52 protein-coding genes (1 of these 52 running past the window's edge) are annotated in these 56,198 nt (G+C 74.3%); 35 read left to right on the top strand and 17 right to left on the bottom strand.

Annotated features, from left to right (window positions below; genetic code table 11):
- Nucleotides 1–908, top strand: partial view of an NCS1 family nucleobase:cation symporter-1 gene (locus tag ACFC1T_RS20885; RefSeq protein ID WP_375890647.1) — the 3' portion only. 676 nt of this gene lie to the left of the window's left edge; only the last 908 of its 1,584 coding nucleotides appear in the window; its start codon lies beyond the left edge, outside the window; the stop codon is at nt 906–908.
- A gap of 107 nt (nt 909–1,015) precedes the next feature.
- On the opposite strand, the gene ACFC1T_RS20880 is transcribed toward ACFC1T_RS20885, so the two are convergent.
- A complete protein-coding gene (locus ACFC1T_RS20880; RefSeq protein WP_375890646.1) occupies nt 1,016–2,257 on the bottom strand; it encodes a glycosyltransferase in 1,242 nt (413 codons plus the stop codon).
- A 205-nt stretch (nt 2,258–2,462) separates the two neighbouring features.
- Here ACFC1T_RS20880 and ACFC1T_RS20875 point away from each other — a divergent pair, with 205 nt between their 5' ends.
- Nucleotides 2,463–2,729 (top strand): GlsB/YeaQ/YmgE family stress response membrane protein, encoded by a 267-nt coding sequence (locus ACFC1T_RS20875; RefSeq protein ID WP_375890644.1) that lies wholly within the window; start codon nt 2,463–2,465, stop codon nt 2,727–2,729.
- A gap of 50 nt (nt 2,730–2,779) precedes the next feature.
- The gene (locus ACFC1T_RS20870) at nt 2,780–3,043 is read left to right on the top strand and encodes a GlsB/YeaQ/YmgE family stress response membrane protein (protein WP_375890643.1); all 264 of its coding nucleotides are present in this window, start codon (nt 2,780–2,782) and stop codon (nt 3,041–3,043) included.
- A gap of 109 nt (nt 3,044–3,152) precedes the next feature.
- On the opposite strand, the gene ACFC1T_RS20865 is transcribed toward ACFC1T_RS20870, so the two are convergent.
- The 4 genes from ACFC1T_RS20865 to ACFC1T_RS20850 form a co-directional block, all read right to left on the bottom strand.
- The gene (locus ACFC1T_RS20865; RefSeq protein WP_375890641.1) at nt 3,153–4,058 is read right to left on the bottom strand and encodes an ADP-ribosylglycohydrolase family protein; all 906 of its coding nucleotides are present in this window, start codon (nt 4,056–4,058) and stop codon (nt 3,153–3,155) included.
- Nucleotides 4,059–4,177: 119 nt separating this feature from the next.
- Entirely contained in the window at nt 4,178–4,798 is a 621-nt protein-coding gene (locus ACFC1T_RS20860; protein ID WP_375890639.1) for a TetR family transcriptional regulator, read from the bottom strand.
- Nucleotides 4,799–4,864: 66 nt separating this feature from the next.
- Complete coding sequence (locus ACFC1T_RS20855; protein WP_375890637.1) at nt 4,865–5,878, bottom strand: aldo/keto reductase; 1,014 nt, start codon at nt 5,876–5,878, stop codon at nt 4,865–4,867.
- 168 nt (nt 5,879–6,046) lie between these two features.
- A complete protein-coding gene (locus tag ACFC1T_RS20850; protein WP_375890635.1) occupies nt 6,047–6,880 on the bottom strand; it encodes a class I SAM-dependent methyltransferase in 834 nt (277 codons plus the stop codon).
- A gap of 163 nt (nt 6,881–7,043) precedes the next feature.
- Here ACFC1T_RS20850 and ACFC1T_RS20845 point away from each other — a divergent pair, with 163 nt between their 5' ends.
- The 8 genes from ACFC1T_RS20845 to paaE all read left to right on the top strand — a co-directional run bounded on the left by ACFC1T_RS20845 (nt 7,044) and on the right by paaE (nt 15,519).
- Nucleotides 7,044–8,465 (top strand): sensor histidine kinase, encoded by a 1,422-nt coding sequence (locus ACFC1T_RS20845; RefSeq protein WP_375890633.1) that lies wholly within the window; start codon nt 7,044–7,046, stop codon nt 8,463–8,465.
- Nucleotides 8,462–9,121, top strand: coding sequence for a response regulator (locus tag ACFC1T_RS20840; protein WP_375890631.1), 660 nt, complete (start codon nt 8,462–8,464; stop codon nt 9,119–9,121). The genes ACFC1T_RS20845 and ACFC1T_RS20840 overlap by 4 nt, the downstream gene beginning before the upstream one ends.
- A gap of 718 nt (nt 9,122–9,839) precedes the next feature.
- Complete coding sequence (locus ACFC1T_RS20835) at nt 9,840–11,306, top strand: M20 family metallopeptidase (protein ID WP_375890629.1); 1,467 nt, start codon at nt 9,840–9,842, stop codon at nt 11,304–11,306.
- 302 nt (nt 11,307–11,608) lie between these two features.
- Nucleotides 11,609–12,637, top strand: a complete 1,029-nt coding sequence (paaA, locus tag ACFC1T_RS20830; protein WP_375890627.1) for a 1,2-phenylacetyl-CoA epoxidase subunit PaaA — start codon at nt 11,609–11,611, stop codon at nt 12,635–12,637.
- A complete protein-coding gene (paaB, locus tag ACFC1T_RS20825) occupies nt 12,634–12,939 on the top strand; it encodes a 1,2-phenylacetyl-CoA epoxidase subunit PaaB (RefSeq protein WP_375890625.1) in 306 nt (101 codons plus the stop codon). Before paaA ends, paaB begins: the two co-directional genes overlap by 4 nt.
- A complete protein-coding gene (gene paaC / locus ACFC1T_RS20820) occupies nt 12,923–13,858 on the top strand; it encodes a 1,2-phenylacetyl-CoA epoxidase subunit PaaC (protein ID WP_375890623.1) in 936 nt (311 codons plus the stop codon). Before paaB ends, paaC begins: the two co-directional genes overlap by 17 nt.
- Complete coding sequence (gene paaD / locus ACFC1T_RS20815) at nt 13,852–14,394, top strand: 1,2-phenylacetyl-CoA epoxidase subunit PaaD (RefSeq protein WP_375890621.1); 543 nt, start codon at nt 13,852–13,854, stop codon at nt 14,392–14,394. Before paaC ends, paaD begins: the two co-directional genes overlap by 7 nt.
- A complete protein-coding gene (gene paaE / locus ACFC1T_RS20810; RefSeq protein ID WP_375890619.1) occupies nt 14,395–15,519 on the top strand; it encodes a 1,2-phenylacetyl-CoA epoxidase subunit PaaE in 1,125 nt (374 codons plus the stop codon).
- Between the two features lie 9 nt (nt 15,520–15,528).
- Here the strand turns inward: paaE and ACFC1T_RS20805 are convergent, their stop codons facing one another.
- Both ACFC1T_RS20805 and ACFC1T_RS20800 read right to left on the bottom strand, forming a co-directional pair.
- Nucleotides 15,529–16,659: an NAD(P)-binding domain-containing protein gene (locus tag ACFC1T_RS20805; RefSeq protein WP_375890617.1), complete on the bottom strand. Its 1,131-nt coding sequence runs from the start codon at nt 16,657–16,659 to the stop codon at nt 15,529–15,531.
- A 188-nt stretch (nt 16,660–16,847) separates the two neighbouring features.
- The gene (locus tag ACFC1T_RS20800) at nt 16,848–17,219 is read right to left on the bottom strand and encodes a YbjQ family protein (RefSeq protein WP_375890615.1); all 372 of its coding nucleotides are present in this window, start codon (nt 17,217–17,219) and stop codon (nt 16,848–16,850) included.
- A gap of 124 nt (nt 17,220–17,343) precedes the next feature.
- On the opposite strand from ACFC1T_RS20800, the gene ACFC1T_RS20795 reads away from it, so the two are divergent.
- The 3 genes from ACFC1T_RS20795 (at nt 17,344) to ACFC1T_RS20785 (ending at nt 19,714) form a co-directional block, all read left to right on the top strand.
- The gene (locus tag ACFC1T_RS20795; protein ID WP_375890613.1) at nt 17,344–18,273 is read left to right on the top strand and encodes a hypothetical protein; all 930 of its coding nucleotides are present in this window, start codon (nt 17,344–17,346) and stop codon (nt 18,271–18,273) included.
- Nucleotides 18,274–18,369: 96 nt separating this feature from the next.
- Entirely contained in the window at nt 18,370–18,879 is a 510-nt protein-coding gene (locus ACFC1T_RS20790) for a hypothetical protein (protein ID WP_375890611.1), read from the top strand.
- An 82-nt stretch (nt 18,880–18,961) separates the two neighbouring features.
- Nucleotides 18,962–19,714, top strand: coding sequence for a peptidyl-tRNA hydrolase (locus ACFC1T_RS20785; protein WP_375890609.1), 753 nt, complete (start codon nt 18,962–18,964; stop codon nt 19,712–19,714).
- Between the two features lie 98 nt (nt 19,715–19,812).
- Here the strand turns inward: ACFC1T_RS20785 and ACFC1T_RS20780 are convergent, their stop codons facing one another.
- Nucleotides 19,813–20,931 (bottom strand): fatty acid desaturase family protein, encoded by a 1,119-nt coding sequence (locus ACFC1T_RS20780; RefSeq protein WP_375890607.1) that lies wholly within the window; start codon nt 20,929–20,931, stop codon nt 19,813–19,815.
- A 7-nt stretch (nt 20,932–20,938) separates the two neighbouring features.
- Entirely contained in the window at nt 20,939–22,021 is a 1,083-nt protein-coding gene (locus tag ACFC1T_RS20775; protein WP_375890605.1) for a ferredoxin reductase, read from the bottom strand.
- An 87-nt stretch (nt 22,022–22,108) separates the two neighbouring features.
- On the opposite strand from ACFC1T_RS20775, the gene ACFC1T_RS20770 reads away from it, so the two are divergent.
- The 6 genes from ACFC1T_RS20770 (at nt 22,109) to ACFC1T_RS20745 (ending at nt 28,710) form a co-directional block, all read left to right on the top strand.
- Nucleotides 22,109–23,248: a PucR family transcriptional regulator gene (locus ACFC1T_RS20770; RefSeq protein WP_375890603.1), complete on the top strand. Its 1,140-nt coding sequence runs from the start codon at nt 22,109–22,111 to the stop codon at nt 23,246–23,248.
- Between the two features lie 231 nt (nt 23,249–23,479).
- Nucleotides 23,480–24,064 carry a bacilysin biosynthesis protein BacA gene (locus ACFC1T_RS20765; protein ID WP_375890601.1) on the top strand — a complete coding sequence of 195 codons (585 nt, stop codon included), beginning with the start codon at nt 23,480–23,482 and terminating at the stop codon, nt 24,062–24,064.
- Nucleotides 24,061–25,389 (top strand): DUF6421 family protein, encoded by a 1,329-nt coding sequence (locus ACFC1T_RS20760; RefSeq protein ID WP_375890599.1) that lies wholly within the window; start codon nt 24,061–24,063, stop codon nt 25,387–25,389. Before ACFC1T_RS20765 ends, ACFC1T_RS20760 begins: the two co-directional genes overlap by 4 nt.
- Nucleotides 25,390–25,430: 41 nt before the next feature.
- Complete coding sequence (locus ACFC1T_RS20755; RefSeq protein WP_375890597.1) at nt 25,431–26,450, top strand: DMT family transporter; 1,020 nt, start codon at nt 25,431–25,433, stop codon at nt 26,448–26,450.
- Nucleotides 26,451–26,539: 89 nt separating this feature from the next.
- Nucleotides 26,540–27,832, top strand: a complete 1,293-nt coding sequence (locus ACFC1T_RS20750) for an ATP-grasp domain-containing protein (protein ID WP_375890595.1) — start codon at nt 26,540–26,542, stop codon at nt 27,830–27,832.
- Nucleotides 27,829–28,710 carry a branched-chain amino acid aminotransferase gene (locus tag ACFC1T_RS20745; protein ID WP_375890593.1) on the top strand — a complete coding sequence of 294 codons (882 nt, stop codon included), beginning with the start codon at nt 27,829–27,831 and terminating at the stop codon, nt 28,708–28,710. The genes ACFC1T_RS20750 and ACFC1T_RS20745 overlap by 4 nt, the downstream gene beginning before the upstream one ends.
- A 199-nt stretch (nt 28,711–28,909) precedes the next feature.
- Here the strand turns inward: ACFC1T_RS20745 and ACFC1T_RS20740 are convergent, their stop codons facing one another.
- The 3 genes from ACFC1T_RS20740 to ACFC1T_RS20730 form a co-directional block, all read right to left on the bottom strand.
- A complete protein-coding gene (locus ACFC1T_RS20740; RefSeq protein ID WP_375890591.1) occupies nt 28,910–29,656 on the bottom strand; it encodes a hypothetical protein in 747 nt (248 codons plus the stop codon).
- Between the two features lie 81 nt (nt 29,657–29,737).
- Entirely contained in the window at nt 29,738–30,472 is a 735-nt protein-coding gene (locus ACFC1T_RS20735; RefSeq protein ID WP_375890589.1) for an ABC transporter permease, read from the bottom strand.
- Entirely contained in the window at nt 30,469–31,386 is a 918-nt protein-coding gene (locus tag ACFC1T_RS20730; RefSeq protein WP_375890588.1) for an ABC transporter ATP-binding protein, read from the bottom strand. The genes ACFC1T_RS20735 and ACFC1T_RS20730 overlap by 4 nt, the downstream gene beginning before the upstream one ends.
- 188 nt (nt 31,387–31,574) lie before the next feature.
- On the opposite strand from ACFC1T_RS20730, the gene ACFC1T_RS20725 reads away from it, so the two are divergent.
- Together ACFC1T_RS20725 and ACFC1T_RS20720 are read left to right on the top strand one after the other, a co-directional pair.
- Nucleotides 31,575–32,852 carry a sensor histidine kinase gene (locus ACFC1T_RS20725; protein ID WP_375890586.1) on the top strand — a complete coding sequence of 426 codons (1,278 nt, stop codon included), beginning with the start codon at nt 31,575–31,577 and terminating at the stop codon, nt 32,850–32,852.
- Nucleotides 32,853–32,944: 92 nt separating this feature from the next.
- On the top strand, nt 32,945–33,604 hold the full coding sequence (locus ACFC1T_RS20720) for a response regulator (protein WP_375890584.1): 660 nt from the start codon (nt 32,945–32,947) through the stop codon (nt 33,602–33,604).
- Nucleotides 33,605–33,679: 75 nt separating this feature from the next.
- On the opposite strand, the gene ACFC1T_RS20715 is transcribed toward ACFC1T_RS20720, so the two are convergent.
- The 3 genes from ACFC1T_RS20715 to modA all read right to left on the bottom strand — a co-directional run bounded on the left by ACFC1T_RS20715 (nt 33,680) and on the right by modA (nt 36,733).
- Complete coding sequence (locus ACFC1T_RS20715) at nt 33,680–34,801, bottom strand: ABC transporter ATP-binding protein (protein WP_375890583.1); 1,122 nt, start codon at nt 34,799–34,801, stop codon at nt 33,680–33,682.
- Between the two features lie 118 nt (nt 34,802–34,919).
- Nucleotides 34,920–35,735, bottom strand: a complete 816-nt coding sequence (locus tag ACFC1T_RS20710; RefSeq protein ID WP_375890764.1) for an ABC transporter permease — start codon at nt 35,733–35,735, stop codon at nt 34,920–34,922.
- A 131-nt stretch (nt 35,736–35,866) separates the two neighbouring features.
- On the bottom strand, nt 35,867–36,733 hold the full coding sequence (gene modA / locus ACFC1T_RS20705; protein WP_375890581.1) for a molybdate ABC transporter substrate-binding protein: 867 nt from the start codon (nt 36,731–36,733) through the stop codon (nt 35,867–35,869).
- 401 nt (nt 36,734–37,134) lie between these two features.
- On the opposite strand from modA, the gene ACFC1T_RS20700 reads away from it, so the two are divergent.
- The 9 genes from ACFC1T_RS20700 (at nt 37,135) to ACFC1T_RS20660 (ending at nt 47,612) form a co-directional block, all read left to right on the top strand.
- Entirely contained in the window at nt 37,135–38,202 is a 1,068-nt protein-coding gene (locus ACFC1T_RS20700; protein ID WP_375890579.1) for an RNA ligase (ATP), read from the top strand.
- Between the two features lie 121 nt (nt 38,203–38,323).
- The gene (locus ACFC1T_RS20695; protein WP_375890578.1) at nt 38,324–39,688 is read left to right on the top strand and encodes a cytochrome P450; all 1,365 of its coding nucleotides are present in this window, start codon (nt 38,324–38,326) and stop codon (nt 39,686–39,688) included.
- A 420-nt stretch (nt 39,689–40,108) separates the two neighbouring features.
- Nucleotides 40,109–41,044, top strand: a complete 936-nt coding sequence (locus ACFC1T_RS20690; protein ID WP_375890576.1) for an MHYT domain-containing protein — start codon at nt 40,109–40,111, stop codon at nt 41,042–41,044.
- A 208-nt stretch (nt 41,045–41,252) separates the two neighbouring features.
- Nucleotides 41,253–43,955, top strand: a complete 2,703-nt coding sequence (locus tag ACFC1T_RS20685) for a nitrate- and nitrite sensing domain-containing protein (RefSeq protein WP_375890574.1) — start codon at nt 41,253–41,255, stop codon at nt 43,953–43,955.
- Entirely contained in the window at nt 43,952–44,362 is a 411-nt protein-coding gene (locus ACFC1T_RS20680; protein ID WP_375890573.1) for a roadblock/LC7 domain-containing protein, read from the top strand. The genes ACFC1T_RS20685 and ACFC1T_RS20680 overlap by 4 nt, the downstream gene beginning before the upstream one ends.
- A 101-nt stretch (nt 44,363–44,463) precedes the next feature.
- Nucleotides 44,464–44,874, top strand: a complete 411-nt coding sequence (locus ACFC1T_RS20675) for a DUF742 domain-containing protein (RefSeq protein WP_375890762.1) — start codon at nt 44,464–44,466, stop codon at nt 44,872–44,874.
- Nucleotides 44,855–45,553: an ATP/GTP-binding protein gene (locus tag ACFC1T_RS20670; RefSeq protein ID WP_375890571.1), complete on the top strand. Its 699-nt coding sequence runs from the start codon at nt 44,855–44,857 to the stop codon at nt 45,551–45,553. The genes ACFC1T_RS20675 and ACFC1T_RS20670 overlap by 20 nt, the downstream gene beginning before the upstream one ends.
- 325 nt (nt 45,554–45,878) lie before the next feature.
- Nucleotides 45,879–46,475, top strand: a complete 597-nt coding sequence (locus ACFC1T_RS20665; RefSeq protein WP_375890569.1) for an RNA polymerase sigma factor — start codon at nt 45,879–45,881, stop codon at nt 46,473–46,475.
- A gap of 171 nt (nt 46,476–46,646) precedes the next feature.
- Nucleotides 46,647–47,612 (top strand): hypothetical protein, encoded by a 966-nt coding sequence (locus ACFC1T_RS20660; RefSeq protein ID WP_375890567.1) that lies wholly within the window; start codon nt 46,647–46,649, stop codon nt 47,610–47,612.
- Between the two features lie 137 nt (nt 47,613–47,749).
- On the opposite strand, the gene ACFC1T_RS20655 is transcribed toward ACFC1T_RS20660, so the two are convergent.
- On the bottom strand, nt 47,750–49,144 hold the full coding sequence (locus ACFC1T_RS20655) for a cation:dicarboxylate symporter family transporter (RefSeq protein ID WP_375890565.1): 1,395 nt from the start codon (nt 49,142–49,144) through the stop codon (nt 47,750–47,752).
- 208 nt (nt 49,145–49,352) lie between these two features.
- Here ACFC1T_RS20655 and ACFC1T_RS20650 point away from each other — a divergent pair, with 208 nt between their 5' ends.
- From ACFC1T_RS20650 to ACFC1T_RS20635, 4 genes are all read left to right on the top strand, one after another.
- A complete protein-coding gene (locus ACFC1T_RS20650; RefSeq protein WP_375890563.1) occupies nt 49,353–51,101 on the top strand; it encodes an ATP-binding protein in 1,749 nt (582 codons plus the stop codon).
- Entirely contained in the window at nt 51,098–51,841 is a 744-nt protein-coding gene (locus tag ACFC1T_RS20645) for a response regulator (protein WP_375890561.1), read from the top strand. The genes ACFC1T_RS20650 and ACFC1T_RS20645 overlap by 4 nt, the downstream gene beginning before the upstream one ends.
- A gap of 240 nt (nt 51,842–52,081) precedes the next feature.
- Nucleotides 52,082–53,593 carry a diaminobutyrate--2-oxoglutarate transaminase gene (locus ACFC1T_RS20640; protein WP_375890559.1) on the top strand — a complete coding sequence of 504 codons (1,512 nt, stop codon included), beginning with the start codon at nt 52,082–52,084 and terminating at the stop codon, nt 53,591–53,593.
- Nucleotides 53,594–53,625: 32 nt separating this feature from the next.
- Complete coding sequence (locus ACFC1T_RS20635) at nt 53,626–55,110, top strand: pyridoxal phosphate-dependent decarboxylase family protein (protein WP_375890760.1); 1,485 nt, start codon at nt 53,626–53,628, stop codon at nt 55,108–55,110.
- Nucleotides 55,111–55,223: 113 nt separating this feature from the next.
- Here ACFC1T_RS20635 and ACFC1T_RS20630 read toward each other — a convergent pair whose 3' ends face one another.
- Entirely contained in the window at nt 55,224–56,021 is a 798-nt protein-coding gene (locus ACFC1T_RS20630; protein ID WP_375890758.1) for an inositol monophosphatase family protein, read from the bottom strand.
- Nucleotides 56,022–56,198 lie beyond the last annotated feature (177 nt).

The following is a 56,198-nucleotide window of genomic DNA, read 5'->3' as shown; positions in this document are numbered from 1 at the left end:
GGCTCGGCCCGTTGCTCGACCAGCCGTCGAAACTGGGCTGGGGCAGCGGGTTCTGGAAGGTCTTCTTCCCCTCGCTGATGGGGATGATCGGCTTCTGGTCCACGCTGGCGCTCAACATCCCCGACTTCACCCGCTTCGGCGGCAGTCAGCGGGCACAGATCCGCGGCCAGGCCCTCGGTCTGCCGACGACGATGACGCTCTTCGCGCTGCTGTCGGTGCTGGTCACCTCGGGCTCCGCGGCGGTGTACGGCGAACCGGTGTGGGACCCGATCAAGCTCGCCGCGAAGATGGAGAGCCCGGTGGCGCTCCTGTTCGCGCTGCTGACGGTCCTGATCGCGACGCTGTCGGTGAACATCGCGGCCAATGTCGTCTCCCCGGCGTACGACCTGGCCAACCTGGTGCCCCGGTTCGTCAACTTCCGTACCGGGGCGCTGATCACCGGGGTGGTCGGGATCGCCATCTTCCCGTGGAGGCTGACCGCCGACCCGCACGTCTACATCTACGTCTGGCTGGGCGTGGTCGGCGGCCTGCTCGGGACGGTCGCCGGGGTGCTGATCGCCGACTACTGGCTGCTGCGCCGCACCCGGCTGCAACTCGCCGAGCTCTACCGGCCGTTCGGCGCCTACTGGTACGCGGGCGGATGGAACTGGCGGGCGGTCACCGCGCTGCTGGTCGGCGGTCTGCTGGCGGTCGGGGGGTCGTACTCGACGGTGGACGCGCACGGGGTGAAGCAGGGGCCGTTCCCGGTGGACGGGTTGGTCCCGTTCCTCCAGCCGCTGGCGGACTACGGGTGGGCGGTGGGGCTCGCGTCGTCGGCGGTGGTCTACCTGGTGCTGAGCGCGGGGCGAGGAGAGGGGCGGGGCGGAACGGGTCGGGGGCAGGAGGAACGGGGAGCGGCGGGCGGGTGACAACTGGCGGGTGACAGATGTCAGCGAACGGATAACGGATAACAGATGACAGCGAACAGATTTCGAAATCTGTTCGCTGTCATCTGTTATCCGTCATCTGTCATTTGTCACCCGTCACCCGTCGCCTCCACCGCGGCCAGGACCTTGGCGGCGCCGTCCTCGGTGGCGAGGGCGGCTGCGACGGAGCGGGCGCGGGTGCGGTAGTGGGGGTCGTCCAGGGCCTGGCGGATGGAGGCGGCCAGGTGGGCGGGGGTCAGGGCGCGCAGGGGTACCGGGCCGGGGGAGACGCCGAGCGCGGTGAGCCGCGCGGACCAGAAGGGGGCGTCCAGCTGGGCGGGCACCGGGACGGTGGGGGTGCCGGAGCGGAGGGTGGCCGCCGTGGTGCCCGCGCCCGCGTGGTGGACGACGGCCGCGGTGCGCGGGAACAGCCAGTCGTGCGGGGTGTCGCCGATGGTCAGTACGGTCTCCGAGTCCTCGGCGGCCAGGCCGCTCCAGCCGGACTGCAGGAGGAGGCGCACCCGGGCGGCGCGGCCGGCGGCGAGGACGGTCGCGGTGAGCCGTTCGGGATCGGGTACGACCAGGCTGCCGAAGCCGACGAAGACCGGGGGCGGTCCGGCGGCCAGGAAGTCGAGCAGCCGCTGCGGGGGCTGCCAGCCCGCGGGTCCGGCGGGCCACCAGTACCCGGCCACGTCCAGTCGGGGGTGCCAGTCCGTCGGCCGGGGGACGACGCGCGGCGAGAAGCCGTGCAGGACGGGGTGGTCGCGTCGGGCCCGGCCGATGCCCAGCGGCGGCAGCCCGAGCCGGCGGCGCAGTCCGCGGACGGCCGGGACGAACAGTTGGTCGGTGGCCGCCTGGACGACGTGGCCGGCGAGCAGGTTGCCGGGCCGTCCGAGCGAGCGTGCGCCGGTCACGGCCGGGGCGAACTCGCGGGTGGGGGAGAGCGGTTGGAGGTACAGCCCGATGGTGGGGATGCCGGCCGCCTCGGCTGCGACCTGGCCGAGCGCACTGGTGGTGCTGGTGGTGAGCAGCAGGTCGGCACCGAGCGCCGTCGCGTCCGCGATGCCGTCGCCGAGGGCGGGCATGAACCTCCGCCCCAGGCGCAGGAGTTGCAGGACGACGCCGGGTCCGCTGCCGGCCCGCAGCAGTCGCCGGCCCTCGGTGGAGGCGAGTTCGGCCCGAGGGTCGACGGGCAGCGGACGGAACTCCAGTCCGGCGGCCCGTACCGAGTCGGCGAAGGTGGCGTGGGTGGCGACGGCCACCTGATGTCCGGCCGCCTGCAGGCGGACGCCGAGCCCGGTGAAGGGTGCGACGTCGCCCCGGGAGCCGGCGGTGGCGATCAGGATGCGCATGGCCGCAGTATTTCGGCGGGTACGACCGGCCGGAAGGACGCCACGCGCGGACCGGTCGGCTCCGGGTGGCTGGATCCCGCCGTCGGCCGGGGTCGGCCGGGGTCGGCCGGGGTCGGCCGGAACCGCCTCGGTGGGTGTCGGCGTCCTCCGTGGCAGAGCGCGCGGGACGGGGCCGTCGCGCCACGGACGGGAGGGACGGGTTCGGATGAGCGTCGTCGCGTGGATCGTGCTGGGCCTGGTGGCCGGGGCCCTGGCCAAGCTGCTGCTGCCCGGGAGGGACCCGGGCGGTCTGATCGTGACCACCCTGATCGGGATCGCCGGCTCCTTCGTCGGCGGCTGGATCGCGTCGCACTTCCTGCACCGGTCGATCACGGCGCGCTTCTTCGACGGGCCGACCTGGGTGTCGGCGATCGGCGGCGCGTTGGTGCTGCTGATCGCCTACCGGCTGCTGTTCGGCAACTCGCGCCGCTGACGGACGAGCGCGGCGGGGTCTCGTCACACCGATGACGCAAGGGGCGGCGGATGAGCTGGATGGAGTGGATCGTGCTCGGCCTGGTGTCGGGGACGCTGGCCAGGATGGCGATGTCGAGGGGGGAGCGCGGTCTGATCGGCAGCACCTTGATCGGGATCACCGGCTCCTACATCGGCACCTGGATCGTCCTGCACTGGATGCACGGGACGGTGAGGGTGGGCCTCCTCGACGTCACGACCTGGGTGTCGGCGATCGGCGGGGCGATGGTCCTGCTCATCGGCTACCGGGTGCTCCGCTTCCTCGCCCGGCGCTGACCGCCCGGCGGTGACTGCCTGGCGTTGACCGCCCGGCGGTGACTGCCTGGCGGTGACTGCCCGGCGTTGACCGCCCGGAGCTGACTGCCCGGCGCCTCCGGCGTTCCGGCTACCGGTCGGCGGCCCACACCGGCAGCTCCTCGCAGGCCGCGAGCCAGTCGGCCGGTACGTCCGAGAGCCCGGTGCGGGCGGCCACCACGCCGGCGGCGATGGCGCAGGTGGTGTCCATGTCGCCCCAGCCCTCCAGGGTGTGCCAGATCGCGTCGGGCAGTGAGTCCAGGTGCCCGGCGGCGGACCAGAGGGCGAAGGGGACGGTGTCCGGGGCGGAGATCATCAGCCCCGAGCCCAGCACGTTGGCGGCGTGCCGGACGCTGGTGTGCTCCGGCAGCCGGGCGGCGATCCGCAGGCCGGAGCGGACGTCGCTCTCCGGCAGCCGGTCGGCGACCTCGGTGAGGAGCTCGGTCCGACCGGGCGCCCGGTGGCCCCGGCTGCGGACGGCGAGCGCCGCGGCGAGTGCCACCGCCACCGCCCCGGCGACCGCCTCGGGGTGGAAGTGGGTGGTGAGCGCCTGGAGTTCGGCCTGCCGGGCGACCTCGTCGAGGTCCTCGGCGAACCCGGCGCCCAGCGGGGCGACCCGCATCGCGGCGCCGTTCCTGTACGAGCCCTGGCCCTCGAACTGGCCCGAGGTGATGGCGCGCCAGTTCCCGCCGGCGCCGATCCCGCGCAGCACCCGGTGCATCGACGGGCCGTACTTGCGCTGGTACTCGCGGGCGTACTCGGCCGCGAACCCGGCGGCCAGCGCGTCCTGCCGGACCTCGCCGTGGGCAGCGAGGTGGCGGACCAGGACGAGGGCCATCGCCGTGTCGTCGGTCCAGTGCCAGGGCGCCGGGCGGACCAGGCGGGCCGCCAGGGCGGCGGGTGCCTCGTCCACCGGGACGGAGAACCACCGGTCACCGAAGGCGTCGCCGAGCGCGAGCCCCCGCAGGCTGTCCAGGACGGGACCGGCCGCACGCATGTCATCCTCCGAGTGAGATCAACTGGGTGCGACAGTCTGCCTGAAAGGGTGAGGCGCCGACGACCGGATTTCGCTCCGGCCGCCGACGCCTCACCGCCCTCGCACGGGACGGGCCCCGCTCAGAACTCCGTCGGCTCGGGGACCAGCTCGGCGGGCCTGCCCTTCAAGCCGCTGAGCACGAGCTTCCAGACCGCCGCGAAGCGCTCGTCCGCGGTCGGCTCGGACCAGGTGTGGGCGAAGACCGGGTCGTGGAAGGGGGCCGTGGCGTCGAAGACCGCGCGAGCGGTGGAGGGGACGTGGGCGAGCTGGAACTCCTTGGCGTCCATGCCGTCGTGGACGATCTGGGCGATCTGCTTGACCAGCGTCTCGACGTGCGCGTCGACGACCGTGCTGTTCTCCTCGGCCAGCACCAGGTAGGTGGCGAACAGCTCCGGGTCGTCCAGTGCCTTCTTCCGCTTGGCCCCGAACAGCGTGGTCAGCCAGCGCTGGAGGCGCTCGACGGCGCCGCCGGCGTCGTTCGCGACCATCTCCAGGTCGTAGTGCGCCTGGTTCAGCCAGCGCTGGGTGACCGCCTCCCGCAGCGCCGCCTTGCTGGGGAAGTGGCGGTAGACGCTGCTGTGGCTGACGCCGAGTTCCCGGGCGACGTCCACGACGGTGGCCTTGGCCGGGCCGAACCGCCGGAGGGCTTCCTCCGCCGCGATCAGGATCTGCTCGGCGGTGAGTGCGGTGTCCGTGGTCACGGGGCCGTCCTTAGGGTCGTGCGGTCGGGTGGTGCGGAGGGTTCTCGCCGGTCAGCGCGGGCTCGGTCAGCGCTCGCTGTCCAGGCGCGCCATCTGCGCGGCAGCGTACCGGTCGCCGGCCGCGGCCCCGGCGGGGACGGCGGCCTCGATGGCGGCCAGGTCGGCGGGGGTGAGGGTGACGTCCAGCGAGCCGAGCGCCTCGGTCAGCCGGTCGCGACGGCGGGCGCCGACCAGCGTGACGATGTCCTCGCCGCGCGAGGCCACCCAGGCGATGGCGATCTGGGCGACGCCGGCGCCCTTGGCGTCGGCGACCGCGCGCAGCGCCTCGACCAGGGCGAGGTTGTGGGTCAGGTTGTCGCCCTGGAAGCGGGGGCTGGCGGTGCGGAAGTCGGTGCCGGCGAGCGAGCGGTCCGGGTTCCAGTGGCCGCTGAGCAGGCCGCGGGAGAGCACGCCGTACGCGGTGATGCCGATGCCGAGCTCGCGGGCGGTGGGCAGGACGGCCGCCTCGATGGAGCGGCTGAGCAGCGAGTACTCGATCTGCAGGTCGCTGATCGGGTGGACGGCGGCGGCGCGGCGCAGGGTGTCGGCGCCGACCTCGGACAGGCCGATGTGGCGGACGTAGCCGTCCTTCACCAGGTCCGCGATGGCGCCGACGGTCTCCTCGATCGGGACCTTGGAGTCGAGCCGGGCGGGGCGGTAGACGTCGATGTGGTCGGTGCGCAGCCGGCGCAGGGTGTACGTCAGCGCGGTCTTGGTGGCGGCCGGGCTGGTGTCGTAGCCGAGCCACTGGCCGTCGGGGCCGCGCTGGGCGCCGAACTTCACGCTGATCTGGACGCTGTCGCGGTCGCGGCCGCGCAGGGCCTCGTGGATCAGCAGCTCGTTGTGGCCCATGCCGTAGAAGTCGCCGGTGTCGAGGAGGGTGATCCCGGCGTCCAGGGCGGCGTGGATGGTGGCGATGCTCTCGGCCTCGTCGGCCGGGCCGTAGAGGTCGGACATGCCCATGCAGCCGAGGCCGAGGGCGGAGGTGACGGGGCCGGAGGTGCCGAGGGGGCGCTGGGCGGGGCGGGTGGTCGAGGCCATGCGAGCTCCAGGGGCGGGTGCGGTGCCGGAGGGCGGGGGCAGTGTGACCCGGATCTCACTATGGCACGACAGCGAACAGATTTCAAAATCTGTTCGCTGTCTTTTGTCATTTGTTCGCGGCGAGATGCCCGCTAGGAGTTGCGCCGCGAGGAGTTGCGCCGCCTGGAGTCAGGAGTACGGCCCCGGCGAGCGCAGCAGGTGGGCCCGGGCGGGCGGCAGGTTGCGCCACACCGTGCGCTCGCCCAGTCCGTACGTCGCCTCGAACCGCCGCAGCAGCCGCACCACCGCCCGGTGGCGGGCACCCCGACGGGGGCCCGAGGTGAGGGTGCGGGCCGTCGTGGTGCCGAGGTACCCGAAGTAGGTCAGCTCGCCGCCCGGGGCCAGCAGACGCAGGTAGAGCTCGAGGATGCGCCGGACCAGGGCCGGCTCGAAGTTGGTGAACGGCAGCCCGGACACGATCACGTCGTACCGCTCGGCCGCGGCCCCCGTCGGCGCGGCCGCCTCCGGCAGCTCCTCCACCCGGCAGGTCGACAGTCGCAGCCCCACCCCCGGCCGGCGCGCGGCCAGGACCGGGTCCTCCCGCAGCCGGTCGGCGAACCGCGGGTTCGCCTCGACCACGTGCAGCCGGTCGCCGGGGCGCAGCACCTGGGCCAGCCGGCGGGTCACCACGCCCGTGCCGGCACCGACCTCCAGCACCGAGATCGGCCGGTTCGGGCGGCTGGTGGCCGGCACCACCAGGGCGTTCACCAGCGCCGGTCCGCTCGGCGCCAGGGCGCCGGTGTCGTGGAAGGTGCGCAGGGCCTCGGCGAGGAACAGCAGGCGGTCCCCGCCGTACGGAGAGCCGTGCGTGCTGGGCGCGGCCTGCCCGGCTTGCGTGCTGTGCGTGTCGTGCGTTTCGTGCGCGCTGTGCTGGTCGTGCACGCCCTGCCGGTCGTGCGTTTCGGCTGAACTGTGCTGCTGCGGAGGGGAGTCGGGGCTCGGGTGGAGCTGTTCGGTCGTCATGTCGACGACGCTAGGGAGCGCGGGAACGCCGCGGATCGGCCGGTGAGCGGCGCCGACCCCCGACGAAAGTCGAGGGTGACGACGTCCGGGAGGATGGGGTGCCGCGCCGCCGTCCGCCCGTAGCATTCGAGCGGGTGGACGGGACCGGGCGGGGAGGAGCTCCATGCGCACAGGCCTGCTCGGCTGGTACGGCTCGGACCACCGGCCCTGGGCCGACAGCCTGTTGCTGCTCGGGATCCTCGGGCTCGCCGTCGAGGAGGGCGTCTTCCAGTGGCTGCACCTCGACGGCCCGCTGCGCCTGCCCCGGGTGGCGGCGGCCGTGCTCGCCGCGCTCTCGCTGCTGCTCGCCCGCCGTCACCCCGTCGCCTCGGCCGTTCTGCCGGTGCTCACCGGCGGGCTGCTCAACCGGGCCTTCCCGGGCTTGATCAGCGTCTACTACCTGGCCTCCCTCGGCCGGGTCGGTCCGGCGGCGGCCGGCGGCGCGGTGATCGCCGTGGGCAGCGCGATCACTGCGGACTCGCTGGTCGGCTGGGCCGGCACGACCGGTTCCCAACTCCTCCTCCAGGCAGCCACCTTGTCCTTCGGGCTGTGGCTGCACGGTCGCCGGGTGCTGATCCGGACGCTGCACGCCCAGGTCGAAACCCTGCGGCGGGAGCGGGAGTTGCGCGCCGAGCAGGCCCGCTCCGCCGAACGCGCCCGGATCGCCCGGGAGATGCACGACGTGCTGGCCCACCGGCTGAGCCTGCTGGTGCTGCATGCCGGAGTGCTGCGCGACCAGGCCCGGGCCGGGACCGTCGCCGCCGACCCGGACCGGCTCACCCACCGTCTCGAACTCCTGCGCACCACCGCCGCCCGCTCGCTCGACGACCTGCGCGACGTCCTGGGCGCCCTGCGCGCCGAACCGCCGGAGCGGGCCGCCGCCGAGGCCGACGTGCCCGTACCGTCCGGGGAGTGGTCCGCGCCGTTCAGGTCGTCGACCGGGGCGCTGTCCGGCCAGTCGTCCGTCCCGTTGTCCGGCCCGCCTCCCGTCCTGCCGCCTGTCCCGGCACCTGCGCTGCGCGACCTCACCGACCTGATCGACGAGGCGAACCAGGCCGGGCAGCAGGTCGAACTCGCCCTGGCGGGAGACCCGGAGGCTGTGCCCACCACCCATCGGCTCGCCGTGCACCGGGTGGTCCAGGAGGCGCTGACCAACGCCCGCAAGCACGCCCACGCCGCGCCCGTCACCGTCCGGGTCGGCTACGGTGCACCGGCGACCACGGTCGAGGTCCGCAACGGCCCCGGAGGGACGACGCCGAACGGCCCGATCTCGGGTGGCGGGTACGGGCTGGTGGGCCTCGGCGAACGGGTCGGCGCGCTGGGCGGCCACCTGGACGCCGGGCCGGACGGTGCCGGCGGCTTCCGACTCTCCGCCCGGCTGCCCGCGCCGGACCGGCCGGCGCAGTCCGTGCCGTCACCCCACGCCGTGGCGCCGCCGGAGGTCCCGCCGCCGGAGGTCCCGCCGTCGAGACCCCCGTCACCGGAGCCGCCGTCGCCGAGGTCGCCGTCCCGGAAGAAGCCCCCGCAGCCGAAGGACACCGCATGATCCGCACGATGGTGGTCGACGACGACGCACTGGTGCGCCTCGGCCTGGTCGACCTCCTCGCCCAGGACCCGGCCCTGACCGTGGTCGCCGAGGCCGCCGACGGGCTGCAGGCCGTCGAGCTCGCCCGCGGCCGCCGGATCGACGTCGCGCTGATGGACATCCGGATGCCCCGCCTCGACGGGATCGCCGCGACCCGGCGGCTGCGCCAACTCCCCGACGCCCCGCGGGTCATCGCGCTCACCACCTTCGACCTGGACGAGTACGTGTACCAGGCGCTCGCCGCCGGGGCGGACGGCTTCCTGCTCAAGGACACCCCGCCCGCCGAGATCGCCCGCGCCGTCCACGTGGTCGCCGCCGGCCAGGGGATGCTGCACCCCGCCGCCGCGCGACGGCTGATCGACCGGTACCACCGGGTCGGCGCGCCGCGCTCCGTCGCCGCCCGGGGCCGGATCGCTGGGCTCACCCCGCGCGAGACCGACGTGCTGCGGGAGCTCGCCGACGGGCTGTCCAACGCCGAGATCGCGGGCGTCCTGGGGATGCGGGAGAGCACCGTCAAGGCGCACGTCAGTCGGATCCTGACCGCGCTCGGCGTGGCCAACCGGGTCCAGGCGGCGCTGCTCGCACGCGATGCGGGGCTCGTCGGGGACGGCGCCTGACCGCGGGCGCTCGCGAGGGCAGGGCGGGGCGCAGCGTCGGACGGTGTTCACACGGATGTTCCCCGGGCGTCGGTCCGGGTGTCGCCGCGGGCTTCCCTGAGCCGTCGCGTGCCTCCGGTTGGTACCGCCCGCTGAGCCGCTGTCACCCATCCGGCGTGGAAATGCCGTGCCTTGGCGGTTTGCGCTGCCGAACCCGGGCGGCGGGTCCATGGTGGAGATGGGCGCGATCCGGCGACCGTGCCCGCGCGTCGATCCGGGCCCGCCCGCCGAGCGCCCGCCGCTTCCGCCGACGGGTGCCCGGCACCGGGGCCCGTACCGGCACGCTGGGAGCAGGGCCACCTCGCAGGAAACCGAACGGTTCTTCTAGGCTCACATCTCGGCTTCCCTGCGGCGGTCCGGCCCTTGCGCCCGCCACCAGGAAGCCGCCGTCCACGGGGCTCCGGGCGGAACCGGGGCCACCGGATCGAGCGAGGAGGACGCAGATGCCAAGCACGCCGCCCAACCGTTCCACCGCACTTGGGCCAGACGGGCCGTTCCGACGGGCCGTCCGGCCCCCCGGCCGACCGGCGCGGTCCGGCCGGGCCTGGCACCCGGGCGGGAGCGGTCGGCCGGTGCGGCCGCTGAATACCGGCTGCGGCCGCGGAGGCGAGCGTTGAGTCCCCAGATCGTCGGGTCGCCGGCCGCACCGGGCAGCGCCGCGGAACCCGACCGCGTACCCGTGACCGTTCCCGCCGCGGCCGACGGTGAGGCCCTGGTCGCCCTGGGCGGTTCCGCCAAGGTCGGTTCGTCCACCGTTGGTTCGTCCACCGTCGGTTCCGCTGTCGAGAGCCCGCCGGTCGCGACGTCCACGACCGGCGTCGCGGTCAGGCCCGGTGCTACGGCCGCGTCGGTGGCCGCGGTGAAGGTCGATGCCGCGGCCAAGGTCGAGGCCACGGCGAAGTCCGGTGCGATGGCGAAGTCCAGTGCGGTGGCGGTCGGATCCGCCGGTGCCGCTGCGACGAGCATCACCGCTGCGCTGCCCGGACTGCCGCAGGCGCTCAGTACCCGGGCCCGTACCCTCGCCGGCGCCGTCCGGCGGCGGTGCGCGGACCTGGCCCGGATCGAATCGCCGAGTGGTGACGCGCCCCGACTCGACGCGCTCGCCGAGGAGTTGGAGTCCGGATTCCGGGCCACCGGGGCGACCGCCCGCCGTGAACCCGGACCGGCCGGTGACCACCTGGTGCTGGAGTGGGAGGGGCGGGACGAGACCCTGCCCCACCTGCTGATCGTGGGGCACCACGACACCGTCTGGCCCGCCGGTACCCTGGCGGACTGGCCGGTGACCGAGCAGGACGGGCGGCTCACCGGGCCCGGGGTGGTCGACATGAAGGGCGGACTCGCCGTCCTGGAGGGCGCCTTGGCGCTGCTCGCCGACCTGGGGCAGCGGCCGCACCGCACCGTACGGCTGGTCGTGGTGTCCGACGAGGAGGTCGGCAGCCCGGACGGGCGTGGCCTGGTCGAGCGCCAACTGCGGGGCGCGGCGGCCGTCCTGGGACTGGAGCCGCCGCATCCGGACGGCCGGTTGAAGACCGCGCGGCGCGGCAGTACCCGGGTGCGGCTCACCGTCACCGGCCGGGAGGCCCACGCGGGCAACGACGCCCACGACGGGGTGTCGGCGGTGGACGAGCTGGTCGACCAGCTGGTGCTCGTCCGCGACCTCGCGGGCCAGCCTGGTACGGAGCTCAACACCGGTCGGATCAGCGGGGGTTCGCGGGCGAACGTGGTCGCCGGACGGGCCGAGGCGGAGCTCGGCCTGCGCTTCTCCACCACCGAGGCGCAGCGCCGCACGCTCGACAACCTCGCGCGGCTGACCGCGCTGCGGCCGGGCGCGCGGGTGCGGACGGAGGTGCTGTCCAGCCGGCCGGCCTGGCCCGAGCGCACCGGTAACCCGCTGCTCAGGCACGTGCGTTCGCTCGCCGCGGTGCTCGGGCAGCAGCTCGACGGCGCCCCGGCCGGCGGTGCCGGGGACACCAACCTGCCCGGCTCGCGCGGTCTGCCGACGCTGGACGGGTTCGGCGCGGTCGGCGCCGGCGCCCACGCCCGGCACGAGTACATCAAGCTGGACCAGCTCGCGCCGCGGATCGCCCTGCTGGCGGCGCTGCTCGCGGTGCCGCTGCCGCGACTGCGGGACCGCGCGGAGGGGTGACCCTCGGTGGCTGACGGCTGACGGGTGACGGCTGACGGCTGACGGGTGACAGGTAACAGCGAACAGATAACAGCTGACAGATTTCAGATTCTGTCAGCTGTTATCTGTTGTCTGTTTTCTGTTCCCCGCCCCTCGCTCCCCGCCCCTCGCTCCCCGCCCCTCGCCCCGCCCATTCGTCGGCGTCCCTTGCCATCCCTCCGTCCCGCCGCGCAGAATGGTACCGACCGAACGGTCAGTCGGTTGACTCCCCGCCGCCCAGGCCAGGAAGCCGGGAAGCCGGAGCAGGAACACGAGAGGGGACCGTGGTGACAACAGAGGTGGAAGAGGCGGTCCCCGCGCAGACGCCGGAGGACCGGTTCGACGCGGTGATCGCCGCCGAGCAGCGGATCGAGCCCCGGGACTGGATGCCCGACGCCTACCGGGCCACCCTGATCCGCCAGATCGCCCAGCACGCCCACTCCGAGATCATCGGCATGCAGCCCGAGGGCAACTGGCTCACCCGGGCCCCCTCGCTGCGCCGCAAGGCGATCCTGCTCGCCAAGGCCCAGGACGAGGCGGGCCACGGCCTCTACCTCTACGCCGCCGCCGAGACCCTCGGAGTCGACCGTGCCGAGCTCACCGAGAAGCTGATCAGCGGCCGCCAGAAGTACTCCTCGATCTTCAACTACCCCACCCTCACCTTCGCCGACGTCGGCGTGATCGGCTGGCTGGTGGACGGCGCCGCGATCTGCAACCAGGTCCCGCTCTGCCGCTGCAGCTACGGTCCGTACGCCCGCGCGATGGTGCGGGTCTGCAAGGAGGAGTCCTTCCACCAGCGCCAGGGCTACGAGCTCCTGATGACCCTGATGCGTGGTACCGAGGGCCAGCGCCGGATGGTCCAGGACGCGGTCGACCGCTGGTGGTGGCCGTCGCTGATGATGTTCGGCCCGCCGGACGCCGACTCGCCGAACACCGCCCGCTCGATGGCCTGGCGGATCAAGCGCCACACCAACGACGAGCTCCGGCAGCGCTTCGTCGACATGACCGTCCCGCAGGCCGAGCACCTGGGCGTCACCCTCCCCGACCCCGACCTGCGCCGGAACGAGGAGCGCGGCGGCTGGGACTTCGGCGAGCCGGACTGGTCCGAGCTGACCAGGGTCATCCGCGGGCAGGGCCCGTGCAACGCCCAGCGGGTCGACCGCCGCCGGGCCGCGCACGAGGAGGGCGCCTGGGTGCGCGAGGCGGCCGTCGCCTACGCCGCCAAGCGCGCCGCCGACGCCGGACATGCCCCCGATGCCGGACACGCCGCGGCCGCCGAGCGGCCCACCCCCGAACAGGAGAACGAGAAGTGACCGAGTCCGAGGCAGGCCCCAAGGCCGGCTGGCCGCTGTACGAGGTGTTCGTGCGCCCCCGGCGCGGCCTGAACCACGTCCACGTCGGCTCGCTGCACGCCGCCGACGACCGGATGGCGCTGCTCGCCGCCCGCGACCTGTACACCCGCCGCAACGAGGGCGTCAGCCTCTGGGTCGTCCGCTCGGACGCGATCACCGCCTCCACCCCGGACGAGCGCGACCCGTTCTTCGAGCCCAGCGGCGACAAGGTCTACCGCCACCCGACCTTCTACGACATCCCCGAGGATGTCCCGCACATCTGACGGGGGAGCCACCGTGCACGACCACACCACATCCGCCACCGAGGACGACCACGTCTACCTCAGCCTCGCCGGGGCCACCCCCGGCCCCGAGGGCGAGGGCCGCTGGGCGTACGGGACGGGCTTCACCGACCCGCTGCTCGGCGTGGACACCGCCCTGCCCGCCGGCCTGGCCGGTGCCGACCTCGCCGCCTACTGCCAGATGCTCGGCGACGACGCCCTGGTGCTCTCCCAGCGGCTGATCGAGTGGTGCACCCGGGCGCCCGAGCTGGAGGAGGAGGTCGCGCTCGCCAACCTGGGCCTGGACCTGCTCGGCCAGGCCCGGCTGCTGCTCACCCGGGCCGGCCAGGCGGACGGCTCCGGCCGCACCGAGGACGACCTGGCCTACTGGCGGGAGGACCACGAGTTCCGCAACGTCCGCCTGGTGGAGACCCCGAACGGCGACTTCGCGCACTCGATCGCCCGGTTGCTGCTGTTCGCCACCGCCCGCGGCGCGCTGTACGAGGCGCTGAGCGGCCACCCGGACCCGGTGCTGGCCGCGGTCGCGGCCCGGGGCGTCAAGGAACTCGCGTACCACCGCGAGTACGCCACGGCCTGGACGCTGCGCCTCGGCGACGGCACGCCGTACTCGGCGGAGCGGATGCAGGCCGGGCTGGACGCCGTCTGGCCGCTGCTGGAGGAGCTGTTCACCGCGCACCCCGTGGAGCTGCGGGCCGGCGTCGACCCGGCCGGCCTGCGCGAACCGGTGCTGCGCGAGCTCGCCGCCGTCCTCGCCGAGGCCGGACTGACCGTGCCGGACCTCCCGCCGCTGGCCACCGTCCTGGGCCGGGCCGGCCGCGACGGGGTGCACACCGAGGCGCTCGGCCCGCTGCTCGCCGAGCTGCAGGTGGTGGCGCGCGCCCACCCGGGGGCGACGTGGTGACGGGCACCGCGGACACCGTCCGCGAGAGGGCCTGGTCGGTGGCCGCGGCCGTTCCGGACCCGGAGCTGCCCATGCTCACCCTGGCCGACCTGGGTGTGCTCGCCGGGGTCGAGGTGGACGACGGCAGCGGCACGGTGACGGCCTGGCTGACGCCGACCTACTCGGGCTGCCCGGCCGTCGCCGAGATGGCCGCCGACGTCGACCGCCGGCTGCGCTCCGCCGGGTACCCGGACGTCCGGGTGCGGCTGCGGCTGGACCCGCCGTGGTCCACCGACCTGATCACCGCCGAGGGCCGCCGCAAGCTCGCCGAGGCGGGCATCGCCCCGCCGCGCCCGACCTCGGCCCTCGCGCCCGGCCCCGGGCCGGTCCCGCTCACCCTCGGCGCCACCCGCACGGGCGCCGCGGCCCCCGTGCCCTGCCCGCACTGCGGGGGCGCCGACACGGAGGAGCTGTCCCGCTTCGGCTCCACCGCCTGCAAGGCGCTCTGGCGCTGCCGCGCCTGCCGCGAGCCGTTCGAACGCGTCAAGGAGATCTGAATGCCCGCCGCGACCCCTGTGACGGACCCCGTCCGCCCGGCCCGTCGGCCGAGCTTCCACCGGCTGCGGATCGAGCGGGTGGAGCGGCTCTGCGAGGACGCCGTGGCGGTGACCTTCGCGGTGCCGGACGCCTTGGCGGACGAGTTCGCGTTCCGCCCCGGCCAGACCCTGACCCTGCGCAAGCTGGTGGACGGCACCGACGAGCGCCGCTCGTACTCGATCTGCGCGCCCGTCGGCGGCCCGCTGCGGATCGCCGTCCGCGAGGTGCCCGGCGGGCTGTTCTCGCGCTGGCTGGTGCGCGAGGCCCGGCCCGGCGAGGAGGTCGAGGTGCTGACCCCGTCCGGCCTGTTCTCCCCCGAACTCGGCGTCCCCGCCGATCACGTGCTGCTCGCGGCGGGTTCCGGCATCACCCCGATGCTGTCGATCGCCGCCTCCGTGCTGGCCGCCGACCGCCGTTCCACCGTCACCCTGCTCTACGGCAACCGGCGCAGCGACACCGTGATGTTCGCGGACGAGCTGGCCGACCTCAAGGACCGCTACCTCGGCCGGTTCCAGCTGGTCCACGTGCTCTCCCGGGAGACCAGGGACGCCGAACTGCTCAGCGGCCGGCTGGACCCGGAGCGGGTCCGGGCGCTGCTGGCGGCGCTGGTGGACGTCGACGCCGTCGGGCACTGGTGGCTGTGCGGGCCGTTCGGCATGGTCACCGGGGCGAAGGAACTGCTCGCCGACCTGGCCGTGCCCGGGGAGCGGGTGCACCAGGAACTCTTCCACGCCGAGGACGAGCCGCTCGCCGAGCGGGACGAGGACCTGGACGGCCCCGACGGCGCGGCCGGGGCCGAGGCCGGCGAGCGCAGCGAGGTCACCGTCGTCCTCGACGGCCGCGGCAGCACCCTCACCCTCCCGCGCGACCGCTCGATCCTGGACGGAGCCCAGCGCTCCCGCCCCGACCTGCCCTTCGCCTGCAAGGGCGGGGTGTGCGGCACCTGCCGCGCCCTGGTCACCGAGGGAGAGGTGGAGATGCGCCGCAACTTCGCGCTGGAGGAGAAGGAACTGGCGGCCGGCTACGTCCTCACCTGCCAGGCCCGGCCGGTCACCGACCGGGTCACCGTCGACTACGACCGCTGACCCGGGCCGTCAGGCGGGGACGGGTACGGTCCCGCGCTCGGCCGCCCCGGCCGCCCCGACCCGATCGTCCAGGCCGGCCCGACCGGCCCGCCCGGTCGGGTCCCCGAGCAGCTCGACCAGGTCGTTGACGGCGGCGCGGCCCGCCCGGTTGGCGCCGATGGTGCTGGCGGACGGCCCGTAGCCGACCAGGTGGACGCGCGGGGCGGCGGTGGCGCGGGTGCCGGTGAGCGCGATGCCGCCGCCGGGGGAGCGCAGGCCGAGCGGGGCGAGGTGGCCGACCTCGGGGCGGAAACCGGTCGCCCAGACGATCGCGTCCACTGCCAACTCCTGGTCGCCCCAGGCGACTCCGTGCTCGGTGAGCCGGTCGAACATCGGGCGGCGGTGCAGCGCCCCCAGCTCCTCGGCGCGGCGGTAGGCGACGGACGGGCCGAGGCCGGTCACGCTCACCACGCTGCGCACCGGCAGGCCCTGGCGGACCCGCTCCTCGACCTTGGCGACCACCGCGCGCCCGTACTCGGGGGTGAACGGGCCCTCGTGGAAGACGGGTTCGGAACGGGTGACCCAGACCGTCTCGCCGACCGCGGCCACCTCGGACAGCACCTGGATCGCCGAGGCGCCGCCGCCCACCACCAGGACGCGCCGGCCCGCGAACTCCTCGGGGCCGCGGTACTCGGCGTAGTGCAGCTGACGGCCCGCGAAGTGGCCGGGGTAGTGGGGGAGGAACGGGCGGGTCCAGGTGCCGGTGGCGTTGATCAGCGCGCGGGTGGACCAGGTGCCGCGGTCGGTCTCGACCAGCAGCCGGGAGTCGGGGCGCTCGGACTCGGCGCGTACGGCGCGCACCGCGACCGGGCGCACGACCGGGAGCGCGTGCCGGGTCTCGTACGCCGTGAAGTACCCCGGCACGACCTCCCGCGCGCGGGCCTCCGGGTCGGGTGCCGGGAGCTCGGCGTCCGGGAGGTCGTGGAAGCCGTGCACGGTGGCCATCCGCAGGGACGGCGAGCGGTGGGCCCAGGCGCCGCCCGGGGCGGGGTTGGCGTCGAGCACGACGAAGCCGCCGTCGACTCCCGCCCGGTAGGGGGCGAAGCCGCGGCGGCCGAGGTGGTAGGCGGCGGACAGTCCGGCCTGTCCGGCACCCACCACCAGGACGTCCACGCGCCGTGCGCCGGCTTCGTCCGTCGCCCCTGTCGCCCCTGCTGCACCTGTTGCACCGTAAACAGTCACGCACGTGAAACATCGGGGTGGCGGTGGCTGTTCCCGCCCGGCCCGGCCCGGCCCGGCCCGGCGCGGGGCGGCGCGGGGCGGTCAGGTCCGCGGTGAGGTGCTGGGCCTCAGCCGATCGGCGAGATCACCGCGGCGGTGCCGTACGCGCAGACCTCGGTGCCGACGTCCGCCGCCTCCGTCACGTCGAAGCGCATCATCAGGACGGCGTTGCCGCCGCGCGCCTTGGTCTGCTCGATCAGCCGCTGCATCGCCTCGTTGCGGCTCTCGACCAGGGTCTTCGTCAGACCCCGCAGCTCGCCGCCGATCAGCGACTTGAGCCCGGCACCGATCTGGCTGCCGATGTGGCGGCTGCGCACGGTCAGCCCGAAGACCTCGCCGATCACGTGGTCGACCCGGAAGCCGGGGATGTCGTTGGTGGTCACGACCATGACGTCGGCGTTCGGGCCCTGCCCGCCGCCGTACTCGTTGATGTCAGCCATGGGGGCCATCCTGCCGGTGTCGTGCGTCCGGGTGACAGAGGCGCGGCCGGGCGGTGGCCGAGAAGCTCTCCGGAAGCTGGTACGGACCGGTGATCGGGCGGCCGAAAAGCCGTACCGTAGCCCCATGGGCGAGCGAAGCGATCATCCGCAGGGGCCGGGCGCGGCAGAGTACTCCGGCGCGCCGGAGATCGAGGCGACGGTGGTGCTGGGCCTGCGGATCAATGACTGGCCGGCGCTGCGCGCGGCCGCGATCAGGGCCGTCGAGGAGTTGGACTTCGACGGCGTCGACCCGGCCGGCCAGCGCCGTGAACTGCTGCGCGAGGTGGCCGAGGACGCCAACGCGGCGCTCGGCGCGCTGCTCCACCCGGACCGGCTGGTGGCCGCCATTCCCGGGGTCGAGGCGATCGGCGGCACGCTGGAGATCAGCGTCACCGAGGACTTCACCCCGGACTTCGCCGAACTGTTCCCGCTGGACGGCGAGGACGAGGAGGGCGGCGCGGGCGCCGACTGGACCCTCACCCCGCGCACCGCCTGCCTGCTGCACGCCCAGCTGCTCGGCCTGGCCGATGCCGCCTACGACGACCTCGACGAGCACGGGGACGACCCGGTGGTCGACGGCGAGGACGTCGACTGGACGGTCTTCGCCCGGCTGCCGCAGCGCACTTGGCGGCTCCACCGGAACTGGCGGCGCACCATGGCGCGGGCCTTCGACGACCTGGCCGAGGACCTCGCGCTCGGCGAATGGCCGCTGCCGCGCTGCCTCGCCGATGAGATCGCGCTGCGGATGGCCCTGGTGGACGCCCGGACGCTGCTGGGCTCCCAGCCCGAGTCGGTGGCCGACATGATGGGCGACCTGCCCGCCGACCTGTACGACTACGACTGGGACGGCTGCCACGACGAACTGTTCGGCGTCTTCGGGCCGGACGACGGCGACCCGGAGCTCGGCGCGGAGCAGCGCACCGAACTGCTGCTGGCCGCGACGCACCCCGAAGGCTGGTTCCTGATGTACGAGGACGCCGAGGAGCGGGACCCGCAGCGCGGCTACCGGCGCTGAGCGGGCGGCCGGGCCTGTCCGGCGGACCTTGCCGGGCGGGATGCGTCGGACCGGCCCTAGGCTGCGGGCATGTCCGATGTGTCTGATGTGTCTGATGTGTCTGATGTGTTTGGGGTGTCCGGTGTGCGCGGTGCGTCCTCGGCGGAGTCGGGTCCGGACGAGTCGGCGCTCGGCCGGATCGCGCTCGGACTGGACGGCGTGCGGGCGGCGCAGCGCGGGCGGACCGCCGAGGCGCGGGCCAGCTTCGAGGCCCTCTGGGAGGAACTGGGCGAGCGGGACGTCTTCCACCGCTGCGTCCTGGCGCACTATCTGGCCGACCTCCAGGACGACCCCCGGGCCGAACTGGAGTGGGACCGGCGGGCCCTCGCGGCCGCCGACTCGCTGACCGCCGAGCGCGCCCGGACCTACGACTCCGCGCTCCAGGTACGGGCCTTCTATCCGTCGCTGCACCTCAACCTGGCCTCCGACCACCTCAAGCTCGGGGAGCCCGACCTCGCGCGCGAACAGCTGGAACGGGCGGTCCGGAGCCTGGACGCCCTGCCGGAGGACGCCTACAGCGCCGGGATCCGGGCGGCGGTGGACGAACTGCGGCAGCGGCTGCGCTGAATCCGGCCGGCCGGCTCGGGGCGCGCTCCGCGGGCACGGGGGCGGGCCGGGGCGGTGGTGGCGGGGCTGGCATGCTGGACGGGTGACTTCTCCGTTCGATGACCCGGCCCCCGCTCCCGCCCCCGGCGACGCTCCCGACCCCGAGGACCGCGACGCGCGGCCGCAGTACGTGCTGCCGCTGCTGGTCCGACTGGAGAAGGCCACGCCGCCCGGGCGTACGGACGCGCTGGAGACCTCGGCGCGGGCGGTGCTGACCCTGCTCGCCGACCCCCGGGTGACCGAGGTGGACGGGGAGTGGGCGGAGCGGGTCGCGGCCTGGGAGGACGCCCGGATCCGCAAGGTGGTCCGGCGGGCCCGGGGCGGGGAGTGGCGCCGGGCCGGGGAACTGCCCGGCATCACGGTGCGGGGGCGGGAGGCCGAGGTGCGGGTGTTCCCGCCGGTCCCGCTGGACGGCTGGCCGAAGGACCTCGCGAAGTTGCAGGTCTCCGGTACGGAGCTGGAGGAGACCGCCGAGGTCGGCGCGCCCGGGCCGGGGCTGCCGGTGCTGTGGGTCAACCCGGAGCTGGAGATGAGCGCGGGCAAGACCATGGCCCAGACCGGCCACGCGGCGCAGCTCGCCTGGTGGCGGCTGGACGAGGCGCAGCGCAAGGAGTGGGCGGAGTCGGGCTTCGCGCTCGCCGTCCGCACGGCGGAGCCGGGGGCGTGGGAGGAACTGGTCCGCAGCGAACTGCCGGTGGTCCGGGACGCGGGCTTCACGGAGATCGCCCCCGGGCCGACCGTCGTTTTCGAAGGCGGCGAGCGCTACTGCCCCACCCTGCGCCTTCGGCGCCCGTGAACGCGGCACGCTGACGCCGCCACGGGATGTCGTCACCCGCGGAACCGAACCCGGGGGACCGAACCCGGGGCACCGGTACCGGGGAACCGGTGCCGGGATCAGGCCGTGACGAGTTCCTTCCCGCGGTCCGGCGTCCTGGCCTTGGGCTTCCGGTTCGGCAGCGAGAGCCGGAAGACCTTGTGCCACGCGGAGAACACCTGCTTGGGCAGCGGCCCGGTGACGTACTCCAGCTCGTACTTCTCGAACAGGGCGCGCACCTTCACCGCGACCTCGGCGTACCGGTTGCTCGGCAGGTCGGGGAACAGGTGGTGCTCGATCTGGTGGGACAGGTTGCCGCTCATGAAGTGCATGGCCCTGCTGCCGCTGATGTTCGCCGAGCCCATCATCTGGCGCAGGTACCACTGGCCGCGCGTCTCGCCGTTGATCGACTGCCGCTCGAAGACCTGTACGCCCTCGGGGAAGTGCCCGCACATGATCACCGAGTGGGTCCAGATGTTGCGGACCAGGTTCGCGGTGAACGTGGCGGCGAGCGTGGTGAGGAACGACGGGCCCGACAGCAGCGGGTGGATCACGTAGTCCTTGAGCACCTGCTTGCGGATCTTGCGGCCCACGGCCCTGGCCCGCGCGCGGAACTCCGGGTTCCTGCGGCGGTCCTTGCGCAGGTTCTTGCCGAGCTCCAGGTCGTACGCCGCGATGCCGTACTCGAAGAAGCAGGCGTTGACGAGGTTCCACAGCGGCTGGCCGAGGTGGAACGGGTGCCACTTCTGGTCCTCGTCGACGCGCATGATGCCGTAGCCGAGGTCGTTGTCCTTGCCGATCACGTTGGTGTACGTGTGGTGCAGCTCGTTGTGCGAGTGCTTCCACTGGTCGGACGGCGAGACGTGGTCCCACTCCCAGGTGGTGGAGTGGATCTTCGGGTCCCGCATCCAGTCCCACTGGCCGTGCAGGACGTTGTGGCCGATCTCCATGTTGTCCATGATCTTCGCCACCGACAGGCCGGCGGTGCCCAGCACCCACGCGGGCGGGAAGATCGAGAACAGCAGCACGCCCCTGCTGGCCAGTTCGAGCTTGCGCTGCGTCGAGATGACCTTGCGGATGTAGGCGGCGTCCTTCTCGCCGCGGTCGGCGATCACCTCGTCGCGGATCGCGTCCAGCTCGCGGCCGAGCTCCTCGATCTGCTCCGCGGTCAGGTGGGCGGTGGGGTCGATGGCGGTCAAGGTGCGTCTACCGTTCGATGTCGCAGGGGCCCGCCGCGGCGGACACGCAGGTCTGGATGAGGACGCCCGGCTCGGCCTCGGTGATCTCGCCGGTGCGCAGGTCGCGGACGGCGCCCGCCTTGAGCGGCGTGACGCAGCCGAAGCAGATGCCCATGCGGCACCCGGAGGGCATGAGCACACCGGCCTCCTCGCCGACGTCCAGCAGCGGCGTGGCGCCGTCCGCCTCGACGGTCCTGCCGGTGGTGCTGAACGTGACCTCGCCACCGCCACCGCCACCGTTGCCGCCGCCGCCGTCGCCGTCGAGGGCGATGCGGGGGCGGAAGCGTTCGGTGTGCAGGCGCTCCCGGACGCCCTGCTCGCTCCAGTGCCGTTCCGCGGCGTCGAGCAGGCCCGCGGGGCCGCAGGCCCAGGTCTCGCGCTCGGCCCAGTCGGGCACGAGCTCACCGAGACGGGCGATGTCGAGTGTGCCGTCCGTGGCGGTGTGCACCTCGGTGAGGCGCAGCTTCCCGTCCGCGACCAGGCCGTGCAGTTCGTCGCGGAAGATCACGTCCTGCGGCCGCGGCGCGCAGTGGACCATGACGACGTCGTCCAGCTCGATGTCGCGCAGCATGCCCATCACGGGCGTGATGCCGCTGCCGGCCGTCAGGTAGAGCACCTTGGCGGGCCTGGTGGGCGGCAGGACGAAGTCACCGGCCGGCTGGTCGAGCTGGACCAGCGTGCCCGGTGCCACCCCGCGGACCAGGTGGTTGCTGACCTTGCCGTCCGGGATCGCCTTCACGGTGATCGTGATGCGGCCGTCCCGGCGGTTCGTCGGTGAGGTGACGGAGTAGGCGCGCCACAGGCGCCTCCCGTCGACGTCGACCCCGATCCGCACGTACTGACCGGCCGTGTGGCCGCGCCAGCCCCGGCCCGGCCTGATCACGACGGTCGCGGCGTCACCCGTCTCGGGGTGCACGGCCTCGATGCGCCCCCGCAGGTCGGCGCCCGCACGCAGCGGGCTGACCAGGTCGAGGTAGTCCGACGGCAGCAGGGGCGTCGTGACCATCTCCAGCAGTTTCCAGGCCCTGCTGCGGAGGGCTGCACTCGTCATGACTCCAGCTTGCTGCGCCCGAGGGCGTAAAGTCCTGACCGCAGGACGTAAATCTGGCCGGTAGAATTGTTCGTAAGGAACAAGAACGTGAGCCATGCCATCCGGAGAGCCAGCGAGCTGGCCCTGGACGGGACGACGGTCGCCGCGCTCCGGGCCGCGCTGACGGCCACCGCCGACGAGGTCGTCCAGGCGATCATCGACGAGGTCCCTCCGTACGCCAACGCCCTCTCGGGCCGCATGGGCGGCACCATCCGCCGGGCCGTCCGCACCGCCCTGGGGCACTACCTGGACCTCGCGAGCGGGAACGCCACGGGCGGCGACGCCGGTGACGCGGCCTACGAGCTGGGCCGCGGCGAGGTGCGCGACGGCCGTTCGATGGACGCCCTGCTCAGCGCCTACCGCGTCGGCGCCCGGGTGGCCTGGCGGTGCCTGGCGGCGGGTGCCGTACCCGCGGGTCTGCCCGCCGCCGAGGTCGCCAAGTTCGCCGAACTGACCTTCGCCTACATCGACGAGCTCTCCGCCGCGAGCGCCGCGGGCCACGCCGACGAACTGGCCGCCCGGGGCCGGGCCCAGGAGCGCCACCTGGAACACCTGGCCCGCGACCTCCTCGCCGGCGCGAGCCCGGACGTGCTGCTGGCCGCCGTTCAACGGGCCGGGTGGCAGCCTCCGGGTTCGCTGACCGCGGTCCTGCTGCCCGCCGCTCAGGCCCGGCCCGCCTACCGCACGCTCGACCCGGGCACCCTCGTCCTCGACGATCTGCCCGATGCCACCGGAGTGCTGCTCGTCCCCGACGCCGACCGGTCGCACCTCCTGCGGCAGTTGGCCGACCGCACCGCCGTGGTCGGCCCGGCCCGGCCCTGGATCCGTGCGTCCGCCTCGTACGCCCGAGCCGTGCGCGCGCGCTCCCTCTCCGCCGACATCCGCGACACCGAGGACCACCTGCCCGAACTGGTGCTGAGCGCCGACGCGGACGCGTTCGCGGACCTGCGCGCCCGGGCCCTCGCGCCGTTGCGGCCCCTGCCCGCCGCGACCGCACGGCGGTTGGAGGAGACGCTGCGGGCGTGGCTGCTGCACCAGGGCAGGCGGGACGAGGTGGCGGCGGTGCTGTTCGTCCATCCTCAGACGGTCCGGTACCGGATGTCGCAGCTGCGGGAGCTGTTCCCGGATCTCGCGTCACCGGACCGGGTCCTCGAACTGACCCTGGCGTTGGGCCTGCGGGTCGGCTGACGCCCACTTGGACCACAACGGCACGCGGGAGAACGGCGGTTGCGCGGCACGGGGAGTCCCGGTCGCGGGCCGTCCGGTCGGCGGCGGCCGGGAGCGGGCAGCACGAGCCCGCCATCCGAGATCACATCTGCAGTCACTTGATCACTTTCAGCGGGCATGTTCTCCTAGCGGAGGCCTTCCGGAACCACCCGGTACGGTCGCCGTGTTCTTTCTTTGGGGGAGGGGGAGCCGATGAGGCATGCCCAAAACGGGGCGGACGTCGACGAGGTCCGGCACCTGCACACGCTCGGTCCGAGCGGCACCAATCTGCAAGCAGCGTCCCACGAGTGGCTGCGCCGCCGGGGAGTCCGGGGGACGGTGGAGCTGCACTCGTCCATCGAGTCCGCGCTCGACGCCGTACCGGACGACGGACGGCACGCGCTGGTCGCCTGCGCGGTCTACCCGGCGCTGCACACCCTGGTGTTCGGGAACCTGCACCGCCTGCACATGGTCGACAGCTTCATCATGCCGACGCACAACATGGTGCTCGCCACCAACGGGGTCGACGCGCCCGCCACCGTCGCCTCGCACCCGGCGCCGACAGGTCTCGTGCCCGACGGCACGGAGATCCGGGAGGTCCTGAGCAACTCCCGGGCGGCCATCGAGTGCGCCGAGGGCCGCGTCGAGGGCTGCATCACCACCATCGTCGCGGCCGAGGACCAAGGGCTGCGCGTGGTGCGGGACTTCGGCCCCGTACCCATGGTGTTCACGGTCCATCAGGTGCTGGCGGTCGGTGCCGGGGACGAGCGGCGGATCCCGGTGGGAGCGGCCCTGTGACCACCGCGACCGCACCCGTCCCCGCGAACCTGCTCGCCGACGCCGACGAACTGGCCGGCTCCCTCATCCCGGAGGTCGACCGCTTCCGGGCACGTCAGGCGGACGACGGCACCGTCCCCGACGCGACCGCGGAGGACCGCGCGCTGCTCGGCCGCATCCGCGACGAGGCCTGCGCCTGGTACGCGCGGCGCGGACAGGACGACCAGGCGGCCGCGCTGGCCGCCGACGTCGACGGCTGGCTCGCGGCCGGCCTCGACACCAAGCCGCACTTCGCCCGCTCGCGGGACGCCCTGCGGGTGCCCGAGGACGGTTCAGCCGTCTTCTTCCTCGCACCGCTGCAGAGCACCAACAGCGCGCCGCCCGTGGGCAAGCGACTGGACTGCTTCTTCGCGCTGCGCAAGGAGCCCGCCGCGCTGCCGGAGCTGGCCGGGTCGTACCCGCATCCCAAGAACAACTGTCAGTCGCTCATCCTGATCACCGGCAGCGCGGGCTTCCGGCAGGGCAACTGCCTGGTGTTCTTCCCGGAGAACGTGGCCGCTCACGACAAGATCACCGAGCAGCCGTACGCCATGTTCTTCTACAACAAGATGCGGAAGATCCACGAGACCTACGCGCTCCGCGGCGCGGAGGCCGTCCTGACCCCGGAGTCCCTGCCCCGCGCGTCCACGGGCCTGGACGCCGACGTGTGCTTCGAGGCCCGCGCCATCTGGGGCTACCTGCACGACTCGATGCACTACCAGGGCCTCTGGCCGTTCGACCAGCACATCTCGCTGAAGATGAACTGGTTCGTCGGCCTGCTGGAGGAGATCAAGGTCGACGCCAAGACCGTGCTGGCCTGCGCGGACAGCGGTGTCGTCCCGTTCGCGGCCGAACAGGTCGACATGATCCTGCTGGAGCGGGTCTTCCGCTACCCGCAGGCGGACGACGCCACCCGCAACTTCGACTCCGGCACCGGGGTGTTCATCTACTCCTGGCTGCGCGAGCACGGTGCGCTGACCGGCTCCCCGGACGACGGCGGACTGCTGCACTTCGACCGGGCCAAGGCCCTCGACGCGCTGCGGGAATTCGTCGCCACGGTCGAGGAGTTGGAGGCCGCCGTCACGACCGACGACGAGTACCGCTCGGCGGCCAAGGAACTGGTCCGCAGGTACCTTCCCGAGCCCGAGTCCGTCGCGGCTGGTGCCGGTGGTGCTGCCGCTGCTGGTACCGGTGCCGGTGGGGCACGGCAGCGGTACGCCTTCACCGAGGACCAGCGGGTCCTGCTGCGCGCCAAGCAGGGGCTGGACCGGATGCCTGCCTTGGAGTTCGAGCGGGCGGAATGGTGACGGGCGCGCCCCTGCGCCCCCGCCGGGGCGGACACCTCGTGGTGCCCGCCCTCTCGGCACTGATGATCGCCCTGCTGGCGGCCGGCTGGCTGCTCGCCGGGCGGCTGGTCGACGGCGTTCCCCCACTGGCGGTGGCGGCCGGGCGGACGGCGGCCAGCTTCGTGGTCATCACCGTCATCGCCCTGCTGTACCCGCGGTCGCGGTCCGACGTCCGGGCCGCGACCGCCCGCCGCGGAACCGTCGTGCTCCTGGCCTTCCTCGGCTTCTTCGCGTACTACTCCGGAACGCTGCTCGGGACCGGCTTCATCGGAGCCTCCCGGGTCGGCCTGATCGTCTCCCTGCTGCCCTGCATCACCTTCGTGATCGGGGTCGCCGCCTTCCGCGAGCCCTCCTCGCCGCGCAAGGTCCTGGGCACGGTGCTGGCCGTCGTCGCGGCCTGCGGGTACGCCCTCGCCGACGGCTCCGCGGCCGCCGGTGCGGGCTCAGGGGCCGGCGGCGGCGCCCTCGCGGGCGGGAGCCTGCTGGCGCTCGGCGGCACCTTCACGTACGCGGTGTACGGCTACGTCTACCGGCGGCGGATGGCGGACCTGACCCCGGTCGCGGCCCTGCCCGCCGTCACCGGGGCGGGCACGGTCATGCTGGGGCTGGCGGTCGCCCTGTTCGTCCCGCTCGGCGGTGTCTCCCCGGCCGACTGGGGCGGCATCGCGGTCCTCGGCGCGGTCCTCACCGCCCCGGTCTTCCTCATCTCGCACGAACTCATCCTGCGCAAGGGGCCGTTGTTCACCTCCGCGCTCGCGCTCGTGGTGCCGTTCCTGGTGCGCCTGGGGGAGTGGGCCCTGGGCCGGGAGGCCGCGCCCGGACCGCTCGTGATCCTGCTGCTCCTGCTGTGCGGGGGCGGCGTGTGGCTCACCATCGGCGGTGCCCGCCCGGCCGGGCGCGCCGCGGCCGAGGTGGTCGAGGTGGACCCTGCGGCGGAGGCGGCCCCCGCAGCCGCCGCGGCCCCGGACGGGACGCACACCGGGCAGGGGACCGAAGTGCCCGCCCGGCAGGGGACATCGTGACGGCGAAGGACCTCGTGACGGCGAAGGACCCCGTGACGGCAGAACACCTCGTGGCGGCAGAACGCCTCGTGACCGCAAAGGACCCCGTGATGACAGCGGACAGCCCCAGGCCCACCCTCGTACTGGTCTACCAGCGCACCTCGCTCCCCTGGGTCTTCGAGAGCGCCGAACGGGCCGGGATCGACCTCGTGCTGGTGCCCCGGCCCGACGAAGCGGTGTCCGCGGACCGGTTGCCGCCGGCCGTGGTCGACCTCCTGCGGCTGGACGTCGAAGGCGACCCGGCCGGTGCACTGGACGCCCTGCGGCGACGGCACGAGGCGAACGCCTTCCAGGGCGTCGTCACCCTCTACGACCCCGCCGTGCCGTTCGTCGCCGAAGCCGCCGAGCTGCTCGGGCTCCCCGGAATCGGCCGCGACGCGGCGCTCGGCGCGCAGGACAAGCGCGTCATGAGGGAGCGTCTGGCCGCTGCCGGCCTCAACGTGCCGGGCTTCGTCCGGCTGGACGACCCGGCCGACTGGGAGAAGGCGGCGCGCCTGGCCTTCCCCGTCGTGGTGAAGCCCGCCCACGGCTTCTCCAGCCTCGGCGTCACCAAGGCGGAGACCCCGCAGAGCCTCAAGAGCGTCGTGGACGAGGTGTGGCAGACCTCCGCGAACAAGCTCGGCCGCACGGACGGCCTGGTGGTCGAGGAGTACCTGGACGGCCCCGAGTTCGCCGTCGAGTCCCTCGCCCACGGCGGAGACGTGCGGGTCCTGGCCATCGGCTACAAGGGCGACCCCCAGGGGCCGCACTTCGAGGAGGGCGTCTACCGGGCACCGGCCACCCTGCCCGACGCCGTGCAGGAGTCCGTCCGGCGCGAGGTGGTCGCCGCGCACCGGGCCCTCGGCATCACCGACGGGCCCACCCACACGGAACTGCGCCTGCGCGGCGGCGAGACGCCGTACCTGCTGGAGATGGGAGCCCGGATCGGGGGCTCCGGGGTGTCCCACTACATCGCCTCCGGGGTGACCGGCATCGACTTCGCCGCCCAGGCACTGCGGATCGCCACCGGCACCGCCACCGAACCCCTGGGCTCCGGCCCGTCGCCGACACCCGTGGCGGCCGCGGCCAACTACATCGTCCCCTGCGGCGGTTCCGGACGGATCACCGCGATCCACGGCCTGGCCGAACTGCGCGACGACCCCAGGGTCGACCACGTCGTGCAGATGCTCTTCCCCGGGGACGTCGTGCGGCCCTACCCGGATTTCACCGGCTACCCGGCGTTCGTGCTGTCCCGCCACGCGGACACCGCCGAGGCCGAGGAGTTCCACCGGTTCCTGGAACAGTCCATCCGCATCGACTACACCGACGACACCGATGACACCGACCACGAGGGGCAGGCGTGACCACCGTTCCGTTCGACGACCGCGACGGCGTGATCTGGCTGGACGGGGCGTTCGTGCCGTGGCGCGACGCCCAACTGCACGTCCTCTCCCACGGCCTGCACTACGGCGGCGGCATCTTCGAGGGCATCCGCGTGTACGACGGGCGGCCGTTCAAGTCCGCCGAGCACTTCGAGCGCCTCCACACCTCGGCGGGGGAGCTGAACTTCCGTATCCCCTTCACCCCTGCGGAGCTCGACGCCGCGATGCAGGAGACCATCCGGCACCAGGGGATCGTCGACGGGTACGTCAGGCCGGTGGCCTGGCGGGGCAGCGAGCAGATCAGCGTGTCCGGGGCGGGGACGTCCGTCCACGTCGCGATCGCCGCGTGGGAGTGGCCGCACGTGTTCTCCGGCGACGCGCAGAGCCGCGGCATCCGGCTGCGCACGTCCCGGTGGCGGCGGCCGTCCCCCGACACCGCGCCGGTACGGGCGAAGGCGGCGTCGCTGTACAACATCTGCACCCTCGCCCGCGACGAGGCGGAGGCGGCCGGATGCGACGACGCCCTGCTCCTGGACCACCGCGGGTACCTGGCGGAGGCCACCGGGGCCAACCTCTTCCTGGTGATCGACGGAGCCCTGCACACGCCGACCGCGGACACCTTCCTCGACGGCATCACCCGGCAGACCGTCCTGGCCCTCGCCCGGGAGCTGGGGATCCCCGTCCACGAGAGGCACATCCAGCCCGAGGAACTGCCGGGCGCCGACGAGGTCTTCCTCACCGGCACGGCCTACGAGGTGCAGCCGGTGTCCGGCGTGGACGGCCACTCCTTCGAGGTCGGCAGCATCACCACGACCCTGTCCAAGGCGTACGCCGGGCTGACCCGCCCGGGCGCGGGGTGACGGGGTGGCGGGGTGGCGGGGTGACGGTTCGGCGGGCGGCTGACCGGGAACAGGCGACGGCGAACAGATGACAGAAAACAGATAACAGCGAACAGACTTCGAAATCTGTTCGCTGTTATCTGTCATCTGTTTTCTGTCACTTGTCAGCTGTCACTTGTCAGCTGTCACTCGTCAGCTGTCACGGGTCGGCTCTCGGCGGTCACCCGCCCGAGGCCTGGTGCCGCCGCATCGCCCGTAGCCCGCCGTAGACGGCCGCGGCCGTCCAGAGCGCCATGATCAGCAGTCCGGTCCAGTGTCCGTAGTGGATGCCGGGTTCGGTCCGGGTGCGCATCGCGTACAGGCCACCCCGGTCGGGCAGGAACTGTCCGACCTCGCGGACGCCGGGGATCGCGCCCAGCCAGGTGGTGCCGAGGAACACCATCGGGGTGAGCAGGCCGAGCGCCGCGCTGAAGTTGCCCAGCATCGCGGTCAGTCCGAGGCAGAGCAGCACCATCAGCGGGTGGTAGAGCACCCCCGCCACGAAGCTGCGGGTCAGGCCCGGGGTCGACAGGTCCAGGTCCGCGGTGGCGCGGACGGCGAGGAAGCAACTCGTCGTCGAGACCAGGCCGAGCAGCAGGCCCAGCCCGGCGCCGAGCGCGAGCTTGGCGCCGTACAGCCGGCCGCGTCGGGGCACCGCCGTGAGCGAGGTGCCGAGCATCCGGGTGTTGAACTCCTGCCCGATCAGCAGGATTCCGAGGCAGGCCACGGCGACGTGGCCGAACAGCAGCCCGAAGTAGATCATGTCGGCCGGGTCCTTGCCGGAGCCCGGCGCCGGGGGGCCCTCGCTGGCGCCGACGGCCGCGGTGATGCCGACGGTCAGTGCCAGGGCGGTGAGCGGTGCCGCCCACTGCGAGGGCAGGGTCGTGAACTTGATGCGTTCGGCCCGTAGGGCGTTGCCGAAGGCCATCGCCGTCTCTCTTTCGTCCAGGGGTACTCGGGGCGGTGCCGGTTCAGCGGCCGGTACGCGGTTTCGCGGCCGGTGCCCGGTTCAGCGGCCGGTGCGTTGCAGGGCCCGCAGTCCGCCGTACGCCGCCAGGGCCGTCCAGAGCGCCATGACGATCAGCCCGGTCCAGTGCCCGTACCCGGTCTGCGGGTCGTCGGCGTAGCGCAGCGCGTACTGGCCGGCCCGGTCGGGCAGGAACTGGACGACGTTCCGTACCCCCGGCACCCCGGAGAGCAGGGGCGAGAGCAGGAAGACGGTCGGGGTCAGCAGGCCCAACGCGGCTGTGAGGTTGCCGAGTTGAGCGGTCACCCCGAGGCAGAGCACCACCAGCAGCGCCGGGTAGAGCACTCCGGCCGTGGCCGCGCGGGCGAAGCCCGGTCCGTGCCACTCGGCGGGGACGGTGGCCGCGTACCCGGCGAAGGCGCCCGCGGTGCCGACCGCGCCCACGCCGAGGCCGACCAGGGCGCCCAACGCCAGCTTGGCGCCGTACAGTCGGCCGCGTCGGGGGACGGCGGTGAGCGAGACGTCGAGCATCCGGGTGTTGAACTCCTGGCCGATCAGCAGGACTCCGAAGGAGACCAGCGCGGCCTGGCCGAAGTTGAGCCCGTAGAAGATGCCGACGCCCGGGTCGTCGGTGATGTTGTGGTCGGTGTCGCCGAGCGCCGCGCCGACGGCCGTGGTGACACCGGCGGTGAGCAGGACGGCGATCAGCGGCGGGAGCCAGAGCGAGCGGAGGGTGGTGAGCTTGATCCGCTCGGCGCGCAGGGCGGTGAGGTTCATGCGGAGGCCTCGGCGCGGTACTCGACGCTGTCGGCGGTCATCCGCATGAACGCCTCCTCCAGGGAGTCCTGTTGGACCGCGATCTCGTACAGCACCACGCCGTTGGCGGCGGCGAGCGCCGCGATCCGCTCGGGCTCGGCGCCGGTCACCTCCCAGGCCCCGTCGGCGACTTCGGTCGCGTCGAGGCCGTGGTCGCCGGTGCCGAACAGGGCGGCCAGCTTGGTCGGGTCGACGGCCCGCACCCGGATCCGGGGCCGGCCGTGGCGGTCGATGAACTCGGCGGTGGCGGCGTCCGCGAGCAGTCGGCCGCGCCCGATCACCACCAAGTGGTCAGCGGTGAGCGCCATTTCTGTCATCAGGTGGGAGGAGACCAGCACCGCCCGGCCCTCGGCGGCCAGGTCGCGCAGCAGGGTGCGGATCCAGCGGATGCCCTCCGGGTCCAGGCCGTTGACCGGCTCGTCCAGCAGCAGCACCGGCGGATCGCCGAGCAGCGCGGCGGCCACCCCGAGGCGCTGGCGCATGCCGAGCGAGAAGCCCCGGACCCGCCGCCGCGCGGCCTCGGCCAGCCCGACCTGGGCGAGCACCTCGCCGACCCGTCGCTCCGACAGGCCGTTGCTCGCGGCGAGCCAGCGCAGGTGGCCCTGCGCCGTGCGGCCGCCGTGCAGCGCCTGGGCGTCCAGCAGCGCGCCCACCTGCCGCAGTGGCTGGGCGAGTTCGGCGTACGGGCGGCCGCCGACCAGGGCGCGCCCGGCGGTGGGGCGGTCCAGGCCGAGGATCAACCGCATGGTGGTGCTCTTCCCGGCGCCGTTCGGGCCGAGGAAGCCGGTCACCACGCCGGGCCGGACCTCGAAGGACAACTCGTCGACGACCCGTCGTCCGTCGTACTCCTTGGTCAGGCCCTGGATCTCGATCACGGCCGTCTCCCTCCTCGCAGGTGCTCACCGTCGCTCTCCCCGGACGGTGGTTCCATTCGACCGGAGAGGGTGGGCCGGGCGGATCCCGCCGCGGCGGGATCCGCCTCCCTCCCGGGAGGGAGGGGTGCGGCGGCCCCGCGGGGGAGCCGGGACGGCCGCCGGGCTGGCAGGATGGCGGGGTGCCACGAATGACCGTGTCCCGGTTCAGGGACGGAGCGACCGCGATCCTCGCCCCGCTGGTGGCCGGCGTCACGTACGCCCGGCTGTTGCACCTGCTGGTCGGGTGGATCTTCGCGGGCGTCGTCCTGCTGGTCTATCCGGGGACCTACCACAAGAGCCTCGGCGCGATCGTGCTGCAGGGCACGGCGACGGACGTGGTGCTGCTGGCGCTGATCGCGCTCGTCCCGGCGGCGCGGCGGGCCGAGGGCGTGCAGGCCCGGCTGCTGCTGGTGCCCGACCGCGAGGAGGACATCGGGGTCGAGCCCTCCGGCAACTGGGCCGACCGGCGGCGGATGGCCGGCTGGCTGATCGGCCGGGTGGCGCTCGGCTCGGCCATCGGCTTCGTGACGGTCTTCGGGCTCACCGGTGCGTACGGCCTGCTGACCGGTCCGGGCGCCGCCCGGTACCTGCTGTCCGCGCCGCTGGTGGTGCTCGGCTACGGTTGGCTGGTCATCGGCGCCGGCCGCCTCCAACTGGCCATGGCCGAAAGGCTGTTGGGGCCGTCCCCGGCGGAGCGGCTGGCCGAGGCCGAACTGCGGGCCGAGCGGCTGCTGGAGCGCAACCGGCTGGCCCGCGAGCTGCACGACTCCATCGGCCACGCCCTGACGGTGACGGTCCTCCAGGCGGGTGCGGCGCGCGAGGTCGGGGACCCGGCCTTCGTCGCCAAGGCGCTGGAAGTCATCGAGGAGACCGGCCGGCGGGCGATGGAGGACCTCGAACGCACCCTGGTGCTGCTGCGCGAGACACCGGCGGGCGGCGGTACGGCGGGCCGCGGTACGGCGGGGGGAGGCGTGGCCGGGCAGGGGACGGCCGGGCACGGGACGGCCACCGAGCAGCCGGGCATCGACCAGCTGTCCGCGCTGTTCGACACCGCCCGCGCGGCGGGCAGTCCGGTCGACGCGCGGATCGACGTGCCGCCCGGCGTGCTGCCCGGGGTGCTCTCGCGTGAGTCCTACCGGATCGTCCAGGAGGGCGTCACCAACGCGCTCAAGTACGCACCCGGTGAGCCCGTCGGCGTCCGGATCGCCGTCCGGGACGGGCGGTTGGAGCTGCGCTGCGCCAACCGGCTGGCGGCGCCGGGCCGGGGCGGCCCCGGCCGGGTCGGCTCGCGCAAGGGCGGCAAGGGGCTGCGCGGCATCCGGGAGCGGGCCACCCTGCTCGGCGGGGAGGCCACGGTCGGGGCGGGCGGCGAGGGGGGAGCGGAGTGGGTGCTCGACGTCCGGCTGCCCCTACGCTTGGGCTCGTGACGAACGATCTTGCGGGCGGAGGCGCCGGTGCCGGAGTCGGAGCCGGAGCCGGTACTGGTGCCGGTACTGGTGCGGCTGCCGGTGCGGCGGGGATGACCGACGTCCTGCTCGCCGACGACGAGGGACTGGTCCGGGCCGGGCTGCGGGCGGTCCTGGAGGCCCAGGGCGACCTGCGGGTCGTCGGGGAGGCGGGCGACGGCGCGGAGGCGGTGGTCCTGGCCCGCGCGCTGCGCCCGCGGGTGGTGCTGATGGACGTCCGGATGCCCGTCATGGACGGCCTGGCGGCCACCCGCGAACTGCTGCGCCCCGGCCCGCCGGGGGAGTTGCCGCCGCGGATCCTGGTCGTCACCACCTTCGAGAACGACGACTACGTCTACCAGGCGCTGCGCGCGGGCGCGGACGGCTTCCTGCTCAAGCGCAGCCGCCCGGCCGAGATCGTCCACGCGGTACGGCTGGCGGCGGCCGGCGAGTCGCTGCTCTTCCCGGCCGCGATCCGGCGACTGGCCGCCGGGCACGGCAACCCCGCCGCCCGCGCCGCCATGGACCGCGCGGCGCTGACCGGGCGCGAGGCCGAGGTGCTGCGGATGATGGCGCGCGGGCTCAGCAACGGCGAGATCGCCGAGCAGCTGGTGCTCGGGGTGCAGACGGTGAAGACGCACGTCAGCAGCGTGCTGGCGAAGCTCGGCGCGCGGGACCGTACCCAGGCGGTGATCGCCGCGTACGAGTCGGGGTTCGTCGAGCCGTCGGAGTAGCGCCGCCCGGCGGGGCGGCCCGGCGCGGTGGAGCGCGCCTCGGGTCAGGGTCGGGTCAGGCCGGGTCAGCCCGGGTCAGGCCGGGTAGGCGTGGGTCTGGGCGGCCTTGACCGAGGCCCAGACCGGTGTCCCCGGGGCCAGCCCCAGTTCGGCGACGGCGGCCGGGGTGAGGTCGGCGGCCATCGGCAGGGCGCCGGAGAGTTCGGCGCGCACCTGGTCGCCGTGCAGGTCCAGGCCGGTGACCTCGGCCTGCCACAGGTTGCGGGCGCTGGACTGCGGCCGCTCCCGGTAGAGGGTGACGGCGGAGGGCGGGAAGGCCACGAAGGCCGGTCCGGACAGCTCCTCGGCGCTGGTCAGGACGGTGCCGTCCGGGAGGGTGACCGAGGTGCCCTCGGCCCGTCCCTGGTACAGGTTGAGACCGACCAGGCGGGCGATGTAGTCGGTGCGCGGACGCCGGGCGACCTCCGCCGGGCTGCCGGACTGCACCTCGCGGCCGTCCTCGATCACCACCAGCCGGTCGGCCAGCACCATCGCGTCCAGCGGGTCGTGCGTCACCAGCACCGCCACGGCCTCGAACTCGGCCAGGTGGCGGCGCAGTTGGGACCGTACGTCGAGCCGGGTGCGGGCGTCCAGGGCGGCCAGCGGCTCGTCCAGCAGGAGCAGCCGGGGGCGGACGGCCAGGGCCCGGGCCAGCGCCACCCGCTGGGCCTGGCCGCCGGAGAGCCGGCCGGGGCGCACCGAGGCGTGGTCCGTCAGGCCCATCCGCTCCAGCCAGGCCGCCGCCTCGGCCCTGGCCTCGCGCTTGGGGCGGCCCTGGCAGCGCGGACCGAAGGCGACGTTGTCGAGCGCGCTCAGGTGCGGGAACAGCAGGTAGTCCTGGAACACCACGCCGACCGGCCGCTGCTCGGCGGGGGTGTGCAGGCGCCGGGCCGGTTCCTCCAGGACATGGCCGTCCAGGCGCAGGTGGCCGCCGGTGAGCGGGAGCAGGCCGGCGAGGGCGCGCAGCGCGGTCGACTTCCCGGCGCCGTTCGGGCCGAGCAGGGCGATCACCTCGCCGGGGGCGGCGGTGAGCGCCAGGTCGAGGGCGAACGCGGCCCGGTCGACCCGCAGGTGGGCGTCGAGGGCGGCGGACGGGGCTCCGGCACCCGGTGAGGGTGCGGGTGCGGGCGCGGGTGCGGGGGGCGGTGCGGGGGTCATCGGTGCGGCCGTCCTGTCGGCGTCCTGGGTGCGGGTGCGGGTGCGGGTGCGGCCGTGCGTGTGGGCGTGGCTGCGGGTGCGGGGGCGTCCGTCCGGGGCCGGGACGGTGGGGCCGGGGTCACGGGGTCGACATCCAGCGGTCGCGCAGGCCGACCAGGACGGCGACGGAGACCACCAGCAGCACCAGCGACAGTGCGATCGCCGCCTCCGGGTCTGACTCCATGGCCAGGTAGACGGCCAGCGGCATGGTCTGGGTGCGGCCCGGGAAGTTGCCCGCGAAGGTGATCGTCGCACCGAACTCGCCGAGCGCCCGGGCCCAGGCCAGGACGGCTCCGGCGGCGATCCCCGGGGCGATCATCGGCAGGGTGATCCGGCGGAACGCGGTCAGCCGGGAGGCGCCCAGGGTCGCGGCGGCCTCCTCGAACCGGGGATCGGCCGCCCGCAGCGCGCCCTCCACGCTGATCACCAGGAAGGGCATCGCCACGAAGGCCTCGGCGATCACCACCCCGGTGGTGGTGAAGGGCAGGGTGATGCCGAACGCCGAGTCCAGCCAGGAGCCGACGATCCCGCGCCGCCCGAGCACCAGCAGCAGCGCCACACCGCCCACCACCGGCGGCAGCACCAGCGGCAGGGTGACCAGCGCCCGGATCACCCGCCGGCCGGGCAGCTCGGTGCGCGCGAGCAGCCAGGCCAGCGGGACGCCGAGGACCAGCGACACCGCCGTGGCGGCCGTCGCGCAGATCAGCGAGAGCCGCAGGGCGTCCCAGACGGCGGCGCTGGTCAACTGCTCGGACAGGCCGCTCCACGGCGCCCGGACGAGCAGCCCGACCAGCGGGAGGATCAGGAACGCCAGGCCGAGCAGCGCCGGGAGCAGCAGGGTGACCGGGACGCGCTGGGCGCCGGGGCGGCGCGGGCCCCGGCGGCGGCCCGGCAGGGCGTTCGCGGGTCCTGTCGGGGCCGGTGCCGGGGCCCGCGCCGGTGCCGGGGCAGCGTCGTCCCGGGTGGTGCCGGTGCTGGTGCTGGAGTCCCGGTTCCGGTCCCGGTCGCTGCCGGTGGTGCGGTCCGTCACGGCGCCTGGAAGCCCGCAGCGGTCAGCACCTGCTTGGCCTCGGCCGACTGGACGTAGGCGACGAAGGCGGCCGCGCCGTCCTTGTTCGGCGCCTTGGCGAGTGCGGCGATCGGGTAGTCGTTCACGGCCTTGGCGGCCTCGGGGAAGTCCACGCCGTCGATCTTCGCAGCATCGGCCTGCACATCGGTCTTGTACACCAGCGAGGCGTCGACCTCGCCGAGCTCGACCTTGGTGAGCGCGCCCTTGACGTCCTGCTCCAGGGTGACCGGGGTGAGGTCGACGCCGGCCGCCTTCAGCGCGGTGAGGGCAGCGGCGCCACAGGGCACCTCCTTCGCGCAGAGCGCGACCTTCACGCCGGAGCCGGTGAGGTCCTTGAGGCCCGTGAGGTGCTTGGGATTGCCCTTGGGCACGGCGATGGCGAGGGTGTTCTTGACGAAGGTCGTCGGCTGGCCGCTCGCGCCGCCCGCGTCGGTGACCGTCTTCATGGTGGCCGGGCTGGCCGCGGCGAAGACGTCCGCCGGTGCACCGGAGTTGATGCTGGTGGCGAGGGCGGAGCTGCCGCCGAAGTTGAAGGTGACCTTGGTGCCCGGGTTGGCGGCCTCGAACTTCTTGCCGAGCTCGGTGAAGGTCTCCTTGAGGGAGGCGGCGGCGAACACGGTGACGGCGCCCTTGGCCTTCGGGGCGCTGGCGCCGTCGGTGCCCGCCGCGCCGGCGGCGCCGGTGGCGGCGGTGGTCGCGGCCGAGGAGGCGGAGCCGGAGGACTTGCCGCCGTCACTGCCGCAGGCGGTGGCCCCGAGGCTGAGGACGAGGGCCGCGGCGGCGGCGACGGCGAGTCTGCGGGTGGGGGTGGTGCGGGTGCTCATCGGTGCTTCCCCTCCAGGGTTCGCGCCGGAAGGGGCGCGGAGGTGTGGCCGCAGGTGCGGCCATTACGGCGATCATAGTGCCGCAGTTGCGAGCGATAAATCCTCTGTCACATCGCACAGCGGAAGTGGGGTGACGGTCTCGGGGCGGCTGTGCGAAGGCTCAAACGTGCACGGACGGTTCGGCTCGGAAGGGAGGCCGGTCCGGCTCGGAGGGGTGGGCCGGTTCGGTGCGTGGCGGGCGTGCGGCTGTCGTACGGCCGTTGTGCGGCGCCTGGTGGAAAACCCTTCGCATCCGGGCAGGTGGAGCGGTCAGAGTGGGCGGCAGCCCGTAGGCGCGGCCGACCGTCGGCCGCCCGGGCCCGAAGGTCGATCCGAACGGATCCACGGGGAGGAGTCCGCCCATGTCCACGCTGCGCGTCACCGCCGAGAAGCTGGTCATCCTGGAGCACCCGAACGCCGACGCACTGGAGTTGGCCCAGGTCGGCCTCTACCGCGCCGTGGTGGCCAAGGGCTCCTACCGGACCGGCGACCATGCCGTCTACATCCCCGAACAGGCCGTCCTGCCGGCGGAGTTGGTCGAGGAGCTGGGGCTGACCGGCAAGCTGGCGGGCGGTGCGGCGAACCGGGTGAGGGCGGTACGGCTGCGCGGGGAGCTGTCCCAGGGCATCGTCTGCCGGCCCGGCGCGCTGGCCGGCGCCGACCTGGCCGGGGCGGCCGAGCGGGGCGAGGACTTCGCCGAACTGCTCGGGATCGTCAAGTGGCAGCCGCCGGTGCCGACCTCGATGAGTGGTGACGTCCTCAGCGCGCCCGACCTGCTGCCCTGGGTGGACATCGAGAACCTCAAGCGTCACCCCGACGTCTTCGAGCCCGGCGAGCCCGTGGTGCTGACCGAGAAGCTGCACGGCAGCTGCTGCCTGGTCACGTACACCGCCGAAACCGGCGAGGTGCACGTCTCGTCCAAGGGGATCGGCGCGCAGGGGCTGGCGCTCGTCGAGGACGAGCGCAACCTGTACTGGCGGGCGGTGCGCGCGTACGACATCCCGGCGGTGGCGGCCCGGTTGGCCGAACGGCTGGGTGCCGAGCGGATCGGCATCTTCGGCGAGGTGTTCGGCGAGGGCGTGCAGGACCTGTCGTACGGCGTCTCCGCGCGCACCGAGCGCCCCGGGTACGCGGCCTTCGACGTGTCGGCCGTCGTGGACGGGCGGCTGACCTGGCTGTCGGCCGCCGAACTCCTGGACGGCGAACTGCCGTTGGTGACCGAACTGTGGCGCGGTCCGTTCGACACCGCGACGGTGCTGGCCCACGCACAGGGCAAGGAAGCCCACTCCGGGCGCGAACTCCACCTGCGCGAGGGCGTGGTGGTCCGGCCGGCGGTCGAGCGCTGGAGCCCGGTGCTCGGCGGACGGGCGATCGCCAAGGTCGTCAGCGACGCCTACCTGACCCGCAAGGGCGGCACCGAGTACGAGTGAGCCGAGGCGACCGGGCGCGGACTTCGTCCCTCCGCGCGGCTTCCTCGGCTGAATACCCGTCAGTAAGGTTGAAGGGTCACCGAGTGCGCGTCAGCGCCGAGGAAGTCCAGAAGGAGTGCCGATGGCCACCGCAGCCGCCGTACCCGGACCGGCCGGGAACCCCCTGGTCGGGTCGCTCTTCGACCTCACCCGCCGTCCGCTGCGCACCTACCTCGCGGCTCGGCGCGACCACGGCGACGTGGTGCGCATGGTGGCCGGGCCGCCCGGGCTGCGGGTCGAGTTCTACGGGGTGTTCTCGCCGGAGGGCGTCCACCAGGTGCTGGGCAGCGAGGCGGCGAACTTCCGCAAGGAGAACAGCTTCTACGACGAACTGCGGACCAGCGTCGGCAACGGGCTGCTGACCAGCCAGGACGAGGTCTACCAGCGCCAGCGCCGGCTGGTCCAGCCGCTGTTCACCCGGCGCCGGGTCGACGGCTATGCCCAGGCGCTCGCCGAGGAGGCGCAGGCGCTCGCCGAGCGCTGGCGGGCGGTGCCGGGCGGGGTGGTGGACGCGGCGGAGGAGATGTCGCGGTTCGCGCTGCGGGCCGTCGCCCGGATCCTCTTCGGCGCCGACGTGGAGGAGGCGGTGGAGGTGGTGAACCGCAGCTTCCCGGTGCTCGGCGAGTACGTCAAGGAGCGCGGTTTCGCGCCGGTCCGGTTCCCGCGCACCTGGCCGACGCCGGGCAACCGGCGCGGCCTGGAGGCGCAGCGGGCGCTCTACGAGGTCTGCGACCGGATCATCGCGGAGCGGGCCGCGCGCGGGGGCGGTGACGAGGAGGCGGACGACCTGCTGACCCTGCTCGGCCGGGCGCGCGGCGAGGACGGCGAGCGGCTGGACCCGGCCGAACTCCGGGACCAGGTCCTGGTGTTCCTGCTCGCCGGGCACGAGACCACGGCCACCTCGCTGGCCTTCGCGCTGCACCTGCTGGCCAAGCACCCAGAGCAGCGCAAGCTCGCCCGGGAGGAGGCGCTGACCGTTCTGGCCGGGCGGGCGCCGACGGCGGCGGACCTGGAGCGGCTGCCGTACCTCACCCGGGTGATCAAGGAGGCGATGCGGCTCTACCCGGCGGCGGCGCTGATCGGGCGGCGGGCGGTCGAGGAGACGGTCATCGACGGGTACGTCATCCCGGCGGGGGCGCAGGTCGTGGTCGCGCCGCTGGTCACCCAGCGGCACCCGGACCACTGGGTCGATCCCGAGCGCTTCGACCCGGACCGGTTCCTGCCGGAGGGGGAGAAGGCGCGGCACCGCTACGCGTGGTTCCCGTTCGGCGGCGGGCCGCGGGCCTGCATAGGGCAGCACTTCTCGATGCTGGAGTCGGTGCTGACCCTCGGGGTGCTGCTGCGGGACTTCGACCTGGAAGTGGTGGACCGGCGGGTGGCGCTCGCGCAGGGGATCACGCTCCGGGCGGCGAGCGCGATGCGGGTGCGGGTCACGGCGCAGGACTGACGGCGCAGGACTGACGGCGCAGGACTGACGGCGCTGGACTGACGGCGCTGGACTGACGGCGCTGGGCCGACGGGAACGGCTGGCGGGTTTCAGGGTTCAACTTTCAGAAGACAGATAACAGATTTCAACATCTGTTATCTGTCTTCTGACTTTTGTCTTCTGTTCGTCGCCAGTCGCCCGCCCGGGCGCCACCGGACACAGGACCGGGTCATTCGAACACAGCGCCCGCGCCGCGCGTGCAGCTTTTCAGATCTTCGTCTGGCTGATTCCGGCCGCTCGATAGCGTCCCACGCACCCCAGGCCGGAAGCGCACATGCGATGGGCATATGCCCATGTGCCCGTCGGATGCAGTCCGCCCGGCCGGGGGTGCCCGGGGGCACCGCATTCCGCCCCGGGCCCGACCGGTCGACCGGAGGTCCCATGGGCGCCCTCAACCAGTTCAGCTTCGGCTGGCTGACCCCTGTCCTCTCCTACGCGATGGCCTGCGCCGGCGCCGCCCTCGGGCTGCGCTGCACCCTGCGCGGCCTGGCGGCCACGGGCGCCGCCCGCCGGAACTGGCTGCTCACAGCGGCCGCCGCGATCGGCTCCGGGATCTGGACCATGCACTTCGTCGCCATGTTCGGCTTCGCCGTCGACGGCACCGAACTGCGCTACAGCGTGCCGCTCACGGTGCTGAGCCTGCTGGTCGCCGTACTGGTCACCGGGCTCGGCCTGACCGTGGTCTGCTACGGCCGGCACCGCGGCCTCGCCCTGCTGGGCGGGGGCTGCACCACCGGCGTCGGCGTCGCCGCGATGCACTACCTCGGGATGGCCGCCGTCCGGATGCACGGCGGGCTGCGCTACGACGGCGGGACGGTCGCCCTCTCCGTCCTGGTCGCGGTCGGTGCCGCCACCGCCGCGCTCTGGGCCGCCGTCACCGTCCGCAACGGGTACGCCGCGGCCGCCGCCTCACTGGGCATGGGCCTCGCCGTCAGCTGCATGCACTACACGGGCATGGCCGCCGTCCACGTCCAGCTGGATCCCGCCCGGACCGGTCTGGGCGGGGTCAGCCCGATGGATTTCGTCTTCCCGCTCGCCGTCGGCCTCGGCTCGTTCCTCTTCCTGGCCTCCGCCTTCGTCGCGCTCTCCCCGACCACCCAGGAGCGGGCCGGGTACCCGGAGGCGGGGGAGCTGGCGATCGAGGAGTTCGCCGGGCCCGCCGCCGGGCCCGTAGCCGACCCGGGCGCTGTGCCCTCGGGCCTCGCGCTCACAGATCTGTACGGCCCCGCCGCGGACGGCTTCGACCCGTACGGCCGGGAGCCGGACGGCTTCGACCCGGCCGGCCGGGATCCGTACGGCCGGGACCGTGCGGCCTGAGCCCGTCCGCGCCGCCCGAGCCCCGTCGCCCCCGCCCGAAAGGCCCCCGTCCATGCGAGAAGACCGTGGCACCACCCCCGGCGCCCGCCGGGGTGCCCACGCCGGACCGCCCGCCCGCTCGTCGCGCCCCGGCCCCCGATTGCGCGGGCTGCTCGGGCCACTTGGGCCACTCGGGCCGCTCGGACTGCGTGGGCTGCGTCCCCGGAGCGTGCGTGCCCGGATCATCGCCCTGCTGATGGTCCCGGTCGTCTCCGTCATCGCCCTCTGGGGCTTCGCCACCGTCACCACCGCCCAGGGCGTCTGGGACCTGCTGCGCCTGCGCGACGCCCAGCGCAGCCTGCTCACCCCCGTCGCCGACACGGTCGCCGGCCTGCAGGCCGAACGCGCCGCCGCCGGACAGTTGTTGGCCGGTCCGGGCCTCGTTCCGGGGACGGTGCCCGCCGCGGGGCGGGAGAGTGCCCTGCGCGAGGCCGCCGCCGCCACCGACCGGGCGCTCACCCCACTGTTCCCCGATCCGCGCCACCCCGGCCAGGGCTACAACCGGGCCGACGCCCAGGGCCTCGGCGCCGACGCAGCCGCCCGCCTGGACGGCCTCGGCACCGCGCTCGCCGCCCTGCCCGAACTGCGCGCCAGGGTGCTCACCCGGAGCGTGGGCTGGTCCGAGGCGTACGCCGCCTACGGGGCGGCCGTGGACCGGGCGCTGGCCGTGTCCGGTGCCGTCGCCGCTACGGCCGACGGCCGTTCCGGGGCCGACGCGCGGGCGCTGCCGGAGCTGGACCGCTCCCGCGAACTCCTCTCCCGCGAGGACGCGTTGCTGCGGTCCGCCGAGCTCTCCGGCGGGCTCGGTGACGACCAGCTGCGGGAGTTCGCCGGTACGGCCTTCGCCCGCCGCGCGTTCGAGCAGGGCGCGGCCGCCGGTCTCGGCTCCGCCGGCCGGGAGGCACTGCTTTCCGTCACCGGCGGCCCGGACCACCGGGAACTGGTGGGCTACGAGGAGGAGGTCCGGACCGCCGCCGACGGCCGGTCGGCCGTCGCCGCGGTGCCGGCGGACCGCTGGGCGACGGTGGCCGGGAGCGTCGCCGCCGGGCTGCGCGACGTCGCCGACCGGGCCGGTCGGCTCGTCGCCGAACAGCAGAACCCCTACGCGCTGGGCCTGTTCACCCCGGCCGGGATCGCCGTCCTGCTCGGGCTGCTCGGGGTGATCGCCTCGCTGGTGATCTCGGTGCGGATCGGCCGCGGTCTGGTCACCGAGCTGACCGGCCTGCGCAACACGGCACTTGACCTGGCGGGGCGCAAACTCCCCTCCACCATGCGGAAGTTGCGTTCGGGTGAGGAGGTGGACATCGAAGCCGAGGCGCCCCGGCCGGTCGGCCGCGACGACGAGATCGGCCAGGTGCACCGGGCGCTCGGCACCGTGCAGCGGGCCGCCGTCACGGCGGCGGTGGAACGGGCCGAGGTGCTGTCGGGGGTGTCCGGGGTGTTCGTCAACCTCGCGCGCCGCAGCCAAGTCCTGGTGCACCGCCAACTCGCCTTGCTGGACGCCATGGAGCGCCGCACCGAGGACCCGTCCGAGCTCGCCGACCTGTTCCGGCTGGACCACCTGACCACCCGGATGCGCCGCCACGCCGAGGGCCTGATCATCCTCTCCGGCGCGGCCCCCGGCCGGGCCTGGCGGCGGCCCGTCCCCCTGGTGGACGTGGTGCGGTCGGCCGTCTCGGAGGTCGAGGAGTACGCCCGGGTCGAGGTGCACCCGCTGCCGCGTGCCGCCGTCGTCGGCCACGCCGTCGCCGACCTCACCCACCTGGTGGCCGAACTGGTCGAGAACGCCACCGGGTTCTCCCCGCCGCACACCAGGGTGCACATCCGCGGTGAACAGGTCGGCAACGGCTACGCGGTGGAGATCGAGGACCGGGGCCTCGGGATGGGTCCGGCCGCGCTGGCCGCCGCCAACCGGCGGATCGCCGCGGCCGAACAGACCGACCTGTTCGACAGTGACCGGCTCGGCCTGTTCGTGGTCAGCCGGCTGGCCCGACGGCACGGCGTCCGGGTCTCCCTGGTGACCTCCGCGTACGGCGGCACCACCGCGGTGGTGCTGCTGCCCACCGGGCTGCTGGCCGACGAGCGCGAGGGCCCGGGGCAAGGCTACGAGCCGGTACCGGAGTTGGACATCACGCCGGAGCCGGCGCCCGAGTGGGAACCGGCGCCGAAGTGGGAACCGGCCCCCGAGTGGGATCCGGCGCCCGAGCGGGGGCCGGCCCCCGGCGTCGGGCCTGCGTGGTGGCCGCCGGCCGGGCCGGATCCGGCCGGGGCCGGAACGGAACCCGCCCTCCCGGGCAGCGGAGTGGCGGGGACAGAGCTTCCGGCGGCGGGTGGGCCGCCGCCGGAGGGCGGGGCGCTGCTGCCGTTCGGAGCCCGGGGCGTCCACCCCGAGCCGACGCGCCGCACCCCCTTCCGGGCCTCCGGTGCCCGGACGGCCGGACCGGCTGCGGACGGGGGCCCGGGTGCGGCCTCCCGTTCGCAGCCCGGTCCGCCGCAACCCGGTCCGCCGCAACCCCACCACGGCGCCCCCGCACCGCCGGCGGGCGCGATGCCGGGTGAGTGTGGATCAGTGGACGGTCCGGAGGAGTTGCCGCGCCGGGTGCGCCGGGCGAGTCTCGCCCCGCAGCTGCGGGAGGCGCCTGCCGCCGCCCCGTACGGCCGCCGCGGAGTCGGTACCGGAGTTGCCACCGGAACCGGTACGGGGCCGGCGGCCCGCAGTCCGGAGGAGGCGCGGGCGGCGATGGCGGCCTTCCAGCACGGCTGGGCCCGCGGCCTGCGGCCCGACGTCGGGCCCGGAACCCCGTCCGACGTCCGGCCGGAAGCCCGGCCCGGAGCGAGACCCGACACCCGAACCGAAGGAGACCGGCCGTGATCGGCACCACCCACCGCACGGGGGAACTGAACTGGCTCCTCGACGAGTTGGTCCAGCGCGCGCCCGAGGTGAACTTCACCGTGATGCTCTCCGCCGACGGCCTGGCCATGGCCAGTTCGGCCGGTCTGGCCCGGGAGGACGGCGAGCACCTGGCGGCCGTCGCGGCCGGATTCCACAGCCTCGCCAAGGGCGCCGGACGGCACTTCGGCGCGGGCGAAGTTCGGCAGACCATGGTCGAGTTGGAGGGCGGCTACCTGCTGGTCGCGGCGGCCGGGGAGGGCACCTGCCTGGCCGTGTTCGCGACCGCGCGGGCCGATCTCGGGCTGGTCGCCTACGAGATGGCCAGACTGGTCCGCCGGGTCGGCGAGCACCTGAGCGCCACGCCCCGTACGGTGCACGGCGGGTGAGCTCGGTGCCCCGGCCGGACGGCCCCTACCACCGGGCGGAGGACGCCTTCCACCCGTACCACCAGCGACATCCGGAGCACCCGCGGGCCGACCCCGACCGGCTGCCCCGGAACCCGCTCGCCGCCGCCCGCCGGGCCCACTGGTACGACGACGAGGCCGGGCCGCTGGTCCGCCCGTACGCCATGACCGGGGGCCGGACCGGGGGCGGTGAGCAGCAGTTCGACCTGATCGCCGTGGTGGTGTCCGAGCTGCCCGACCCGGCGCTCGCGCCGGACGCGCCCGAGCTGCCGGTCGGTCCGGAGCAGGCGCAGATCCTGCGTCGGTGCCTGGGCACACCGCTGTCCGTGGCCGAGCTCGCCGCCGACCTCGACCTGCCGGTGGGCGTCGTGCGGGTGCTGCTCGGCGATCTGCTGGCGGCGGGGCTCATCCGGGTCAACCGCCCGGTCCCGCCCGCCCTGCTCCCCGACGAACGCATCCTCCAGGAGGTCATCCATGGGCTCCGCGCACTCTGACCGTCCGTCCGGCCGTCACCACCCCGCCGGCGGCCCGGACCGCCCGATCAGCCGGTGGCCGTCCGCCCCGGTGGGCCCGGTGGACCAGTCCGACTCCGTGCTCGCGCTCAAGATCCTGGTCGCGGGCGGGTTCGGGGTCGGAAAGACGACGCTGGTCGGCGCGGTCAGCGAGATCCGTCCGCTGCGCACCGAGGAGCGGCTGACCGAGGCCGGGCGCGGGGTGGACGACCTGGACGGGGTGGAGCGAAAGTCCAGTACCACGGTGGCGATGGACTTCGGCCGGATCACCATCCGCGAGGGCCTGGCCGTCTACCTGTTCGGAACCCCGGGGCAGGACCGGTTCTGGTTCCTCTGGGACGAGTTGGCCCAAGGGGCGCTCGGTGCGGTGGTGCTCGCCGACACCCGTCGGCTGACCGACTGCTTCCCGGCCGTGGACTTCTTCGAGCAGCGCGGCATCCCCTTCGTCGTCGCGGTGAACCGGTTTGCCGGGACACGCGAGTACGGCCCGGACGAGGTCGCCCGCGCGCTGGACCTGGACCCCGGTACTCCGGTACTGCTCTGCGACGCCCGGCAGCGCGCCTCCGGCAAGGAGGTGCTGATCAACCTGGTCGAGCACGCCGGCCGGGTGCACGCCGCCCGGTTGCTCGCGGAGGTCTCGCCGGCGGCGGCCGGCAGCTGACGGGCAGCGGAGGACGGGCAGCGGAGGACGGAAGACGGCGAACAGATGACAGAAAACAGATGACAGCGAACAGATAACGGATAACAGATGTTGAAATCTGTTATCCGTTAGCGGTCGCCTGGTCCCCGCGATGGCGCTGTTGTGGCCAGTGGTGGTCGGTGGTGGTGAACTCCCGCTCTGGGACCGGTCGATGACGAGTTGCACACGAATGACTGCGCAGAGTGAGAGGACGGCTTATGATGTGACCTGTGTCACAACATGTCCGGTAGGGGTGGGAAACCGCCCCAACTGGGCGTTCGGGGTGCCGATTTCCGGGGAGAGCGGCATGGCGGAATGCAACGAGCGGTGTGCGGGCGGGCCGCGCAAGGACTTCGGCCCGGGGCCGACGGAACGCCAGTCGGCGGACTTCAACGGGTTGTTCACCGAGTTGCTGCCCAGGCTCCAGCAGGCGGCCGCGATGCTCGCCGGGAGCCCGCTCGCCGCGGGTGACGTCGTCCACGACGCGTACCTGCGGATCGCCCGCCGCCCGGAGCGCTTCCTCAGCCACCCGCAGCCGTACGCCTACGTGTTCACCACGATGACGAACATCCTGCGCGACCAGTGGCGCCGGGAGCGCCGTCGGGCGGCGCTGCGCGAGGACCCGGAGCCGGCCGAGGCCGCGGGCCACGGCCGGGCGGTGGCGTTCGGCCCGGCGCCCGGCGGGATGGCCGAGCTGCAGGCGCGCTGGGAGGTGGTCCGCCTGCTCGGCTTCCTGACCGTCAAGCAGGCCCGCGCCGTGGTGCTGGTGGATATCGACGGCTACTCCGTCGACGAGGCCGCCGAGTTGCTCGGCCTGCACCGCAGCACCCTGGCCGTCACCCGCCGCCGCGCCCACGGCCGGTTGCGCGCCGTCCTGGAGCACGAGCGCCGGCACGAGCTCTGACAGCCCGGCCGCCCGCCGAGCCGCCCGCCGAGCTGCCCGCCGCCGCCGAGCGCGAGGTCGCCCGTCCCGGCCGAGCGCCGAGGCGGCCCCCTGGGATGCCGTCGCCGCCCCGACGCACCGAGCCGACGGCAAGTCGGCTGATGCGCCACCCCGGCCCGTACGCTGAAAATCGTGATCACGTACGAGGACCACAGCGTCCGCGCCCTGGCCGAGGACGGTCGCTGGCCCGAGCTGCTCGCCGCCTACCGGCAGGGCCGGGCGGCCGCCGTCGTGCAGGCCGGTGAGCGGGCCGCGGTGGCCCTGACCGCGCCGCTCGGCCATCTGATCGCCTACGCGGCGCCGCCCGAGCTGGCCGTCCGGCTGTTCGACGCGGACGGCGGCGCGGGGACCTTCGCCGGGGTGGCGGACCACGACGCCGGTCCGCTGTGGGAGGTGCTGGCGACCCGCCACTCCTGGCTGCGGCTGGCCCCGCTGCTCGGTCCGGCGCCGGTGCGCCGCCTGGTGGCGCACACCCGGGTGCTGCTCGGCGAGGACCTCTCCTACGGTGCCGAGCCCGACCCCGAGGGCGTGCCGCTGCGCCTGGAAGCCTGGGAGAAGGCGGGCTGGGAGGAGGCCGCCCGGGTGCGCGAGTACCTGCCCGGCGGGGGAGCGCGCAGTGCGGTGCTGACCCTGCCGGCCAGCCGGGAGGGCCTGGGCCAGGTCGACCTGCCGCAGTCGACAGCCCGGCCGGGCGGTCAGCGGGTCACCCGGGGCCTGACGGAGCTGGCCGCGTTGGCGCCCTGGGCGGAGGTGGTCTGCGTCCGCGGTCCGGCTCCGTCGGCGGCCGCCGTGCTGGCCCGGGCCCGGCGGGTGGTCGGCGGGTTCCTGCCGTTCGCGCTCGCCTACCCGGCGCTCGTGCAGGCCGCCGCGGTGGGCCGGACGCACGGTTGCGCGCACGGGCGGCTGAGGCTCTGGCGGGCGCTGGGCGCGATGGCCGGGGTGGACGGGCCGAACCGCCGTGAGGTGGACGCCCTGGTGGCCCGGATGCGCTGCTTCACCTGGCAGGAGCCGGCCGCCGGGCTGCGCCACCTGCACGTGGCGCTGGAGGATCCGGCCAGTGGGGTGGCCTGGGCGGTCAGCGGCTCGCAGGAGTTCTGACCCGGGTTCCGGGGGGATCCGCGAGCGCCGACCCGCGCCGACCCGGTACGGGTCGGCGCCGGGAACGGGAAGCCCCCCGGCCCGGCGCCGTTTCCGGGGGAGGTGCTGGCGCCGGACCGGGGGAGTCGTGGGAGCGCTCAGACGGTGGCCGCCGTCGTGGCCGCCGTCGCGGGCACCGCGGGGACGGCCTCCGGCTCGGGGGCGGCGCCGCCGTGGCCGTCGACCAGGGTCAGCTCGTCGAACGGCAGCCGGCCGTCCAGGACGCGGCGGGCGCGCTCGGCGTCCAGTTCGCCGGTCCAGTGCCCAATCAGCACGGTCGCGACGGCGTTGCCCGCGAAGTTGGTGAGGGCGCGGGCCTCCGACATGAACCGGTCGATGCCGACGATCAGGCCGACCCCGTCCACCAGTGCGGGCTTGTGCGACTGCAGGCCGCCCGCGAGGGTGGCCAGCCCGGCGCCGGTGACCCCGGCCGCGCCCTTGCTGGCGATCACCATGAAGACCAGCAGCGAGAGCTGCTCGCCGATCGACATCGGCTTGTCCATCGCCTCGGAGATGAAGATCGAGGACATGGTGAGGTAGATCGCGGTGCCGTCGAGGTTGAAGCTGTAGCCGGTCGGCACGGTGATGCCGACGACCGGGCGGCTGACGCCCAGGTGCTCCATCTTGGCGATCAGGCGGGGCAGCGCGCTCTCGGAGGAGGAGGTCGAGAGGATCAGCAGGAACTCGCGGCCGAGGTACCTGAGCAGCGCGAACACGTTGACCCCGGCGACCAGGCGCAGCAGGGTCCCGAGCACCACGACGACGAACAGCGCGCAGGTGACGTAGAAGCCGATCATGATCACGGCGAGGCTCTTCAGCGCGTCGACGCCGGTCGCCCCGACCACCGCCGCCATCGCCCCGAAGGCACCGATCGGCGCGACCCACATGATCATCGACATGATCCGGAACACCAGCCGCTGCAGGTGCTCGACGCCGCGCAGCACCGGTGCGCCGACCGGTCCGAGGGCCTGCAGGGCGAAGCCGGCCAGCAGTGCGACCAGCAGGGTCTGCAGCACCTTGCCCTGGGTGAGGGCCGAGAACAGGGTGTCGGGGATCATCCCGAGCAGGAAGTCGGTGGTCGACTGGGCGCCGCCGGCGGCCGCCTGGGCGTGGCCGGACTTGGCGAGCGCGGCGGTCAGGTGCAGGCCGCCGCCGGGCTCCAGCAGGTTGCCGACGACCATGCCGATGGCCAGGGCGACGGTCGACATGGCGAGGAAGTAGCCGATGGCGAGGCCGCCGACCTTGCCGACCTTCGCGGCCTTGGTGACCGAGCCGATGCCCAGCACGATGGTGCAGAAGATCACTGGACTGATCATCATCTTGATCAGGTTGACGAACCCGGTGCCGATCGGCTTCAACTCGACGGCGAAGCCGGGGGCGGCCAGTCCGACCACCACGCCCGCGACCACCGCGGCGATCACGGCGAGGTAGAGGTAGTGGGTCCGGTCCTTGCGTCTGGGTCCCCCCGCCGTGGCGGTCTCGGTGGTCGACATCTGCGGCTCCTTCGCCCTGCAGTCCTGGCGGCCCCGGGTGGTGGGCCGATCCGACTATGGGGCCCTGGAGTGACGGAGGTCACGTTTGCGTTCATAGAGTTCACGGCGGGACGGGAACGGCCGGGGTGCCGCTCGGGGCCGGGCAGTACTCGGGCGCGGGGTGCCCGGGGCCCGGGAGTGTGCGGGGCCGTGGTGCACACTGGCAGGCATGTCCGTGAGCACCGCCCCCACCCGCTCGCGTCGCCGCTGGCTCCCGCTGCCGCGCCGGCTGGTCCGCAGCCTGGCCGGGCAGCTCTTCGTCGTCCAGGTGGTCATCGTCGCCGCCGTGGTGGCGGGCGGCGCGGTGCTGGCGTACCTGTTCACCGCCGAGCGCACCGAGGACGCGGCCCGCCGCGAGGTCACCTCGGTGGCCCACGCCGTCGCCGACTCCCCGTCCGTGCGCTCCGCCGTCGCCGGGCCGGACCCGACCGCGGTGCTCCAGCCGTACGTCGAGCAGGTGCGCCAGGACGTCGGGGTCTCCTTCATCACCGTCATGGACACCGAAGGGGTGCGCTGGACCCACCCGCTGCCCGAGCAGATCGGCAAGCGCTACCTCGGGCACATCGACTGGGCGCTGGCCGGGCAGACCCGCAGCGAGACCTACACCGGCACGCTCGGCCCCTCCGTCCGGGTGGTCACCCCGGTGTGGGACGACCAGCACCGGGTGATCGCGCTGGTCAGCGTGGGGCTGACGCTGGAGTCCATCTCCGCGCAGCTGAGCGGACCGCTGCTCGCCCTGGTCGGGGTCGCGGTGGCCGCGCTGGCGCTCGGAGGGGCGGGCACCTACCTCGCCAACTCCCGGCTGCGGCGGCACACTCACGGCATGCGGCCGGACGAGCTCAGCCATCTCTACGAGTACCACCAGGCGACCCTGCGGTCGGTGCGGGAGGGGCTGATCCTGCTCGACCGGGCCCACCGGGTGGTGCTGTGCAACGATGCCGCTCGCGAACTGCTCGGCCTGGAAGGCGAGTTGGACGGGCGCCCGGTGGCGGAGCTGGGGCTGCCGGAGGCCCTGGTGGCCGCCGTGCTCGGCGAGGAGCCGGTCCGGGACGAGGTGCACCTGACCGCCGAGCGGGTCGTGGTGCTCAACACCTCCACCATCGGCACCGGTCTCGGCCGGGTGGTGACACTCCGCGACCACACCGAACTGCAGTCGCTGAGTGGAGAGTTGGACTCCGTACGCGGCTTCACCGAGGCGCTCGGGGCGCAGGCGCACGAGGCCGCCAACCGGCTGCACGCCGTCGTCTCGCTGATCGAACTCGGCCGCCACGAGCAGGCGGTGGAGTTCGCGACCGCCGAACTCGCCCTCGCCCAGCAGCTCACCGACCGGGTGGTCGCCGCGGTCGGCGAGCCGGTACTGGCCGCGCTGCTGCTCGGCAAGGCGGCCCAGGCGGCCGAACGGGGCGTGGAGTTGACCCTCACCGAGGACAGCCGGATCGACGACGGGGTGCTCCCGCCCGGGCTCTCCGCCCGGGACCTGATCACCGTCCTCGGTAACCTGATCGACAACGCGGTGGACGCCGCCATCGCCGGGGCCGCGCAGAGCCCGGGCCCGCCGGAGGTCACCGTCACCGCGCGGATCGACGGCGATGGGGGCGACGGCGATGGGGGCGATGGCGGTGCGGTCGACGGCGGGGTGCTCGGCGTGGGCGGCGGGGGCGCCTGTCTGCTGCTGCGGGTCGCCGACACCGGTGCGGGCATCGACCCGGCCGCCGTCGAGGACGTGTTCCGGCGCGGCTGGAGCACCAAGCAGGACGGCCACGGGCACGGCCTGGGTCTGGCACTGGTCGCCCAGGCCGCCCGGCGCAACGGCGGCACCGTCGAGGTCGGGCGCGAGCGCGGCGCGGTGCTCACCGTACGGCTGCCGCTGACCGGCGGCCGGGTGCGGGAGCTGGAGCAGGGCGGGGTGTCGGCGTGAGCGGCGGAGGTGTGGACGGCTCCGGCGTGAGCGGTGCCGCCCCGAGCGGGATCTCCGTCCTGGTCGTGGAGGACGACCCGGTGGCCGCCGCCGCGCACACCCTGTACGTCGAGCGCGAGCCCGGCTTCCGCGCCGTCGGCACCGTGCACAGCTGCGCCGACGCGCTGCGCTTCCTGGAGCGGGCCCGCGCCGCCGGGACGCCCGTCGACCTCACCCTGCTCGACCTCTACCTGCCGGACGGCCACGGCCTCCAGCTGTGCCGCACTCTGCGCGCGGCCGGGCACGCCACCGACGTCATCGCGGTCACCTCGGCCCGTGACCTCGCCATGGTGCGCCAGGCGGTCTCGGCGGGGGTCGTGCAGTACCTGCTGAAACCGTTCAGCGCGGCGGCGCTGCACGACCGGCTGGAGCGCTACGCCCGTTACCGGGACAGCCTCGGGCGCACCGGCGAGGCGACCGGACAGGACGAGGTCGACCAGGCGTTCGCCCTGCTCCGCACGCCCGAGCGCAACTCGCTGCCGAAGGGGCTGAGCGCGCCGACCCTGGACACCGTGGCCTCGGTGCTGCGGGAGGCCTCGACCGGCCTGTCGGCGGCGGCCGCCGGTACCGCTGCCGGGGTGTCCCGGATCACCGCGCGGCGGTACCTGGAGCACCTGGTGGACACCGGGCGGGCGGTGCGCGAGCCGCAGTACGGGAGCGTGGGGCGGCCGGAGCTCTGCTACCGCTGGAAGGGGCGGTGACGGCGGGGCGCTGATGGGGGGCGGCGACGGCGGTGCGTTGATGGGGGGTTGGTGGCGGGCACGGATGGGGCGCTGCCGCCCGTGACCTTTCGGTGCCCTCGTTCGTTGGGCCGGACGGGGGCGCTGCGGGCGCTGTCGGGGGAGGTTCACTCACTCGGGTGGTTCTGGGTGCCCCCGCGGCATTCCGGCAGGTCACGGGCGATAAAGTTAGGCTTACCTAACTTCTTCTGGGGGTTCGCCTTGTCGCTCGCCGCCGTACCCGCCCAGGCCGCCTCCGGGGCCACCGCCGCCGCGGCCCCGCCCGCCGGCGAAGCCATCCTGCGCCGCCAGCGCGTCCGCGAGTCCGCCGCCCGGACGTACGCCCGGTCCTTCCCGATCGTCCCGGTCCGGGCCCACGGCATGACCGTCGAAGGCGCCGACGGCCGCCGCTACCTGGACTGCCTCTCCGGCGCCGGGACGCTCGCCCTCGGGCACAACCACCCGGTGGTGCTGGAGGCGATCCGCCGCACCCTCGACAGCGGCGCCCCGCTGCACCTGCTCGACCTGGCCACCGCCGAGAAGGACGACTTCACCAGCGCGCTGTTCGAGAGCCTGCCCCCCGAGTTCGCCTCCCGCGCCCGGGTGCACTTCTGCGGACCGGCCGGGACGGACGCCGTCGAAGCCGCCCTCAAGCTGATGCAGACCGCCACCGGGCGCTCCGGCGCCCTCGCCTTCACCGGCGCCTACCACGGCATGACGGCCGGCGCCCTCGCGCTCACCGGCAACGTCGCCGTCAAGGAACCGCTGCCCGGCGGCGGCGAGGTCGTCCGGCTGCCCTACCCGTACGGCTACCGCTGCCCGTTCGGGGTCGGCGGCGAGGCGGGCGCCGAACTCGGTGCCACCTACGTCGAGCGGCTGCTCGACGACCCCTCCGGCGGTGTGGTGCCGCCCGCCGCGATGGTCCTGGAGGCCGTCCAGGGCGAGGGCGGGGTCGTGCCCGCCCCCGACGGCTGGCTGCGCGAGATGCGCCGGATCACCGCCGAGCGCGGCATCCCCCTGATCGTGGACGAGGTGCAGACCGGCGTCGGACGCACCGGCGCGATGTGGGCCGTCGAACACAGCGGCATCGTCCCGGACGCGATGGTGCTCTCCAAGGCCATCGGCGGCAGCCTGCCGCTCGCCGTGGTCGTCTACCGCGAGGACTACGACGGCTGGCGGCCCGGCGCCCACACCGGCACCTTCCGCGGCAACACCCTCGCGATGGCCGCCGGCGCCGCCACCCTGCGGTACGTCGCCGCGCACGGACTGGCCGAGCGGGCCGCCGTGGCGGGCGAGCGGATCACCGCCCGGCTGCGTGAACTCGCCGCCGAACTGCCCGCGATCGGCGACGTGCGCGGGCGCGGGCTGATGATCGGGGTCGAGCTGGTCGACCCCGGCGCCGACCCCGACGCCTGCGGTGCCCGCCCGGCCGATCCGGCGCTCGCCGTACGGGTCCGCGAGGCCTGCCTGGCCCGCGGGCTGATCGTCGAACTCGGCGGGCGGCACGACGCGGTGCTGCGGCTGCTGCCGCCGCTGACCATCACCGACGAGCAGGTCGCGGCCGTGCTGGAGCGGCTGGCGGAGGCGATCGCGGCGGCCTCGGCGGCCTCGGCGGCCTCGGCGGCCCAGGCTCCGGCCACGGCTCAGGCCACGGCTTCGGGATCGGGTTCGGGCTCGGGCGCGGGAGCGGCTCGGGTTCAGGCTTCGGGTTCGACGGCGCGGGGTGGGGCGTGACCGCCGCCGACCCCGGGGCGGTACCGCCCGAACTGCCCGGCGGGGGCGGCGATCCGGACGCCCTCGCGGGCGGCGCCGCCGGGCCCGGTGCCCTCGGCCCGCTGCTGGCCACCGTCCTCGACGCCCTCGACACCGGCACCGCGCTGCGCTCCGGGCCACTGCCCGCCGGCAGCCCGGCCGAGATCGCCGCCCTGGTCGCGGACGGCCTCGCCGGTGCCCGCGGACGCGGCGCGCTCGCCCGGCTCACCGAGCTGCTCGCCTACGGCGCCGCCGACCCCGCCGACCCGGCCTGCGCCGCCCACCTGCACTGCCCGCCACTCGCCGTCGCGGCCGCCGCCGACCTCGCGGTCAGCGTGCTCAACCCCTCCCAGGACTCCTGGGACCAGGCCCCGGCCGCGACCGCCCTGGAAACCGCCCTGCTCGCCGAACTCGCCACCCTGGTCGGCTACGACCCGCGCCGCGCGGCCGGGGTGCTCACCTCCGGCGGCACCGAGTCCAACCTGATGGGCCTGATGCTGGCACGGGACCAGAAGCTCGACGGCATCGTCGAGCTGGACGGCATCCCGGCCGGCGCCCGGCCCTGCATCCTCGCCTCCGAGGCCGCCCACTTCTCCGTCCAGCGCGCGGCCGCCCTGCTCGGACTCGGCGAACGCTCCGTCCTCGCCGTCCCCGTCGACCGCCGACTGCGCATGCCCCCCGAGGAGTTGGAACGCGCCCTGGCCGAGGCCAGCTGGGCCGGACGCACCCCGATCGCCGTCGTCGCCACCGCCGGCACCACCGACACCGGCGCCATCGACCCGCTGCACGCCGCCGCCGACCTGGCCGGCCGCTACGGCGCCTGGCTGCACGTCGACGCCGCGTACGGCGGCGGCGCGCTGCTCTCCGACCGGCTCGCCCCGCTGCTCGACGGCATCGCCCGCGCCGACTCGGTCTCCCTGGACTGGCACAAGCTCGGCTGGCAGCCCGCGGCCGCCGGGGTCTTCCTGGTCCGCCGGGCCGAGACCTACGTCTCGCTGGCCCGGCGCGCCGAGTACCTCAACCCCGTGGACGACGAGCAGGCCGGCTACCCCAGCCTGCTCGGCCGCTCGCTGCGCACCACCCGGCGGGCCGACGCCTTCAAGCTCGCCGTCACGCTGCGCACCCTCGGCCGGGAAGGCCTCGGCCGGCTCGTGGACGCCTGCCACGACCTGGCGTTGGCGGCCGCGGACGCCGTCCGGGCCGAACCCTCGCTCGAACTGCACGCCGAGCCCGTCCTCACCGCGCTGCTCTTCCGCTACCGGCCGCCCGGGATGACGGACGAGGCCGCCGTGGACGAGCTGAACGGGCAACTGCGCCGGCTGCTGCTGCGCACCGGACGGGCGGTGGTCGGGCGGACCGAACTGCCGGGGGACGGGCCCGGGCGGGTGCGGCTGAAACTCACGCTGCTCAACCCCCACACGACGGCGGGCGAGGTGGGGGCGCTGCTGCGGGAGGTGGTCGGCGCGGGGCGCAAGGTCGCCGGGGAGCGGGCGGGGTAGCGGCGCCGTCGCTGTCGCCGTCGCCGTCGCGGGTGGGCGGGCGGGCGGTGACCGGGCCGGGGCGGGGAGGGGCGGACGGGGGGTCCGGCGGGCTGGGGTCGGGTCCGGTGCGGTCAGCCGTTCAGGAGGATGCCGCGGGTGAGTTCCCAGGTGTCGGGGTCGGCGGCGACCAGCAGGCCGTCCTCGCAGCCGGGGGCCTCGGGGCGGTACGGGGCGCCGTCCATGCGGGCCGAGACGCCGCCGGCCTCGGAGAGCAGCAGTGAACCCGGGGCGTGGTCCCAGGGGAGGGTCCGCCAGTAGAAGATGAAGTCGGTCCGGCCCTCGACGACGTCGGGGTACTCCATCCCGGCGGCGCTGCGGCCGGGGGAGATCTCGCCGAAGGCCGCGCAGTGGGACTCCAGGCGGTGCCGGTCGGCCGGGTCGAGGAAGCGGCTCTTCAGGATGCCGGTCAGCTTCCCGGCGTCGGCGGGCGCCGGGCGGCGGGTGAGGCGTTCGCCGTCCCGCCAGGCGCCGGAGCCCAGTTCGGCCCGGTAGGCGGTCGCGGTGGCGGGCTGCCAGATCCACGAGGCGACGGTCAGGCCGCTGCGGACCAGGGAGCACATCACGGCGTAGTCGGGGCGGCCCGCGACGAAGTTGGCGGTGCCGTCCACCGGGTCGACCAGCCAGACGGCGGGCTCGTCGTGGATGGCCAGGGCGAGCGCCGGGTCGGCGGACACCGCCTCCTCGCCGACCACCGGGACGGGCAGCAGTTCGTGCAGGCGGCGGGCGATGATCGCCTCGGCCTCGCGGTCGGCGACGGTCACGACCTCGCCGGGCGCCTTCTCCATCACCTCGCCGGCGGTCAGCGCCCGGAAGCGCGGCTCCACCGCCTCGGCCGACGCCTCGGCGAGTATCTCCGCCACCTTGTCCATCAGCACGTTCGCGCTCCCTTCGCCGGTTACCACTCTCCCACGAGTGGGTGGAGCGGGTGTCGGCCGGCGGGTGGCGGCGGACGGAGAACGGGGAACAGATGACGGATAACAGATGACAGATTTCGAAATCTGTCATCTGTTATCCGTTGGTTGTCCGCCGGTTCCCCGGCGGTTCGG

It is taken from the genome of Kitasatospora sp. NPDC056076 (assembly GCF_042266305.1).
In the GTDB taxonomy this organism is placed as follows: domain Bacteria; phylum Actinomycetota; class Actinomycetes; order Streptomycetales; family Streptomycetaceae; genus Kitasatospora.
Note: the sequence above shows the minus strand (reverse complement) of the source record. Positions and strands in the feature narration are given on the sequence as shown.

What these genes read in the sequence shown, in the direction of transcription:
- ACFC1T_RS20880 (WP_375890646.1), bottom strand. Translation starts at nt 2,257, where the DNA reads ATGCGCATCCTGATCGCCACCGCCGGCTCCCGGGGCGACGTCGCACCC.
- ACFC1T_RS20875 (WP_375890644.1), top strand. Translation starts at nt 2,463, where the DNA reads ATGAGCGTCGTCGCGTGGATCGTGCTGGGCCTGGTGGCCGGGGCCCTG.
- ACFC1T_RS20870 (WP_375890643.1), top strand. Translation starts at nt 2,780, where the DNA reads ATGAGCTGGATGGAGTGGATCGTGCTCGGCCTGGTGTCGGGGACGCTG.
- ACFC1T_RS20865 (WP_375890641.1), bottom strand. Translation starts at nt 4,058, where the DNA reads ATGCGTGCGGCCGGTCCCGTCCTGGACAGCCTGCGGGGGCTCGCGCTC.
- ACFC1T_RS20855 (WP_375890637.1), bottom strand. Translation starts at nt 5,878, where the DNA reads ATGGCCTCGACCACCCGCCCCGCCCAGCGCCCCCTCGGCACCTCCGGC.
- ACFC1T_RS20850 (WP_375890635.1), bottom strand. Translation starts at nt 6,880, where the DNA reads ATGACGACCGAACAGCTCCACCCGAGCCCCGACTCCCCTCCGCAGCAG.
- ACFC1T_RS20845 (WP_375890633.1), top strand. Translation starts at nt 7,044, where the DNA reads ATGCGCACAGGCCTGCTCGGCTGGTACGGCTCGGACCACCGGCCCTGG.
- ACFC1T_RS20840 (WP_375890631.1), top strand. Translation starts at nt 8,462, where the DNA reads ATGATCCGCACGATGGTGGTCGACGACGACGCACTGGTGCGCCTCGGC.
- paaC (WP_375890623.1), top strand. Translation starts at nt 12,923, where the DNA reads ATGTCCCGCACATCTGACGGGGGAGCCACCGTGCACGACCACACCACA.
- paaE (WP_375890619.1), top strand. Translation starts at nt 14,395, where the DNA reads ATGCCCGCCGCGACCCCTGTGACGGACCCCGTCCGCCCGGCCCGTCGG.
- ACFC1T_RS20800 (WP_375890615.1), bottom strand. Translation starts at nt 17,219, where the DNA reads ATGGCTGACATCAACGAGTACGGCGGCGGGCAGGGCCCGAACGCCGAC.
- ACFC1T_RS20795 (WP_375890613.1), top strand. Translation starts at nt 17,344, where the DNA reads ATGGGCGAGCGAAGCGATCATCCGCAGGGGCCGGGCGCGGCAGAGTAC.
- ACFC1T_RS20775 (WP_375890605.1), bottom strand. Translation starts at nt 22,021, where the DNA reads ATGACGAGTGCAGCCCTCCGCAGCAGGGCCTGGAAACTGCTGGAGATG.
- ACFC1T_RS20765 (WP_375890601.1), top strand. Translation starts at nt 23,480, where the DNA reads ATGAGGCATGCCCAAAACGGGGCGGACGTCGACGAGGTCCGGCACCTG.
- ACFC1T_RS20750 (WP_375890595.1), top strand. Translation starts at nt 26,540, where the DNA reads ATGACAGCGGACAGCCCCAGGCCCACCCTCGTACTGGTCTACCAGCGC.
- ACFC1T_RS20740 (WP_375890591.1), bottom strand. Translation starts at nt 29,656, where the DNA reads ATGGCCTTCGGCAACGCCCTACGGGCCGAACGCATCAAGTTCACGACC.
- ACFC1T_RS20735 (WP_375890589.1), bottom strand. Translation starts at nt 30,472, where the DNA reads ATGAACCTCACCGCCCTGCGCGCCGAGCGGATCAAGCTCACCACCCTC.
- ACFC1T_RS20725 (WP_375890586.1), top strand. Translation starts at nt 31,575, where the DNA reads ATGACCGTGTCCCGGTTCAGGGACGGAGCGACCGCGATCCTCGCCCCG.
- ACFC1T_RS20720 (WP_375890584.1), top strand. Translation starts at nt 32,945, where the DNA reads ATGACCGACGTCCTGCTCGCCGACGACGAGGGACTGGTCCGGGCCGGG.
- ACFC1T_RS20715 (WP_375890583.1), bottom strand. Translation starts at nt 34,801, where the DNA reads ATGACCCCCGCACCGCCCCCCGCACCCGCGCCCGCACCCGCACCCTCA.
- modA (WP_375890581.1), bottom strand. Translation starts at nt 36,733, where the DNA reads ATGAGCACCCGCACCACCCCCACCCGCAGACTCGCCGTCGCCGCCGCC.
- ACFC1T_RS20700 (WP_375890579.1), top strand. Translation starts at nt 37,135, where the DNA reads ATGTCCACGCTGCGCGTCACCGCCGAGAAGCTGGTCATCCTGGAGCAC.
- ACFC1T_RS20695 (WP_375890578.1), top strand. Translation starts at nt 38,324, where the DNA reads ATGGCCACCGCAGCCGCCGTACCCGGACCGGCCGGGAACCCCCTGGTC.
- ACFC1T_RS20690 (WP_375890576.1), top strand. Translation starts at nt 40,109, where the DNA reads ATGGGCGCCCTCAACCAGTTCAGCTTCGGCTGGCTGACCCCTGTCCTC.
- ACFC1T_RS20670 (WP_375890571.1), top strand. Translation starts at nt 44,855, where the DNA reads ATGGGCTCCGCGCACTCTGACCGTCCGTCCGGCCGTCACCACCCCGCC.
- ACFC1T_RS20665 (WP_375890569.1), top strand. Translation starts at nt 45,879, where the DNA reads ATGGCGGAATGCAACGAGCGGTGTGCGGGCGGGCCGCGCAAGGACTTC.
- ACFC1T_RS20655 (WP_375890565.1), bottom strand. Translation starts at nt 49,144, where the DNA reads ATGTCGACCACCGAGACCGCCACGGCGGGGGGACCCAGACGCAAGGAC.
- ACFC1T_RS20650 (WP_375890563.1), top strand. Translation starts at nt 49,353, where the DNA reads ATGTCCGTGAGCACCGCCCCCACCCGCTCGCGTCGCCGCTGGCTCCCG.
- ACFC1T_RS20630 (WP_375890758.1), bottom strand. Translation starts at nt 56,021, where the DNA reads ATGGACAAGGTGGCGGAGATACTCGCCGAGGCGTCGGCCGAGGCGGTG.